General features: G+C 69.8%; 52 protein-coding genes, 3 tRNA genes, 1 other RNA gene and 1 pseudogene (2 of these 57 running past the window's edge). 24 read left to right on the top strand and 33 right to left on the bottom strand.

The genetic code is table 11. The features are described from left to right. Positions 1-371, bottom strand: the beginning of a protein-coding gene (gene moaA / locus ACFVH2_RS04720) for a GTP 3',8-cyclase MoaA (protein ID WP_378422769.1). The gene continues 700 nt to the left of window position 1, outside the view; 371 of the gene's 1,071 nt are visible here — the first part of the coding sequence; the start codon lies at positions 369-371; its stop codon lies beyond the left edge, outside the window. 123 nt (positions 372-494) lie between these two features. On the opposite strand from moaA, the gene glp reads away from it, so the two are divergent. From glp to ACFVH2_RS04700, 4 genes are all read left to right on the top strand, one after another. Beyond that, the gene (glp, locus tag ACFVH2_RS04715) at positions 495-1,679 is read left to right on the top strand and encodes a gephyrin-like molybdotransferase Glp (protein ID WP_378422767.1); all 1,185 of its coding nucleotides are present in this window, start codon (positions 495-497) and stop codon (positions 1,677-1,679) included. After that, entirely contained in the window at positions 1,676-2,710 is a 1,035-nt protein-coding gene (gene moaCB / locus ACFVH2_RS04710; protein WP_378422765.1) for a bifunctional molybdenum cofactor biosynthesis protein MoaC/MoaB, read from the top strand. The genes glp and moaCB overlap by 4 nt, the downstream gene beginning before the upstream one ends. Next, complete coding sequence (locus ACFVH2_RS04705) at positions 2,703-3,116, top strand: molybdenum cofactor biosynthesis protein MoaE (protein ID WP_378422763.1); 414 nt, start codon at positions 2,703-2,705, stop codon at positions 3,114-3,116. The genes moaCB and ACFVH2_RS04705 overlap by 8 nt, the downstream gene beginning before the upstream one ends. Positions 3,117-3,413: 297 nt before the next feature. Next, the gene (locus ACFVH2_RS04700) at positions 3,414-4,922 is read left to right on the top strand and encodes a DEAD/DEAH box helicase (protein WP_378422761.1); all 1,509 of its coding nucleotides are present in this window, start codon (positions 3,414-3,416) and stop codon (positions 4,920-4,922) included. A gap of 167 nt (positions 4,923-5,089) precedes the next feature. On the opposite strand, the gene ACFVH2_RS04695 is transcribed toward ACFVH2_RS04700, so the two are convergent. From ACFVH2_RS04695 to ACFVH2_RS04670, 6 genes are all read right to left on the bottom strand, one after another. Beyond that, entirely contained in the window at positions 5,090-6,127 is a 1,038-nt protein-coding gene (locus ACFVH2_RS04695) for a CobW family GTP-binding protein (protein ID WP_378422759.1), read from the bottom strand. Between the two features lie 100 nt (positions 6,128-6,227). Next, on the bottom strand, positions 6,228-7,382 hold the full coding sequence (locus ACFVH2_RS04690) for an N-acetylmuramoyl-L-alanine amidase (RefSeq protein ID WP_378422757.1): 1,155 nt from the start codon (positions 7,380-7,382) through the stop codon (positions 6,228-6,230). A 279-nt stretch (positions 7,383-7,661) separates the two neighbouring features. After that, complete coding sequence (locus ACFVH2_RS04685; RefSeq protein ID WP_378422755.1) at positions 7,662-9,557, bottom strand: alkyl/aryl-sulfatase; 1,896 nt, start codon at positions 9,555-9,557, stop codon at positions 7,662-7,664. 157 nt (positions 9,558-9,714) lie between these two features. Next, positions 9,715-9,787, bottom strand: a tRNA-Ala gene (locus tag ACFVH2_RS04680). 189 nt (positions 9,788-9,976) lie between these two features. Then, positions 9,977-10,720, bottom strand: a complete 744-nt coding sequence (locus ACFVH2_RS04675; protein WP_378422753.1) for a DsbA family protein — start codon at positions 10,718-10,720, stop codon at positions 9,977-9,979. 49 nt (positions 10,721-10,769) lie between these two features. Next, a complete protein-coding gene (locus tag ACFVH2_RS04670) occupies positions 10,770-11,261 on the bottom strand; it encodes a MauE/DoxX family redox-associated membrane protein (protein ID WP_378422751.1) in 492 nt (163 codons plus the stop codon). 39 nt (positions 11,262-11,300) lie between these two features. Here ACFVH2_RS04670 and ACFVH2_RS04665 point away from each other — a divergent pair, with 39 nt between their 5' ends. Further along, entirely contained in the window at positions 11,301-12,020 is a 720-nt protein-coding gene (locus ACFVH2_RS04665; protein ID WP_378422749.1) for a VIT1/CCC1 transporter family protein, read from the top strand. On the opposite strand, the pseudogene ACFVH2_RS04660 reads toward ACFVH2_RS04665, so the two are convergent. The 6 genes and pseudogenes from ACFVH2_RS04660 to ACFVH2_RS04635 all read right to left on the bottom strand — a co-directional run. Continuing rightward, positions 12,003-13,202, bottom strand: a pseudogene (locus ACFVH2_RS04660) (MFS transporter); the annotation flags it as partial. The gene ACFVH2_RS04665 and the pseudogene ACFVH2_RS04660 sit on opposite strands and share 18 nt — an antisense overlap. A 32-nt stretch (positions 13,203-13,234) precedes the next feature. Further along, positions 13,235-14,869, bottom strand: a complete 1,635-nt coding sequence (gene pgm / locus ACFVH2_RS04655) for a phosphoglucomutase (alpha-D-glucose-1,6-bisphosphate-dependent) (protein WP_378422747.1) — start codon at positions 14,867-14,869, stop codon at positions 13,235-13,237. A gap of 12 nt (positions 14,870-14,881) precedes the next feature. After that, positions 14,882-15,250 carry a fluoride efflux transporter CrcB gene (gene crcB, locus ACFVH2_RS04650; RefSeq protein WP_378422745.1) on the bottom strand — a complete coding sequence of 123 codons (369 nt, stop codon included), beginning with the start codon at positions 15,248-15,250 and terminating at the stop codon, positions 14,882-14,884. After that, positions 15,247-15,624 (bottom strand): DUF190 domain-containing protein, encoded by a 378-nt coding sequence (locus ACFVH2_RS04645; protein WP_378422743.1) that lies wholly within the window; start codon positions 15,622-15,624, stop codon positions 15,247-15,249. The genes crcB (ACFVH2_RS04650) and ACFVH2_RS04645 overlap by 4 nt, the downstream gene beginning before the upstream one ends. 2 nt (positions 15,625-15,626) lie before the next feature. Further along, a complete protein-coding gene (crcB, locus tag ACFVH2_RS04640; protein WP_378422741.1) occupies positions 15,627-16,037 on the bottom strand; it encodes a fluoride efflux transporter CrcB in 411 nt (136 codons plus the stop codon). A 9-nt stretch (positions 16,038-16,046) separates the two neighbouring features. Further along, entirely contained in the window at positions 16,047-16,679 is a 633-nt protein-coding gene (locus tag ACFVH2_RS04635) for an LON peptidase substrate-binding domain-containing protein (protein ID WP_378422739.1), read from the bottom strand. Between the two features lie 84 nt (positions 16,680-16,763). On the opposite strand from ACFVH2_RS04635, the gene ACFVH2_RS04630 reads away from it, so the two are divergent. Further along, on the top strand, positions 16,764-17,951 hold the full coding sequence (locus ACFVH2_RS04630; protein WP_378422737.1) for a lipase family protein: 1,188 nt from the start codon (positions 16,764-16,766) through the stop codon (positions 17,949-17,951). Between the two features lies 1 nt (position 17,952). Here the strand turns inward: ACFVH2_RS04630 and ACFVH2_RS04625 are convergent, their stop codons facing one another. Further along, positions 17,953-18,285 carry a hypothetical protein gene (locus tag ACFVH2_RS04625; RefSeq protein ID WP_378422735.1) on the bottom strand — a complete coding sequence of 111 codons (333 nt, stop codon included), beginning with the start codon at positions 18,283-18,285 and terminating at the stop codon, positions 17,953-17,955. A gap of 293 nt (positions 18,286-18,578) precedes the next feature. Here ACFVH2_RS04625 and ACFVH2_RS04620 point away from each other — a divergent pair, with 293 nt between their 5' ends. Further along, positions 18,579-18,719, top strand: a complete 141-nt coding sequence (locus tag ACFVH2_RS04620) for a hypothetical protein (protein WP_378422733.1) — start codon at positions 18,579-18,581, stop codon at positions 18,717-18,719. 185 nt (positions 18,720-18,904) lie between these two features. Here the strand turns inward: ACFVH2_RS04620 and ssrA are convergent. Next, positions 18,905-19,275, bottom strand: a transfer-messenger RNA (tmRNA) gene (gene ssrA / locus ACFVH2_RS04615). 160 nt (positions 19,276-19,435) lie between these two features. On the opposite strand from ssrA, the gene ACFVH2_RS04610 reads away from it, so the two are divergent. After that, positions 19,436-21,553 (top strand): membrane dipeptidase, encoded by a 2,118-nt coding sequence (locus ACFVH2_RS04610; RefSeq protein ID WP_378422731.1) that lies wholly within the window; start codon positions 19,436-19,438, stop codon positions 21,551-21,553. 104 nt (positions 21,554-21,657) lie between these two features. Beyond that, positions 21,658-23,697, top strand: coding sequence for an elongation factor G-like protein EF-G2 (locus ACFVH2_RS04605; RefSeq protein ID WP_378422729.1), 2,040 nt, complete (start codon positions 21,658-21,660; stop codon positions 23,695-23,697). A 13-nt stretch (positions 23,698-23,710) separates the two neighbouring features. Here the strand turns inward: ACFVH2_RS04605 and ACFVH2_RS04600 are convergent, their stop codons facing one another. Beyond that, positions 23,711-24,649 carry a LysR family transcriptional regulator gene (locus ACFVH2_RS04600; protein ID WP_378422727.1) on the bottom strand — a complete coding sequence of 313 codons (939 nt, stop codon included), beginning with the start codon at positions 24,647-24,649 and terminating at the stop codon, positions 23,711-23,713. A gap of 123 nt (positions 24,650-24,772) precedes the next feature. Here ACFVH2_RS04600 and ACFVH2_RS04595 point away from each other — a divergent pair, with 123 nt between their 5' ends. Further along, complete coding sequence (locus tag ACFVH2_RS04595) at positions 24,773-26,014, top strand: MFS transporter (protein WP_378422724.1); 1,242 nt, start codon at positions 24,773-24,775, stop codon at positions 26,012-26,014. 3 nt (positions 26,015-26,017) lie between these two features. Here the strand turns inward: ACFVH2_RS04595 and ACFVH2_RS04590 are convergent, their stop codons facing one another. The 7 genes from ACFVH2_RS04590 to prfB form a co-directional block, all read right to left on the bottom strand. Continuing rightward, complete coding sequence (locus tag ACFVH2_RS04590; protein ID WP_378423172.1) at positions 26,018-26,878, bottom strand: EamA family transporter; 861 nt, start codon at positions 26,876-26,878, stop codon at positions 26,018-26,020. After that, a complete protein-coding gene (gene smpB, locus ACFVH2_RS04585; protein WP_378422722.1) occupies positions 26,875-27,351 on the bottom strand; it encodes an SsrA-binding protein SmpB in 477 nt (158 codons plus the stop codon). The genes ACFVH2_RS04590 and smpB overlap by 4 nt, the downstream gene beginning before the upstream one ends. A 72-nt stretch (positions 27,352-27,423) precedes the next feature. Beyond that, positions 27,424-28,329, bottom strand: coding sequence for a permease-like cell division protein FtsX (ftsX, locus tag ACFVH2_RS04580; RefSeq protein ID WP_378422720.1), 906 nt, complete (start codon positions 28,327-28,329; stop codon positions 27,424-27,426). Positions 28,330-28,380: 51 nt separating this feature from the next. Further along, positions 28,381-29,070: a cell division ATP-binding protein FtsE gene (gene ftsE, locus ACFVH2_RS04575; RefSeq protein WP_378422717.1), complete on the bottom strand. Its 690-nt coding sequence runs from the start codon at positions 29,068-29,070 to the stop codon at positions 28,381-28,383. 66 nt (positions 29,071-29,136) lie between these two features. Then, positions 29,137-29,553, bottom strand: a complete 417-nt coding sequence (locus tag ACFVH2_RS04570; protein ID WP_378422715.1) for a hypothetical protein — start codon at positions 29,551-29,553, stop codon at positions 29,137-29,139. Further along, entirely contained in the window at positions 29,553-30,446 is an 894-nt protein-coding gene (locus ACFVH2_RS04565; RefSeq protein ID WP_378422713.1) for a mechanosensitive ion channel family protein, read from the bottom strand. The genes ACFVH2_RS04570 and ACFVH2_RS04565 overlap by 1 nt, the downstream gene beginning before the upstream one ends. Further along, a complete protein-coding gene (prfB, locus tag ACFVH2_RS04560) occupies positions 30,447-31,550 on the bottom strand; it encodes a peptide chain release factor 2 (protein WP_378422711.1) in 1,104 nt (367 codons plus the stop codon). Positions 31,551-31,693: 143 nt separating this feature from the next. Here prfB and ACFVH2_RS04555 point away from each other — a divergent pair, with 143 nt between their 5' ends. Continuing rightward, positions 31,694-32,188 (top strand): beta-class carbonic anhydrase, encoded by a 495-nt coding sequence (locus ACFVH2_RS04555; RefSeq protein ID WP_378422709.1) that lies wholly within the window; start codon positions 31,694-31,696, stop codon positions 32,186-32,188. 11 nt (positions 32,189-32,199) lie between these two features. Beyond that, positions 32,200-32,994: a histidinol-phosphatase gene (gene hisN, locus ACFVH2_RS04550; RefSeq protein WP_378422707.1), complete on the top strand. Its 795-nt coding sequence runs from the start codon at positions 32,200-32,202 to the stop codon at positions 32,992-32,994. Here hisN and ACFVH2_RS04545 read toward each other — a convergent pair. Beyond that, positions 32,991-33,359, bottom strand: coding sequence for a DUF1304 domain-containing protein (locus ACFVH2_RS04545; RefSeq protein WP_378422705.1), 369 nt, complete (start codon positions 33,357-33,359; stop codon positions 32,991-32,993). The genes hisN and ACFVH2_RS04545 overlap by 4 nt on opposite strands. Before the next feature lie 163 nt (positions 33,360-33,522). Here ACFVH2_RS04545 and ACFVH2_RS04540 point away from each other — a divergent pair, with 163 nt between their 5' ends. After that, a complete protein-coding gene (locus ACFVH2_RS04540; RefSeq protein WP_378422703.1) occupies positions 33,523-35,037 on the top strand; it encodes a multicopper oxidase family protein in 1,515 nt (504 codons plus the stop codon). Here ACFVH2_RS04540 and ACFVH2_RS04535 read toward each other — a convergent pair. The 4 genes from ACFVH2_RS04535 to ACFVH2_RS04520 are packed head-to-tail and all read right to left on the bottom strand — an operon-like array spanning position 35,025 to position 38,667. After that, on the bottom strand, positions 35,025-35,675 hold the full coding sequence (locus ACFVH2_RS04535; RefSeq protein ID WP_378422701.1) for a response regulator: 651 nt from the start codon (positions 35,673-35,675) through the stop codon (positions 35,025-35,027). The genes ACFVH2_RS04540 and ACFVH2_RS04535 overlap by 13 nt on opposite strands. Continuing rightward, positions 35,672-36,871 (bottom strand): sensor histidine kinase, encoded by a 1,200-nt coding sequence (locus ACFVH2_RS04530; RefSeq protein WP_378422699.1) that lies wholly within the window; start codon positions 36,869-36,871, stop codon positions 35,672-35,674. Before ACFVH2_RS04530 ends, ACFVH2_RS04535 begins: the two co-directional genes overlap by 4 nt. A 31-nt stretch (positions 36,872-36,902) precedes the next feature. Then, on the bottom strand, positions 36,903-37,730 hold the full coding sequence (locus ACFVH2_RS04525) for a mycofactocin-coupled SDR family oxidoreductase (protein WP_378422697.1): 828 nt from the start codon (positions 37,728-37,730) through the stop codon (positions 36,903-36,905). Position 37,731: 1 nt separating this feature from the next. Further along, entirely contained in the window at positions 37,732-38,667 is a 936-nt protein-coding gene (locus ACFVH2_RS04520; protein WP_378422696.1) for an amidohydrolase family protein, read from the bottom strand. 112 nt (positions 38,668-38,779) lie between these two features. Between ACFVH2_RS04520 and ACFVH2_RS04515 the strand changes: the two genes are divergently transcribed. The 4 genes from ACFVH2_RS04515 to ACFVH2_RS04500 all read left to right on the top strand — a co-directional run bounded on the left by ACFVH2_RS04515 (position 38,780) and on the right by ACFVH2_RS04500 (position 44,158). Continuing rightward, positions 38,780-40,189, top strand: coding sequence for an acyl-CoA dehydrogenase family protein (locus ACFVH2_RS04515; protein ID WP_378422694.1), 1,410 nt, complete (start codon positions 38,780-38,782; stop codon positions 40,187-40,189). A 29-nt stretch (positions 40,190-40,218) separates the two neighbouring features. Beyond that, positions 40,219-41,424, top strand: a complete 1,206-nt coding sequence (locus tag ACFVH2_RS04510) for an acyl-CoA dehydrogenase family protein (RefSeq protein WP_378422692.1) — start codon at positions 40,219-40,221, stop codon at positions 41,422-41,424. Positions 41,425-41,594: 170 nt separating this feature from the next. Then, entirely contained in the window at positions 41,595-42,452 is an 858-nt protein-coding gene (locus tag ACFVH2_RS04505; RefSeq protein WP_378422689.1) for a tyrosine-protein phosphatase, read from the top strand. Between the two features lie 92 nt (positions 42,453-42,544). Then, positions 42,545-44,158, top strand: coding sequence for an acyl-CoA synthetase (locus ACFVH2_RS04500; RefSeq protein ID WP_378422687.1), 1,614 nt, complete (start codon positions 42,545-42,547; stop codon positions 44,156-44,158). Here ACFVH2_RS04500 and ACFVH2_RS04495 read toward each other — a convergent pair. Next, complete coding sequence (locus tag ACFVH2_RS04495; RefSeq protein ID WP_378422685.1) at positions 44,155-45,108, bottom strand: NAD(P)/FAD-dependent oxidoreductase; 954 nt, start codon at positions 45,106-45,108, stop codon at positions 44,155-44,157. The two genes, ACFVH2_RS04500 and ACFVH2_RS04495, sit on opposite strands and share 4 nt — an antisense overlap. A 93-nt stretch (positions 45,109-45,201) precedes the next feature. Between ACFVH2_RS04495 and ACFVH2_RS04490 the strand changes: the two genes are divergently transcribed. Then, on the top strand, positions 45,202-45,801 hold the full coding sequence (locus tag ACFVH2_RS04490; RefSeq protein ID WP_378422683.1) for a helix-turn-helix domain-containing protein: 600 nt from the start codon (positions 45,202-45,204) through the stop codon (positions 45,799-45,801). 145 nt (positions 45,802-45,946) lie between these two features. On the opposite strand, the gene ACFVH2_RS04485 is transcribed toward ACFVH2_RS04490, so the two are convergent. Both ACFVH2_RS04485 and ACFVH2_RS04480 read right to left on the bottom strand, forming a co-directional pair. After that, positions 45,947-46,023: transfer RNA gene (locus ACFVH2_RS04485), tRNA-Met, on the bottom strand. 132 nt (positions 46,024-46,155) lie between these two features. Continuing rightward, positions 46,156-46,232, bottom strand: a tRNA-Met gene (locus tag ACFVH2_RS04480). A gap of 452 nt (positions 46,233-46,684) precedes the next feature. Here ACFVH2_RS04480 and ACFVH2_RS04475 point away from each other — a divergent pair. Beyond that, a complete protein-coding gene (locus ACFVH2_RS04475; protein ID WP_378422639.1) occupies positions 46,685-47,251 on the top strand; it encodes a transglycosylase family protein in 567 nt (188 codons plus the stop codon). Between the two features lie 73 nt (positions 47,252-47,324). Here ACFVH2_RS04475 and ACFVH2_RS04470 read toward each other — a convergent pair whose 3' ends face one another. Next, the gene (locus ACFVH2_RS04470) at positions 47,325-50,264 is read right to left on the bottom strand and encodes a UPF0182 family protein (protein ID WP_378422637.1); all 2,940 of its coding nucleotides are present in this window, start codon (positions 50,262-50,264) and stop codon (positions 47,325-47,327) included. Positions 50,265-50,386: 122 nt separating this feature from the next. On the opposite strand from ACFVH2_RS04470, the gene ACFVH2_RS04465 reads away from it, so the two are divergent. Then, entirely contained in the window at positions 50,387-51,004 is a 618-nt protein-coding gene (locus ACFVH2_RS04465) for a PPA1309 family protein (RefSeq protein ID WP_378422635.1), read from the top strand. Positions 51,005-51,010: 6 nt separating this feature from the next. On the opposite strand, the gene ACFVH2_RS04460 is transcribed toward ACFVH2_RS04465, so the two are convergent. Beyond that, on the bottom strand, positions 51,011-52,033 hold the full coding sequence (locus ACFVH2_RS04460) for a PDZ domain-containing protein (RefSeq protein WP_378422633.1): 1,023 nt from the start codon (positions 52,031-52,033) through the stop codon (positions 51,011-51,013). Between the two features lie 96 nt (positions 52,034-52,129). Between ACFVH2_RS04460 and ACFVH2_RS04455 the strand changes: the two genes are divergently transcribed. From ACFVH2_RS04455 to ACFVH2_RS04440, 4 genes are all read left to right on the top strand, one after another. Next, a complete protein-coding gene (locus ACFVH2_RS04455) occupies positions 52,130-53,515 on the top strand; it encodes a zinc-dependent metalloprotease (protein ID WP_378422631.1) in 1,386 nt (461 codons plus the stop codon). Positions 53,516-53,613: 98 nt separating this feature from the next. After that, a complete protein-coding gene (locus ACFVH2_RS04450) occupies positions 53,614-54,501 on the top strand; it encodes a hypothetical protein (protein WP_378422629.1) in 888 nt (295 codons plus the stop codon). Then, positions 54,498-55,838 carry an ABC1 kinase family protein gene (locus ACFVH2_RS04445; protein WP_378422627.1) on the top strand — a complete coding sequence of 447 codons (1,341 nt, stop codon included), beginning with the start codon at positions 54,498-54,500 and terminating at the stop codon, positions 55,836-55,838. The genes ACFVH2_RS04450 and ACFVH2_RS04445 overlap by 4 nt, the downstream gene beginning before the upstream one ends. A gap of 43 nt (positions 55,839-55,881) precedes the next feature. Next, positions 55,882-56,461, top strand: partial view of an exodeoxyribonuclease III gene (locus tag ACFVH2_RS04440; RefSeq protein ID WP_378422625.1) — the 5' portion only. It continues 335 nt past the right edge of the window; the window shows 580 of its 915 coding nt (coding positions 1-580); it begins with the start codon at positions 55,882-55,884; the stop codon falls past the right edge of the window.

Here is a 56,461-nt window from a genome sequence, read left to right as displayed (position 1 = left end):
ATCGACAGCGGGGTGCCCGGAACCGCGCGGGCGCAGCCGTGCACGATGTCCTCGAGGTCGCGGCGCATCAGCGGTTCGCCGCCGGTGAACCGAATCTGGTCCACCCCCAGGTCCTCGACCGCGATCCGCACGAGTCGCACGATCTCGTCGGGAGTCAGGAGTCGGTTCTGCGGAATCGCCGGCAAGCCTTCCGCGGGCATGCAGTACGTGCAGCGCAGCGAGCACTTCTCGGTGATCGACACCCGCAGGTCCTTCGCGACCCGGCCGAATCGGTCGATCAGACCGGGCACCTCGGGCCGGTCGGAAATGGATGAAACAGACGAACGGACGCGCGGCAAGCCCATCTGCACCGGACGAACGGTTGCAGTCATCGGCTCACCTGCACTGTCACCTCACCAGTATGCCGTCCGGACGCTCCACCGCGCGCTTCGAGACCCACCGCCGCAGCCGCCCGAAATCTGCCTAGGATATGAACCCATGCCGCAGAGGACGCGATGACCAGCAGATCTGTCGACGAGCACGCGAGCCGCGTACGCGCCCTGCTCGCCCCGGCCCTCGCGCACCGCACCGAGCTCGTCGCGGTCACCGCCGCGCTGGGCCGTGTCCTCGCGGCAGACGTGCACTCCCCGCTCGACCTACCGCCGTTCCGAAACTCGCAGATGGACGGGTTCGCGGTCGCGGCGGCGTCGGTGCGCAGCGCACCCGTCACGATGCCCGTGGCCGAGACGGTCGCGGCCGGGGACGCCGGTCCCGCCCACCTGCCGCCGGGCACCGCGGTCCGGATCATGACGGGCGCGCCGGTTCCGGAGGGGGCCGACGCGGTGGTGCCGGTCGAGGACACCGAGTCCACCACCGACGAGGTCACCGTGCGGGTCGCCCGGGACGTGGGCGAGTACGTGCGCGAGCGCGGCAGCGACGTCCGTGCCGGCGACCTGCTGCTGGCGGGCGGAGCCCTGCTCACCGCGCGCCACCTGTCGATGTTCGCGGCCGTCGGCCTGGTGGAGGTGCCGGTACTGCGTCGACCGCGGGTCGCGGTGATCACCACCGGGGCCGAGCTGGTCGAGGTCGGCCTGCCGCTCGAGCCGGGGCAGATCTACGACTCCAACGGCATCGCGCTCTCGGCGAGCCTCGAGGCCAACGGTGCCGAGGTGGTCTCCGTCGACCGCAGCACCGACGACCCAGACCTGTTCCGCGAAATCCTGCGCCGCGCAACCGCATCCGCCGACCTCGTGGTCACCTCGGGCGGGGTGTCGATGGGCGAGTTCGAGGTCGTGCGGGAGGTGCTCACGCCGCTCGGCGGCTGGTTCGGGCACGTGGCGATGCAGCCCGGCGGACCCCAGGGACTGGCCGAGATCGACGGCGTTCCGGTGCTCAACTTCCCCGGCAATCCGGTCAGCACGCTGGTCTCGTTCGAGGTGTTCGCCCGACCGGAACTTCGCCGCGCGGCCGGACTCGCGCCGAACGCCGTGGAGCGGCTGCCACTCGAGGTCCCACTGACGTCGGTGCCCGGCAAACGGCAGTTCCTGCGCGGGCGACGCGTCGCCGGAGGTGTGACACTGGAATCGGGACCGGGATCGCACCTGGTCGCGGCGCTGGCCCGGGCGGACGTGCTGATCGACGTCCCGGAGGGCGTGACGACGATGGAACTGGGAGACGACGTGCGGGTGTGGCCCCTGTGAACGACCGAAGTGCAGAACCCCTCGGGGACGCCGCGAACGCGAACCTGACCCACCTGGACGGCGAGGGCCGGGCCCGGATGGTCGACGTGGGCGCCAAGGCCAGCACGGCCCGGATCGCGGTCGCGGCGGGCGAGTTGCAGACCACCGCCGAGGTGATCGCGCTGGTGCGCGCCGACGACATGCCCAAGGCCGATGTGCTCGCGACCGCCCGGATCGCCGGCATCGCCGGCGCGAAACGGACCTCGGAACTGATCCCGCTGTGCCACCAGCTGGCACTGACGTCGGTGAAGGTCGAGTTCGGCTTCACCGACACCACCATCACCATCGAGGCGACCGCCAAGACCACCGGGCAGACCGGGGTGGAGATGGAGGCACTGACCGCCGTCGCGGTGGCGGGGCTGACGCTGCACGACATGGTCAAGGCGGTCGACCCCGCGGCGAGCCTCAACGCGGTGCGGCTGCTCACCAAGGACGGCGGCAAGCGCGGGCACTGGGTGCGCGGCCAAGCCGGCGCCGAGCGACCCGCCCCCGAGACGCAGGCACCCGCCGCGGGCGATCGCAGCGCCGTGGTGCTGGTCGCCTCGACCGGCGGCGCCGCCGGCACCCGGGAGGACACCACGGGCCCGATGCTCGCGGACTGGCTCACGGCACAGGGCTTCTCGGTGCGGGGCCCCCTGGTGTACGCGGACGCCGAGATCGCCGCCGGCCTCGCGGACGCCCTCGCCGGCGCGCCGTCCCTCGTGGTGAGCACCGGCGGCACCGGCGCCTCGCCCACCGACCAGACCCCCGAGGCCACCCGGGCGGTCCTGGACCGGGAACTCCCCGGTATCGCAGAGGCCATGCGCCGCAAGGGAACCGAGAAGACGGTGCACGCCTCCCTCAGCCGCGGACTCGCCGGCCTCGCCGGACGGACCGTGGTGGTGAACCTGCCGGGCTCCCCCGGCGGTGTGCGCGACGGCATGTCGGTACTCGAACCGATCCTCGACCACCTGCTGGCGCAGGTCTCGGGCGGAGGGATGCACGATGCGTGAACTGCTGGCCCGCATCTCGTCCGAACCCCTCGACCCGGCCGCGGTCGACGCCGCGGTCGCAGGCCCCGAGCACGGCGCCGTCGTCCTGTTCAGCGGCGTCGTCCGCAACCACGATGGCGGGCAACCCGTTTCGGCGCTCGAGTACCAGGCACACCCGGACGCGGAGCGTTTCCTGCGGCGCTGCTGCGAGGAGGTGTCCGCGCAGTCGGGCCTTCCGGTGGCCGCGGTGCACCGCGTGGGCGCGCTCGTGGTCGGCGATCTCGCGCTCGTCGCGGCCGTCGCCTCGCCGCACCGCGCGGAGGCCTTCGCCGCGTGCGCCCTTCTGGTGGAACGGATCAAGGCCGAGGTGCCGATCTGGAAGCGTCAGCGCTTCGCGGACGGCGTCACGGAGTGGGTGGGACTCTAGGACAGGTGTGACGCAGGCGACGCCGGAGCAGTTCCCAACTTCGGCTATGCTGGAAGTCACTTGGCGCGGACAGTTTGCGCGCCAAACGTCGTGGAACGCTTCCTCGGCGCGCAGGTCACGGCATCGAATGCCGCTTCCCACGCGCCGACCGGTGCACCCCAGCACGAGCTCTTCTTGCGGCGATCGATTTTGCCCACCGGCAATCTCGCCACTTTTGTGCTGACTTTCACGTGCGGACCCCGAGTCCGACCGTGCGGTGCCCAGCGCAACCCGATGCCCGAAAGGCACTCCACCACAATGACGCAGTCCTTCGCCGACCTCGGCGTGCGCGATCCCCTCGTCAAGGCCCTGGCCTCCAACGGGATCACCTCTCCGTTCCCCATTCAGGTCGACACCCTGCCCGACACCCTCGCCGGCCGCGACGTGCTCGGCCGAGGCAAGACCGGCAGCGGCAAGACCCTGGCCTTCTCCATCCCGATGGTCGCCCGCCTGGCCGGCGACCTCGCGGGCGGCAACCGTCGCCCCGGCCGCCCGGTCGGCCTGATCCTCGCGCCGACCCGCGAACTGGCCACCCAGATCTCCGCGACGCTCGAGCCCCTCGCGGCCGCCTACGACCTGCGGGTGACCACCATCTTCGGCGGCGTCTCCCAGCATCGTCAGGTGCAGGCCCTCAAGGCCGGCGTCGACATCGTCGTAGCCTGCCCCGGTCGCCTCGAGGACCTGATGAAGCAGAAGTTCGTCTCCCTCGACGCCGTGGAGATCACCGTCCTCGACGAGGCCGACCACATGGCCGACCTCGGCTTCCTGCCGGTGGTGACGCGGATCCTGTCCGCCACCCCGGAGAACGGCCAGCGACTGCTGTTCTCGGCCACCCTGGACAACGGGGTGGACAAGCTGGTCAAGAAGTTCCTGCACAACGAGGTGCTGCACTCGGTCGACGAGGCCAACTCCCCCGTCGCCGCGATGACCCACCACGTGTTCGACGTCTCCGGCGTCGAGGCGAAGAAGGCCCTCGTGCACAAGCTCGCGTCCGGCACCGGTCGTCGAATCCTGTTCATGCGCACCAAGCATCAGGCACGCAAGCTCGCTCGTCAGCTCACCGAGGCGGGCATCCCGTCGGTGGATCTGCACGGCAACCTCTCCCAGGCCGCGCGCGACCGCAACCTGGCCGCGTTCTCCGCGGGCGAGGCACGCGTGCTGGTCGCGACCGACGTCGCCGCCCGCGGCGTGCACGTCGACGAGGTGGAGCTGGTCGTGCACGTGGACCCACCCGCCGAACACAAGGCCTACCTACATCGTTCGGGCCGGACGGCGCGCGCGGGCAGTGCCGGCGACGTGGTGACGGTGGTGCTGCCCGAGCAGCGCAAGGATCTGGCGATCCTGATGCGCAAGGCCGCCATCAAGGTGACGCCGCAGCAGGTGACCGCCGACTCCGATCCGGTCACCGCGCTCGTCGGCGAGATCGCACCGCACGTGGTTCCCGTCCCCAAGCCCGCCACCCAGCCGCAGGGCCAGGGCGGCGGCCGCCGTGGCGGCGCAGGCGGTGGCGGTCCGCGTCGCGGCGGGCAGGGCGGTGCCCGCAGCGGCGGCGGCCAGGGCGGCGGCCGCGGGCGCGGGCAGTCCGGTTCCGGAGCGGGACGAGGCGGCGACGGTGCCGCGACCGGCGGCGGTCGGAGCTCGGGCGGCCGCGGACGCGGACAGGGATCGGGGCAGCCGAAGGTGATGTACAGCAGCGAGACCCCCGGGTCGGGCGGCTCCCAGGGCGGCGGCAGCAACCAGCGCCGTCGGCGCGCCACGCGGCCCTAGTGCCTCGTGCTCGAAGTCCATTGATGGTTGCCGGGGATCCACGTGGATGCATCGGAAGGCGGAGGAGCCCCAGGTAGCGGTGTTCTACCTGGGGCTCCGACAACGCAGCGAGGCGCCGCGTGGGCCCCGGCAACCGCGAGAAGACTTCGGGCGCGGGGCACTAAGGTCTAGTTCTCCACCACGTAGCGGTGCACGCCGGTCATGGCCTCTGCACCGCTTTCGTGTACCCGGACGCAGTCGTCGAGACGACGGAGCACGTCGTCGGTGTCGAGACCGGATCCGATGAGGACCAACTCGGTCGCCCGGGCCTGCCCGCGGCCCCAGGCGGCCGTATCGAAGCGGATGTGCCGGCCGACGGTCTGCAGGGTGTACCGCTGCGCATGGCCCGGAATGCCGAAGTACACATAGCCTTTGACGCGATACAGGCCCGGGGGCGGATCCTCGAGGAGTCGCACCAACGCCCGTGGATCCAGCGGCCGCGCGCTCGTGAACGTCACCGACTCGTAGTGGTCGTGCAGGTGCTCGTGGCCGGCGCAGTCGTGGTCGTGCTCGTCCGGCTCCGCCAGCAGCTCGTCGAGGCTCAGCTGTCGCGGACCGTCGTCGAACCGGGTCACCTCGTCGAACAGCAACCGGGGATCGACCCTGCCGTGCACCGTCGGCAGCACCGGCGACCGATCGTTCAGTCCCCCGATGCGGGAGAGGGTGGCGTCCAGTTCCGGCTCCGAGATCCGGTCGGTCTTGTTGAGCACCACCAGGTCCGCCATCCGCACGTGCAGGTCGAGGTCCGGGTGGCGCGCCCGGGTGTCCTCGAACTCGGCGGCGTCGACGAGCACGACCAGTCCGCCGTATCCGATGCGGGGGTTCTCACTGCCGAGGATCAGTCGCACCATGTTGCGGGGTTCGGCGAGGCCGCTCGCCTCGACGACGATGACGTCGATGTCCGAGCGCGGATGTGCGAGCCGGTCGAGCATCCCGTCCATCTCGCTCACGTCGACCGCGCAGCAGAGGCAGCCGTTGCTGAGCGAGACCATCGAGTCGACCTGGCCGGCGACCATCATCGCGTCGATGTTGACCGAGCCGAAGTCGTTGACGATGACGCCGATCCGCACCCCGTGCCTGCCCCGGAGCAGGTGGTTGAGCAGGGTGGTCTTGCCCGAGCCGAGGAATCCGGCCACCAGGATCACCGGTATCCGCCGCTTGGCCACTGTCGCACCCTCCTCGAATCGACCACCCATCGTAGGCGGACGGGGTGAGGGTGATGCGTTCGGCGCCGGACACCTGGGATGTCCGGCCTTCGGTCTGCTGTCAGCCCTTCGGGACGCCGATCACGGCGAGCAGCTTGCCGATCAGCTCGGAGAACAGGCCGAGGTTCTCCGCGGTCGCGAAGTCCTTGAGCCCGTCGAGGCCGAACGTCTGCAGCAGGGTCTGCACGGTCGCCAGGCCCTGCGTGATGATGGATGCCTGCGCCGTGTCCGGCGTTGCCTTCGGGGTCGTCGTCGTGGTGGTCGTGGGTGCGGTGGTGCCCGGCGTCGTCTCGCCTGCCGCGGCGGGCGCCGCGTTCGGGGTGGTCGTGGCCGGGGCGGTCGTGGTGGCCGGCGTCGTGGTGGCCGGCGTCGTGGTGGCCGGGCTGCCGGCCGCCGGGGTGCTGGTGACGCCCATCAGGTAGTTCACCGCGCCGGTGACGATGGCGATCGCGTGCTTGAGCTGGCCCTGCTGGCTGTCGAGCACGGCCGCGTCGTCGGGATTGGAACCGTTGCCCATCTCCACGAAGACCAGGGGCACGGTGGTGAGCGCGGGCCCGGCGATGTCCTCGCGGCTCTGGATGCCGTCGACGACGCCCGCGTAGTTGGCCTGGGTGAAGCCGTTCTTGACGTACGCGTCGCGCATCAGCTTGGACGCCTCGAGGCCCGTCGTGGACTGCACGGCCTGGACCTTGGCGTCGGGCACCGGCAGCGTCGGCACGATCAGGTGGAACCCGTGGTCCTTGTCGTCGGCGCCCGTGGTCGTCGAGTCCGCGTGGATGCTCATCGCGAGGTCTGCACCGGACTTGTTGGCGGCCTGGGCGCGCTCGTCGACGCAGCCGCCCCATCCCGAGTCGTCGGCGCGGCTGAGCACGACCTTGGCGCCGAGCGTCTCGAGGCTGGTCTTGACCAGTTGCGAGACGTTCCAGTTGATCGTGTGCTCGGGCACGCCGCCGAGGCTGGTCATGCCGGTGGTCTGGCAGTCCTTCTTGCCGCCGCGGCCGTCGTCGACCTGCCGGGAGAGGTTCTCGCTGTGGTTGGTGCCCTGGTGCCCGGGATCGAGGAAGACAGTCTTGCCGGTCAGCGGTGTCGGGTTGGCCGCGCCTTCGGCAGCGGGGGTCGCGGGGGCCGCGGTGGGATCGGCGGCGGCCACGGCGGGCAGCAGCATGGCGGTCAGCGAAGCGGCGACGAGGCCGGCGGTCACGATGGTCTTCTTCATCCCGGATGGGCGCACACGGACGGAGCCGCCGCACCACTCTCCTTTCACTGCGCACTACACGAGTCACACCGGTCACAAGCGCACCAAGTGAAACAGAGGCAGGCACCGCGGTGCCATGGTTCACCGCGGTTCTCAGCGAACCGTTGACGTTCTGTGACCCGCGGACCCGCCCGAACCCCGAGACCACAAGAAGCCACTCACCTGTTGGCGAGTGGCTTCTTGTCGGTGGAGCCAGGGGGAAAATGTGGTGCGAGCGCGGTCAAGCGGCTGCAGGTGTGCTCAGTCGGCGGTGACGATCGCGAAGTCCGGGTCGCCCGGATCCAGGACGGCAGCAAGTCGCGTCAGAACCGATGAGTCGCCGCTCAATTCGATTCCGGCATCGGCCAGTCCCTCGGGAGACAGCCCGCCCAGCGCAAGGGCCGGCAAGGTCCGTCGGGTCGCGGTCACGGTCGCGTCCGCCGTGCCCTTCTGCGGCCGGCCGCTGTAGGTGAGCACACCGTTCGCGAGCCGCAGACGGTACCGCTCGTCGTCGTCGGTGAGGACCACGTCGAGGGTGAGGTTCTCGTCCCACGCCTTCGGCCCGTTGACCTGGATCGCGATGGCGTCGAACAGCATGTCCGGTGTGAGCGCGGAGATGACGTCGGGCGAGGCCGACACTGTGGGGGTGCCGAATCGGCCTTCGCGGAGCTCGGTGGTCCCGGAGAGGAAGATGTTGCGCCAGACACCGTTCTCCGCACCGTATCCGAGCTGTTCGAAGGTGTCGGCGAGCAGGGTGCGGGCGGCCGCGTGGTCGGGCTCGGCGAACACGACGTGGCTGAGGATCTCCGCGGCCCAGCGGAAGTCGCCCTTCTCGTACGATTCGCGAGCCTTGGCCACCACAGCGTCCGCACCGCCGCCGAGCTCGACGTACCGCTTGCCCTGCTCCTTCGGCGGGTGCTGCCACAGGTGAGCGGGGTTGCCGTCGTACCAGCCCATGTAGCGCTGGTAGATCGCCTTGATGTTGTGGCTCGCCGACCCGTAGTACCCGCGTGCGTGCCAGGCGTTCTCGAGGATCGGCGGGAGCTGGAGTTCCTCCGCGATCTCGATTCCGGTCCAGCCCTTGTTGATCAGCCGCAGCGTCTGGTCGTGCAGGTAGGCGTACAGGTCACGCTGCGCGGAGAGGAACTCCACCACCCGCTCGTTGCCCCACGTCGGCCAGTGGTGCGACGCGAACACGGCCTCGGTCTCGTCCCCGAAAAGGTCGATCGTCTCGGTGAGGTAGTTCGACCAGGCGTGCGGGTCGCGCACGAGGGCGCCTCGCAGCGTGAGCAGATTGTGCATCGTGTGGGTGGCATCTTCCGCGGCGCACAACGTCTTGTGCTGCGGGAAGTACACCAGGAACTCGGCCGGCGCCTCGGTGTCGGGCGCCATCTGGAAGATCATCCGGACGCCGTCGACCGTCTCCTCCTGACCCGTTTCGGTGATGTCCAGGGTCGGTGGGATCAGCGTGATGTTGCCGGTCGCCACGGTCTGCGCCAGGCCGGTCCCCAGCGCGCCCTGCGGGCCACGGGCGAGCGCGGCACCGAACATGTACGCCGACCGCCGTGCCATCGCGGTGCCCGCGTAGACGTTCTCCGAGGCGGCGTGCTCGGCGAACCCTGCGGGGGCGATGATCGGAACTCGACCGGAGTCGACATCCTCCTGCGTGGTGACCCCGCGGACGCCGCCGAAGTGGTCGACGTGCGGGTGGGTGTAGAGGACACCGGTGACCGGACGGTCGCCACGGTGCTCGCGGTACAGCGCGAGGGCAGCGGCCGCGGTCTCTTCCGTGACGAGCGGGTCCAGGACCAGCACACCCGTATCGCCCTCGATGAACGACACGTTCGACAGGTCGAAACCGCGCACCTGGTAGATGCCGGGCACCACCTCGAACAGACCCTGGATCGCATTGAGCTTCGACTGCCGCCACAGGCTCGGGTTGGCGGTGTCGGGGGCGTCACCCTCGATGAACGCGTAGGTGTCGTTGTCCCAGACGACCGCACCGTCCGCGGCGTGGATCGCGTTCGGCACGCGACGACCCACGAGACCGCGGGTGGCGTCGTCGAAGTCCCGGGTGTCAGAGAACGGCAGGCTCTCGAGGAGCGCCTTCTGCTGGCGGATGACGGTATCGGATGCCGACTTCGATGTGGAGGTCATGGCGACAGCATGAAACGTCGTGATGGCGAAGACCTCATCCGGACGGGGTGAACCTGCCGAGATGCTCCCGGCTCGATCACCGCCGCTTGGCACACCGACCACCCAGCACACAAGGAACCCCAGGTCAGAATACTATTCTGACCTGGGGTTCCGTCTGTGGAGCTAAGGGGACTCGAACCCCTGACCCCCACACTGCCAGTGTGGTGCGCTACCAGCTGCGCCATAGCCCCGTGTTCTGTTGTCGCACTCGGAAACCGTGTCCCGCTTGCCTGGAAAAAGTTACACCATCGCGAGCGTGGCCAACAAATCGGCTGGTCACAGCCCGATTACCTGGGTAAAAGGGAACGGGTACCGGGATCCGCCATACCCCTCGGAGATGGCCTACCCGGTACCCGTTCGTCTGTCCCCCGTCCGCAGGGTCAGTTGAGCTTCGTCACCCAGTTCACGTCGCCGAGGGCGTCGATGATGGTGCCGTCCTTGATCACCGTCGGCGTGCCCCGCGCACCGCTCGCCGCGAGGGCCGCACTGCCCTTCTCCGCGGCCGCGGTGGCGTCGGCCACCTTCGCGCCGGTCGCGATGCACTGCGCCGTCGCATCATCGGCCCCCGAGTCCTTGGCGAGCTGCGCGAGATCGTCGTTGCTGTGGTCGGACTTGCCGTTCTCCTTCGGCTGGTTCGCCGGCGCGAAGATCGCCCCGTGGAAGCTGGAGTAGGCGATGGCGTTGCCGCTGTCGGCGACGCAGAGCAGCGCCCCGGCCGCGCGACTGGAGTAGTCGCCGCTTGCGGAGAGCCGGTTCAGGAAGTCGAGGGTGTGGTAGCGCACGGCGAGGGTGCCCTCGTCGACCTTCTGCGCGACCTCCTGGCCGTTGGTGTTCTCCAACTGGGCGCAGTACGGGCACATGGGGTCCTCGAACACGTCGATGGTGGTCGTCGCGCCGGGAGTCCCGAGCCGGACCACCCCGTCCTCCTGGACCGCGACCTGGACCGCCGAGTTCGACACCCCGCCGTAGCCCTCGTTGCGCGGCTTGCTGCGGTTGCTGCTCCACAACACGCCGCCGATGACGACCGCGGCGATCACCACGATCGCCAGTCCGCCGAGCAGGTACGTCGAGCGACTCGACGTCGGCTGGGGTGAGTACTTGACGGGCTTGACCTTCTTGCTCACTGATGAAGTCCTTCGGGTCCGATTCCGGGTACGGCTTTACGGTGCCGACTCACGACTCTGCCACCTCAGGCTGAGGAGGCAATGAGAGGAGCGGCCGCGATCGTGGGCCGAGTGCGAACGGGCTGCGGGGAAACACGATCAGCCACACCGCCATGGCCATGAATCCGACGTCCCGGGCGACCTCGCGCGCGTAGTCCCACCCGTCCACCTCCGCCGCACCGCCGCCGCCGAAACAGCCGCAGTCGATCGACAGGCCGCGCGCCCACGCCGACACGACCGCGGTGATCAGACCGGCCAGAACCAGCACCGACACGACCGCGGTGAGCCGAACACCGAGCCCGATGAGCAGCAGCAGGCCGAGCGCGATCTCGAACATCGGCAGCGCCGACGCCACCGGGCGCACCAAGTCCTCCGGCAGCAACTGGTAGGCGCGCACCGCGACCACCGTCTGCGTCGGATCGGCGAACTTGATTCCGCCCGAGATCAGCCAGACCGCGGCGAGGCCGAGGCGGGCAAGGAAGCTGACGACACGAATCCACACGCCGCCCACGGTACCGAGGCCCCGCGTAGATTCGCGGTCATGGACCCGAACGGTGGTGCGCTGCCGCACGAGTTCGACCACACGCACGCGAACGTGTCCGGCGGCTGGCTCCGGGCCGCGACGTTCGGCGCCATGGACGGGCTCGTCACCAACACGTCATTGCTCGCGGGCGTCGGCGGCGGCGGACTGGACGCGCACGCCATCGTTCTCAGCGGCATCGCCGGATTGGCGGCGGGCGCCTTCTCGATGGCCCTCGGGGAGTACGCGTCGGTGTCGACGGCGAACGAACAGATCGACGCCGAGGTGCGCGTGGAAACCCGCGCCCAGGCCAAGCATCCGCAGGCCGAGCAGGCCGAACTGGTCGGCATGTTCGTCGACATGGGGATGAGCGAGACCACCGCCCGCGCCGCGGCAACCGAGGTGCACGGCGACTCCCAGCGAGCGGTGACCATCCACCTCACCCACGAGCTCGGTGTCGACCCGACCGAGAAGCCGTCCCCGTTGGTGGCAGGCGGCTCGTCGTTCGTGATGTTCGCGATCGGCGCGATCATCCCGCTGCTTCCGTACCTACTCGGATTCGACTCGCTCCCGGCCGGACTCGCAGTCGGCGGGCTCGGGCTACTCGTCGCGGGCGCGGTCGCGGCCGGGCTGACCTCGCAGTCCAAGATTCGCGGAGCCCTGCGACAGCTGCTCTTCGGCGCTGTCGCGGTCGGCGCCACCTACCTGGTCGGCGTGCTCATCGGCGGCGTCCCCGGTTGACGCCTGCGGGATCGTGCGCGGCGCGAGCACCCAGAACCCGATCGGGAGCAGCATGAGCGCGCCCGTGACCGCGAAGGCGACCCCGTAGGACAGGTACTGGGCCAGCACCCCGGCGACCAGCGGACCGGCCACCACGCCGACATCCGAGGACATCTGGAAGGTGGCGAGCACCGGGCCGCCCCTGACCTTGGAGCCGATCACGTCGGCGACCGCGGCCTGCTGGGCCGGATTCATCAGCCCGGACCCCATGCCCGCCACCAGGGACAGCGCGAGGAACACCAGCAGGTTGTCGCTGAACCCGAGCACGGCGGTCGCGGTCCCGCTGACCACCAGCCCGGCCAGCACGAAGGGCCGCCTGCCGCGCAGGTCCGACAGACGCCCGGCCGGGATCTGCACCAGCGCGTTGCCGACGGCGTACACGGTGAGCGCGACACCCGCCAACGCGGTGCCCGCGTCCAGCGCCTCGACCACGAACAGCGGCACCATCGCCACCCGGACGCCGAAGGACACCCAGCCGTTGGCGAAGTTCGACACCAACGCCGCCCGGTATGTCGCCGAGGCCAGCGCCTCACGCAGCGTCATCGTGAGGACGGGACCGCCCGGATCCGGCGCGGCCAGCTCGGACTGCCGCAGACTGAGGTACACCACCGCCGCCGCGATGAGCAGGGCCACCGCGTAGATCAGGAACGGAGCGCGCAGCCCCAGGCCCGCGAGCGCGCCGCCGACCAGCGGGCCGCCGATGGTGCCGAACAGGAAGGACGTCGCGTACAGGCCGGACACCCGGCCGCGGATGCCCGGCGGGGTGATCCGGATCAGCAAACCGAGCGCGGACACGGTGAACATGGTCGAACCGACACCGCCGAGCGCCCGGAACAGCAGCAGCTGCCAGTAGTCGCCGGCGAACGCGACCGCACCGGACGACGCGGCCACGATCAGCAGGCCGGTGAGATATGTGGGCCGCTCCCCCAGCCGCTGCACCAAGGCGCCGCTCAGCGGCGCGAACAGCAACCGCATCAGGGCGAACACGCTGATGACCGAGAACGTGGCGATGTACCCGACGTCGAAGCTGCGGGCGAACTGGGGCAGGGCGGGAGCGACGATGCCGAAGCCGAGGGCGATGACGAAGCTGGCCGAGACCAGCACCCAGATCTCGCGCGGCAGCTTGGTTTCGGAGGTGTTCATGTACCGCCGATGCTAGTGCGCGGCCCGACTCGTCAGTCGACCGCTCCCAGGGCTCGCGCGACGACCTCGCGGGCCTCGTCCTGCACCTGGGCGAGATGCTCTGGGCCGCGGAACGATTCGGCGTAGATCTTGTACTTGTCCTCGGTGCCGGACGGTCGTGCCGCGAACCACGCGTTCTCGGTGCACACCTTGAGACCGCCGATCCGCGCCCCGTTGCCCGGCGCGGCGGTCAGCGCCGCGATGATGGGTTCGCCCGCCAGTTCCGTCGCGCTGACCTGCTCCGGCGACAGCGCGGACAGCGCCGCCTTCTGCGCCCGGTCGGCCGGCGCGTCCACCCGCGCGTAGGCGGGGTCGCCGTAGCGGGCGGTCAGAGCGCGGTATCGCTGCGACGGCGATTCGCCCGTGACGGCGAGGATCTCCGAGGCGAGCAGCGCCAGCGCGAGACCGTCCTTGTCGGTGGTCCAGACCGAGCCGTCGGTGCGCAGCAGGCTCGCTCCCGCGCTCTCCTCCCCGCCGAACCCGAGCTCGCCGGACAGCAGACCGGGCACGAACCACTTGAACCCGACCGGCACCTCCACCAGCTCCCGGCCGAGCCCGGCGACGACCCGGTCGATCATCGACGAACTGACCACCGTCTTGCCGACCTTCGTGCCCGACGCCCAGTCCGGCCGGTGCGTGTACAGGTACTCGATCGCCACGGCCAGGTAGTGGTTGGGGTTCAGCAGGCCTTCGTCCGGGGTGACGATGCCGTGCCGGTCGGCGTCGGCGTCGTTGCCGGTTGCGATGTCGTAGCTCTCGCGCGCACCGATCAGGGAGGCCATCGCGGCCGGGGAGGAACAGTCCATCCGGATCTTGCCGTCGGTGTCGAGGGTCATGAACCGCCACGTCGCGTCGACCAGCGGGTTGACCACCGTCAGGTCGAGACCGTGCCGCTCGGCGATCGCGCCCCAGTAGTCGACGCTCGCCCCGCCCATCGGGTCGGCCCCGATCCGGACTCCGGCACTTCGGATCGCGTCGAGGTCCACCACACTCGGCAGGTCGTCGACGTAGCTGCCGAGGTAGTCGTAGGGCCTGGCTCCCGCCCGAGCCGGCGACACCCGGCGCACACCGGACAGGGCCTCGACGAGCAGTTCGTTGGCGCGGCGCTCGATCGCGGAGGTCGCGTCGGAATCGGCCGGTCCGCCGTGCGGCGGGTTGTACTTGAAGCCGCCGTCACGCGGCGGGTTGTGCGACGGCGTGACCACGATGCCGTCGGCGCGGGCGGACGACGCGGATGCGTTGTGCCGCAGGATCGCATGGCTGACCGCGGGGGTGGGGGTGTACCGGCCGGCGGCGTCGACGAGCACGTCGACCCCGTTCGCGGCGAGCACCTCGAGCGCGGAGGTCCAGGCGGGTTCGGACAACGCGTGGGTGTCCCGGCCGAGGAACAACGGTCCGGTGATGCCCTGGGCCGCGCGGTATTCCACGATCGCCTGGGTGGTGGCGAGGATGTGTGCCTCGTTGAAGGCGCCGTCGAGGCTCGACCCGCGGTGCCCCGAGGTCCCGAATGCCACCCGCTGGCCGGGGTCCTCGGGGTCCGGGGTTCGGGTGTAGTAGGCCGTCACCAGGTGCGGGAGGTCCTCGAGGTCTTCGGGTTCCGCGGGTCGGCCTGCTCGATCGTTCACCATTGCCTCATTCGATCACGCGACGACGGCGTGTGCCGCCGCGAATCCGAGGAATGCGGCCCCGATCCCGGCCACGAGGGTGACCGCGACGTTGGCGACGGCGTACAACCGTGCCCGGTCCTGCAGTAGGCGCAGCGTCTCGTAGCTGAAGGTACTGAAGGTGGTCAGCGCCCCGCAGAAGCCGGTGCCGATCAGCGTCATCAGCGCGCCGCCGTGCGCGGTCGCGGCACCGACGAGCCCGCCGAGGATCAGCGATCCGATCACGTTGACCGCGAGCGTGCCCCACGGGAACTCGCTGTCGTGGCGTGACTGCACGGTGCGGTCCAGCAGGAACCGTGCGGGCGCGCCGACGGCGCCGCCGACCAACACCAGCAGCACGCTCACGCGGGACCCTCCGCCACGTGCACCCGCTCGACGTCCTCGAGGGTGACGGTGGCCTGGGTGAGCAACTCGGCGATCGCCTGGACGAACGAACGAACACGCGGTGGGTCGTCCAGGATGACGACGAGCACCGGCAGGCCGTCGGCGAGGTCGAGCAGCCGGGTGGTGTGGATGTGCGAGGACGCGCCGTATCCCTCGACTCCCCGCCACACGCTGGCTCCGCTGAGCCCGGCGTCGCGGGCCCGCCGCACGATCTCCTGGTACGTGGGCTTGTGGTGCCACAGGTCGTCCTGGCCGACGATGATCGACAGGCGCAGTTCAGTGCGCGAGGTGCACGTGTACGAGGTGTTCGGCGACGGGGTGTTGGAGGACGACATCGTCAGATTCCTTTCCCGATCCGGGCGCCCGCGGCCACCCGGGTGAGCGAGACCCCCGCCAGGGCGGCGGTGAGCGCGGCGATCACGCTGCCGGCGAGGTAGCCGAACGCGAGCGGGTAGTGGCCGTCGGCGAGGAGCCCGCGAACCTCGACCGCGTAGGTGGAGAAGGTGGTGAAACCACCGAGAATGCCGACCCCGAGGAAGGGCCGCAGCAACCGGTGCGCGGTCCAGACCTCGGTGATGACCACCATCAGCACACCGATGAGGAAGCAGCCGACCACGTTGGTGATCAACGTCGCCCAGGGGAGTTGACCGGCCTGCACTGGAATTACTTGCGCAACACCGTATCTCGCCAGCGAACCGAGCGCACCGCCAGCCGCGACGACCGCGAGCAACGACCAGTCACCGCGCATCCACATCTCCTAGTCCGACAACCGGAACCGCGCCGCGGCGATGACGTCGGCGAGCGCGTCGGCGAGAACCACCAGTCGCTCACCGGGACCCGGTGCGGCCAGCACTCGAAGTCTATCCGCGGCACCGAGCGGCAGCCGCGCCGCGAGCGCCAACGCCTGCTCGCCCGGACCCCCGGGAAGCGACCCCAGCGGCGGAAAGTCCGGTGCCCGCCCGCCCCCGACCCTGGCCAGCTCGGCGACCACCTCGCGCAACTCGACGACGCGGGCGTCGACCTCCTCGACGGCGCTCGCTCCGATCACCGATCCCTCGTCGGGCCACTCCTGCACCTCGGCCTGCGGATACGGATCGTCGGGAAGCCAGCGCCGCACCCGGATCCGGCGCTCGCCGACACAGCCGAGCAGCATCCGTCCGCCCGCGCCCGGTCGGCAGTCGACGATCCTCGCCGACGTCCCCACATCGGTCCGCTCGTCGCCGCCGCCGACCTCGTGCCCGCGCGAGATGAGCACCACCCCGAACCGCATTCGGTCGGGCGATGACGTGCAGTACTCGACCATCTCGCGGTATCGCGGTTCGAAGACCTGAAGCGGGAGCTCCTCGCCTGGGAGCAGCACCGCGCCGAGCGGGAACATCGGGAGATGCATGGGCCCAGGCTAACAATCGGGCCCCGCCGGAACCGGGACGCGTCGCGGCGACCGCGCTAGGGTGTGATCTGGAAAGGGACGTCCATGGACACCTGGCTCAGGCGGTCCGCAGCCGCTGCGTTCGCTATCCTCGCCGGCCTCGCGCTGGCCACACCGACTGCCTCGGCCCAGCCGGCCGCGCCCGTCGCCGATCCCGACCCCTTCTACTGGTCGCCACCCGACCTGGCCCCGCGCGCGAACGGCGACGTGCTGCGCGCACGCCCGGTCGACGTGTCGAGGTACGGCAACGCCGACGGCTGGCAGATCCTGTTCCGCTCCACCAATTCCGCCGGTGCGCCGATCGCGGCGACGACGACGGTGCTCGTGCCGCGCGGCGGTGTGGACCGTCCGCTGCTGTCGTTCCAGGCGATCATCAACGCCCTGGGCACCCAATGCGGGCCCTCACACACGCTGTTCGACGGGCAGCTGACGGAGGCGCCGGCGATACCGGTGCTGCTGGCCCGGGGGTGGGCGGTCGCGCTGCCCGACCATCTCGGCCCGACCAGCGCCTACGGCGCGGCGCGGCTCGGCGGTCAGATCGTGCTCGACGGGATCCGCGCGGTCCAGCGCCTGCCGCAGGCGCGTCTCGGGCACAGCCCGGTCGGGCTGACGGGATACTCGGGCGGCGGCATGGCCACCGGCTGGGCGGGCGCACTGGCGCCCACCTACGCGCCGGAGCTCAACATCGTCGGGATCGCGCAGGGCGGCGTCCCCACCAACCTCAACGAGCTCGCCAACGGCCTGGGCTCCGCACCACACCCGCTCTTCGGACTCGCCTTCGCCGCCACGCTGGGACTCGAGCGGGAATACCCCTCGCGAGTGGCGGTCGACAACTACCTCACCCCCGCGGGACTCCGGTTGCGGGATCAGATCGCGAACGCATGCACCCAGCAGATCATCGACGACGGTGCCGGGCACAGCACCGCGGAGGTGACGAAGGACCCGTCCGAGGTCAATGCCCCGAGCCTGCGCTCGGTGTTCGACGAGAACAGCCTGCAGCTCTACCCGGGCGTCCCGCGCGCTCCGGTGTTCGCGTGGCACGGCACCGGCGACCAGTTGGCGCCGCTCGACTCCGCGGCCGCGACGGTCCGGAGATGGTGTGGCGCAGGCGTGCCCGTCCAGTTCGACGTGCTGCCCGGCGACCACGGACCCGCCTCGGTTGAGGGCGTGCCCGGGGCGTTCGCCTGGTTGGACGGCAGGTTCGCCGGGGTGCCGGCACCCAGCAACTGCTGACTCAGCTCTTCGGCCAGGGCGGCAGCGGCGGCTTCACCCACATGATCTTCTCGTCGGCGTGCGCGGGCACCGCCCGCGGGTCGTCGGGATGTTCCGCCGCCCACCGCGACTTCTCGCCCAGCAGTTCCGCGACTACCGACCAGGTCTCGCGGGTGCTCGGCGGGTTCGCTCCCGCGGCCCGGGCGAGCTTGCGCAACCGATCGTCGGGCAGGGCGAGCAGTTCGGCGCCGCCGATCCCCCGGTCCCAGATGTACCGGGCGAGTCCGACCGCCTTGTCGCGTCGCTTGCGCGATGCCTCGTCGGTGTGCGCAAAGTCGACGTCGCCGGAATCCACGTACCCGAGCCTATCGGCGCCTGCCCGGATCCGAATACCGGCAGGTCGAGCGCGTCCCGTGTGGTTGGATTCGGCAATGTTGCACAGCCTCACCACTGCGCTCGCCCGCCTCGTCACCGAGGTGAGGACTCGCATCCGGATGGCGGCGCGGGTGGACGACCTTCCACCCGGCGACGGCCCAGCCTGGCGCGAATAGGTCGTCACACACGAAAAAGCCCCCCATCGACGTGCTGCCGGGAATCGAACCCGTTACCAGCTCCTTAGTTAGACAAAGAACAGGTAACCTCTCCGTCATGAGTTGGGGAGTTGTTGCGGCGGTGCGCAACGTCATCGGTGAGATGGTCGCCCGCGTGAAACTCGCGGCACAGATTGACGACCTGCCTCCGGGTGACGGCACCGCGCCATGGCCGGCAGGCCGTGACGGCGACACCTGAACCCGCAGGCGTCGATGACCCAGGAGGTCTACATGGGGCGCAGCAGAACGCACTCGGCGGTCGCCGATGCGCTGGATTCGGCGGTAGCGAGGCGCGACCAAAGCGGTTGGTAAACGGTCAGTGAGCCATAGCGTCGACGCACACGAAAAAGCCCCCCATCGGCATCTCTGCTGATGGGGGGCTTTCGGTGGAGCTGCCGGGAATTGAACCCGGGTCCTTCGCCGGATCGCCAGGGCTTCTCCGTGTGCAGTTCGCTATGCCTCTACTTGGATCTCCCGGTCTCGCGAACAAGCCGTGATGACGATCCCAGTCACTGTTTGATGTCCCATCCGACTCCGCGACCGAGCCGGTAGGTAAAGCCCTCTAGCTGATGCCAGTACCCGACCCGAGGGCGAGATCGGACTGACAGACACGCTTCGCTACTTAGGCAGCGAGAGCGTAGTCGCGCTGATTGGAATCGGCGCTTATATGTTTGCAGCGACGCTTACGGTGGTCTCTTGCCTGCACCGACACGCTTCCCCTGACTCAACGTACAAAGTCGAAACCGTTCAGCCCCGTACGTTCCCAGCAACCTGCTGGGACCACACACTGTAACGCCCCGGCGCCGGAAAATCATCCCGGTTTCCGAGCGCCGCAAATCCTGGACATTTGTCCAGAATGATCTACGCTTCCGATCACAATCAGACAGTTGTTTCGACGGGGGACCACGGACGCACATGACTCTTCTCGCCCGGCGCACCCGCCGCCGTCTCGTTCACGCGTTGTCCCTCTCGCTGGCGCTCGCCGTCGCGACGGCCGGGATCGCGGCCTCCGCACCCTCGCCCGCCCCCGTCGGCCCCGGCGACGACCCGGTCTACGGCCTCGCGAACGGCTGCTACGCACTGAAGTCCGAGCCCACCGGACAGTTCGTCCGCCGCGCCGACGCCGGCTATCGCGCCGACGCACCCGCGGTCGGCGACGCCGAACCGCTGCGCATGCACGCATCCCAGCTGGGCCGGTTCATGTTCTACGGCCGCGGCGGCGACATGATCGCCGGCGAGGGCACCCAGAAGGTGGTCTCCACGCGCGCCGCCACCCCCGCGACGGACTGGACCCTCACCCACACCGACGGCACCTACGCCATCACCTCGACCGCCAACGGCAACCAGCTCACCGCCGGCCCGAACGGACTGGCACTGAGCAACCCGGGCGTCGACCCGACCGGCGGACGGTTCACCCTCGTCGCGACCTCGGGCTGCGCCGACTTCCCCGACTCCGAGGTGAACGCCACCGGCACGCCGCTGTCCGGGACCGGGCCGAACGGCGAGGTGCGCGGCTTCATCGACGCGCACGTCCACCTGGACGCCAACCTCTTCATCGGCGGACAGGTGCACTGCGGCAAGCCCTTCGACCCGCAGGGCATCACCGTCGCACTGCAGGACTGCCCCGACCACGGCAGCAACGGGCTGCCCGCCCTGCTCGAGAACGTCATCTCGCACGGCAGCCCGTTCGAGGAACACGACACCACCGGCTGGCCCACCTTCGCGGACTGGCCCGCCCACGACTCGCTGACCCACGAGCAGACCTACTACAAGTGGGTCGAGCGCGCGTGGCGCGGCGGACTGCGCATCTTCACCAACCTGCTGGTCAACAACCGGGTGCTGTGCGACCTCTACCCGATCAAGAACCGGTCCTGCGACGACATGGACACCATCCGGGCCGAGGCCGCCCAGGTCCACGAGATGCAGGACTACATCGACGCCCAGTACGGCGGTCCGGGCCGCGGATGGTTCCGCATCGTGTCCTCACCCGAACAGGTCCGCAAGGTCGCCGCGGAGGGCAAGCTCGCCGTCACCATCGGCATCGAGACGTCGGAACCGTTCGGCTGCAAGGTGGTCGGTGACGTCCCGCAGTGCACCGAGGCCGACGTCGACCGCGGCCTGGACGAGGTGTACGCGATGGGCGTGCGGCAGATGATCGTCACGCACAAGTTCGACAACGCCTTCGGCGGCGTCCGGTTCGACCCGGCCGTGCAGGGCGTCGCGGTCAACGTCGGCAACTTCCTCAGTACCGGCAGGTTCTGGCAGGCCGAGCCGTGCACCGGCGCGGCTCACGACAACCCGCTGCTCAGCGTCGGCGACGGTCCCGCCGAGGCGCTGTCCGCCCTGCCGCCCGGCGTCACCACCCCGGTGTACCCGGAGGGCCCGCTGTGCAACACCCGCGGCCTGACCACCCTCGGCGAACACATGATTCGCGGGATGATGGACCGCGGCATGATCGTGGACATCGACCACATGAGCGTCAGGACCGCCGAGGACACCCTGAAGATCCTCGAGGACGCGAAGTACTCGGGCGTGGTGTCCAGCCACAGCTGGTCGGACCCCCTCCTCTACAAGCGGATCTACGCGCTCGGCGGGTTCGTCGCGCTGTACGCCAGCCAGCTCGAGCCGCAGAAGGCCGAGCCCGGTCAGGACCCGAAGGCCGATCGCGAACCCGGTTTCGTCGAGGCCTGGCGCAAGGCCCGCAAGGCGCGCAGCGACAAGTACTACTTCGGCTTCGGCTACGGCGCGGACACCAACGGCTTCGGCCCTCAGGCCGCCCCGCGCGACAGCGCCGAGACCGAGCCGCTGCAGTACCCGTACAGGACGTTCGACGGCGGCACCGTGATGGACCGGCAACGGACCGGGCAGCGCGTGTTCGACCTCAACAAGGACGGCGTGGCGCAGTACGGCATGATCCCGGACTGGATCGCGGACATGAAGATCGCGGCGGGCGCCGACGGTGACCAGATCATCGAGGACATGAGCCGTGGGGCCGAGGCGTACCTGCAGATGTGGGAGCGCGTCGCCAAGTAGTCCGATGCAGTCTCGATAGGTCATTCCTCCCGATGCGACCGCCGGACCCGCCTAGACTCGATGTTCGACAGGCGGGCAGCGAAGTCGCATCGGGAGGAGATCCCATGGCCGACCGCACCTCGGCCCGAGTCGGGCAGTTGATGCCCGTCTCGAGTCCGCAGCAGTTGCGCAACGTCGTGCTGATCGGGTGCAGCGGCGCGGGCAAGACCACCCTCGCCGAGTCCCTCGCCCTGGCCGCGGGGGCGATCGGCAAGGCGGGCCGGATCCCGGACGGCAACACGGTCTCCGACTACGAGGACATCGAGCACCAGCAGCAGCGGTCAGTGCAGTTGGCGGTGCTGCCACTGGACTGGAACGACGTCCGGATCAACCTGCTCGATCCGCCCGGCCACCCCGACTTCGCCGCGGAGCTGCGCGCCGGACTGCACGCCGCCGACGCCGCCGTGTTCGTCGTCTCCGCGACCGACCCGGTCACCGCGCCGACCCGCGCGCTGTGGCGCGAGTGCGCGGCGGTGGGGATCCCCCGGGCCATCGCGGTCGCCAAGTTGGACGTCGCCCGCAGCAGCTTCGACGAGATCCTCACGTCCTGCCACGACGCCTTCGGCCTCGGCACCGACACTCTGCGACCGGTCTTCGTGCCGGTCCACGCCGACGGAAAGCCGTGCGGTTCGGTCGATCTGCTGACCGGCCGACGCTACGGCGAACCGGGCGACGAACCGGAGGTCGGGGCTGCACGCGAGAGCCTGGTCGAGGCCATCTCCGGCCTGGACGACACCCTGATGGAGCGCTTCCTCGCGGGCGAGACACTGGACGAGGAAGCGCTGGCCGAGGGCCTACGGCACGAGATCGTGGACTGCACACTGCATCCCGCGCTGGCTGTGACCGACTACGGCGTCGGCTCGGCCGAACTGCTCGACCTGATCGCGGGCTCGTTCCCCGACCCCACCCATCGCGTCGGTGACCAGCCGGCCGCGGACCCGGACGCTCCCCTGGCGGCGCAGGTCGTCCGCGTCACCGGCGACCCCTACGTCGGCCGGATCAGCCTGATCCGGGTCTTCGCGGGCACCCTGCGACCCGACACCCACGTCCACGTGATCGGGCCGGACCGCACCGACCCCACCGAGGAGCGCATCACGACGCTGACCGGGCCATTCGGCAAACAGCAGCATCCCGTGCCGGAGGCGGTCGCCGGCGACCTGGTGTGCGTGGCGAAGGTCGCCAGCGCGCACATCGGGGACACCCTCGCCGACGACGGCTCGGCCACCGCGCTCGCGACCTGGCCGAAGCCGGCCGCGCTGCTCCCGATCGCGGTCGAGGCGCACAGCAAGACGGACGACGACAAGCTGTCCCAGTCCCTGACCCGGCTCCTCGCGGAGGATCCGGCGCTGCGGCTGGAGCAGAACCCGCAGACCCATCAGATCGTGTTGTGGTGCACCGGCGAGGCGCACGCCGAGGTGACCCTGGACCGGCTCCGCAACCGGCACGGCGTGCACGTCGACACCGCCGACTACCGGGTGGCGCTGCAGGAGACGTTCGGTGCCAGCGCATCCGGCCACGGCAGACTGGTCAAGCAGTCCGGCGGCCACGGCCAGTACGCCATCTGCGATCTCGAGGTGGAACCGCTGCCGACCGGCGAGGGCTTCGAGTTCGTGGTCCGGGTCGTCGGCGGATCGGTGCCCAAGCACTTCATCCCGTCGGTGGAGAAGGGGGTGCGGACCCAACTGCTCGCGGGCGTCGCGACCGGCCACCCGCTCGTCGACGTGCGCGTGACCCTCGTCGACGGCAAGGCGCACTCGGTGGACTCCTCGGACTCGGCGTTCCAGACCGCGGCGGCGCTGGCCCTGCGGGACGCCGCCTCGCACACCGACATCCGGCTGCTCGAACCGGTGTCCGCGGTGCGGGTGATCCTGCCCGACGACTATCTCGGCGCGGTGCTGAGCGACCTGTCGGCGCGGCGCGGCCACGTGCTCGGGACCGAGACCACCGAGCCGGGACTGGCGCTGCTGCGCGCCGAGGTCCCCGAGATCGAACTGTCCCGCTATCCGGTGGATCTGCGCTCGCTCACCCACGGCACCGCCGAGTTCGCGCGAGCCCACCTGCGGTACGAGCTGATGCCGACGTCCGTGGCGGCGCAGTACACCTGAGCGCACGCGAGCGTCAGCGGCGGGGCGTCCTTGCCCAGGACGGGCGCCAGGTCGTCTCCGGAAGCGGTGTGAGGCTTCCGAAGTGGTCGACGATCGGCCGAAGCCCGGGGTGCGGATTCGCCCGGGGGAGGATGAGCGAGATCGGGTACGCGAGCGTCGGATTCACGATCGGGATGCGACGTAGGTCGTAGTTCGTCGGCCAGATGTACCGGTCACGCGCCCCGACGAGGGTGGCCACGTCCGCAGAGTCCGCGAGGGTGTCCAGGAGCACCTCGTCACCGAAGTGCGGGCCTGCGGCGTCGATGCGGAGATCGAATTCGGTGGCGAGCTGATCGTAGAACTCCCCCCATTCGCTGCCGGGCGCGATGCCCGGCACCCAGATCCGGTGCCGGCGCAGCTGCGGCGGCGTCAGCGTCCGGGCGGAGGCGAGGGGATGTCTCGGGCCCACGAGGAGCTCCAGCGGTGAGTCGAACGCGTGGATCATGCGCACGTCGCGCGGGAGGGTGGCCGGATCGGTGACCGTGCGGAACGAGGCGTCGATATCGCCCGCTTCGACGGCGGCGACCGCCACGCGTGGGTCGTTGACCTTGAGGGTCACCACGTCGAGGGCGGTTTCGGGATGCGACCGCCAATAGTCGTGCAGCACAACCGCCTGCGCGGATCGCAGGCCGAGGACGTCGATCCGCAGGGCCCGCGAACCCGGTCTGATCGCGGTGACGGCACGATCGACACCCGTGACGATGCCGCGCGCATGGGGAAGGAACGCCTGACCGTCGAGGGTCAGCTCGACCCCGCGGGCGGTACGGGTGAACAACCGGACCTCGAGCTCGCGCTCGAGGGTCGCGATCCGTTTCGAGACGGCCTGTTGCGTCACGCCCAACTCGTTGGCCGCCAGTTGCAGCTGCCCGAGCTCGGCGGCCCGGACGAACGATCGCACTGCCTCGGTGTCCACGGCCACAGCCTATGCGTGCCCAACCAATCGTTGTGGCTCGCGGGAAGGCTGGTTGTTTGATCCATGCTCGGTGCTGCTGATGTGATCCACGGACCCGAACATGAGTTGTCACGAGGGAGTCGCGTGCGAGTGCAGTTGGGACCCGGCTTCGACCGGCTGTGGTCGGCCTACGCCGTCAGCACGTACGGCACGTGGATCGCCTTCGGAGCATTCCCGCTCATCGCCGTGCACGTGCTGCACGCGTCGGCCGTCGCCGTCTCACTGCTGGAGGCGGTCGGGCTCACCGTCGCGGCGATCGCGGCGGTCCCACTCGGGCCGTGGGTCGAGCGCCACCCCAAACGGCCGGCGATGATCGCGGCGGACCTGGCCCGGTTCCTGGCGATGGCGAGCGTGCCGATCGCGTACCTCCTCGGCATCCTGACCTACGGCCAACTGCTGGTCGTCTCCGTCGTCTCCGGCACCGCGGGCATCGTCTTCACCGCTGCCTCCGGCGCCTACCTGAAACACCTCGTCCGCGGCGATCACCTCCTCGTCGCGAACGGACGATTCGAGGGCACGAGCTGGGTGGCGACCGCGGCAGGACCGCCCCTCGGCGGCGCGCTCGTCGGGGTGCTCGGCCCGGTCGTCACCGTCGCCGCCGACGCGCTCAGCTTTCTGCTGTCCGCGCTCGCGATCCTCCGCATCCGGGGAGACGATGTCGCCGCGTCCCGCGACGCGTCCACCCGGTTGCGCACCACCGACCTACTGAGCGGCTGGCGTTTCATCCTGCGCGACCGGGTCCTGCGGCGGCTGTTCCTCAACTCGGTACTGGTCAGCGCGCTGATCATGGCGACCGTCCCCCTCCTCGCCGTCCTCCTGCTGGGCGAGTACCATTTCCCGGCCTGGCAGTACGGCCTCGCCTTCGGCATCCCGGCGCTCGGCGGCTTCGTGGGTGCCCGCCTGTCCCCTCGCCTCGTCGCCCGCTACGGCCGGCACCGGGTCGTGATCGTCTCCGGCTGGCTGCGCTCGACCTTCCCGCTCGGCCTCGCGTTCATCCGACCCGGCATCCCCGGACTCCTCACGGTGATCGTCGTCGAGGGCCTGCTGATCACCTGCATGGGCATCTTCAACCCCGTCAACGCGACCGAACGCCTGCGGCGCACGCCTGCCGGTCACGCCGCTCGCGTCCTCACCGCATGGAGTGTCAGCAGCAGGCTCCTGCAGGCCGCCCTGGTGGCGGTCTGGGGTGTCCTCGCCACACTCACCAGCCCGCTCGCCGCGATAACCGTCTCCGGCGTTCTGCTGCTCGCCACCCCGCTGTTACTGCCCACCCGGACACACCTGCCCGAACCCGCGGCCGCGGTCAGCGACGTCGTGGCCTCGTAATCCCTAGGCGACCGCGATCATCGCGACCGCGGCGACGGCCAGCACCATGCCGACCCGCTGCAGCCGGCCGACCCGCTCGCCGAGCATCGTCATGGCCAGCAGCACGGTGGCCGCCGGGTACAGCGATCCGATGACGCTGACCAGGGACAGCAGTCCGCCGGAGAACGCGTACATCATCGCGGCGTTCGCGACCACGTCGAGGAACGCGATCAGCAGCGCAAGCCGGATCACCCCGCGCGGCGGCACGACGAACTGTCCGGACGCCAACGCAACCGCCCACACCACCACCGTCGCCGAGGCTCGGGACGCCGCCAGTGGCCACAGCCCGCCGCCGTCCCCGATCTCGTGCAGGCACACGAAGGCCAACGCGAACGCCAACCCGGACCCGACCGTCAGCCAGGCGATCCTCGGGGTGAAGCTCACGCGGTGGCCGTCGACCGCCTCGCCCGCGGTCTCGGCCGTCTCCCGGCTCACCATCACCACCGCGACCAGCGCGAGCACCACGCCGGCCAGGGCCAGCGCCCCGGGCCGCTCCCCCAGCACGAACCCGACCGCGACCGGAACGCCCGCCACCAGGACCGCGGTCAGCGGCGACACCACCGACATCGGGCCGTCGGCGAGCGCCAGGTAGAACCACCACACCGCGAGTCCGCCGGCGACGCCCGAGGCCGCGCCCCACAGGAGCGCGGCGGTCGTGAGTTCGCCGCCCACCAGCGGCGCGACGAGGAGCACCATGAGCAGCGAGATCGGATAGGAGACGATCACCACCCGCAGGGCAGCCACCCGCCGGGAGGCGAGACCGCCGACGAAGTCGCTCACCCCGTAGCCGACGGCGGCGAGCAGTGCGAGCAGGACCGCGGTCAGCGGCTCATGCCCTTGACCCGCCTACCCAGTTCGCGGGTGACCTCGCGCTCGGCGGTCCGCCGGGCCAGGTCCTGACGCTTGTCGTAGTCCTGCTTGCCCTTGGCCAGAGCCAGTTCCACCTTGACCTTGCCGTCCGAGAAGTACATCGACAGCGGCACCAGGGTCTGGTTGCCCTCCCGGGTCTTGCCGACGAGATGCTCGATCTCGCGCTTGTGCAGCAACAGCTTCCGGGTGCGGCGCGGCGAGTGGTTGGTCCAGCTGCCCTGCGTGTACTCGGGGATGTGCAGTCCGCGCAGCCACACCTCGCCGTCGTCGACGGTGGCGAACGCGTCGACCAGCGACGCCTTGCCCTCGCGCAGGCTCTTCACCTCGGTGCCGACCAGTGCGATGCCCGCCTCGTAGGTGTCGATGATGGTGTAGTTGTGCCGCGCCTTGCGGTTGGTTGCGATGACCTTGCGGCCCTTTTCCTTCACGTCCGGGCCCTTCAGTCCGCTGCGGTGTACGAGAAATGTCCAGTACTCAAGGATAGTTCGCCCGGCAACTCGTTATTCCCGCACATACAGACGCAGCGTCACGTACGCGGTCACCGCGGCCATTCCGACACCGACGAGCGCCAGGAACGGCGAGACCAGCAGCACGTCACTGTTCGAGATCCGGGCGACGATGTTGGCGTCGTAGACGTCGCTGAGCATGTCGTCGATGAAGAGGGTCTTCGCGGTGAACAGTCCGGCGACGGCGAGCGCGGCGCCGACCAGCGCGGCCACGACGGCCTCGAGCAGGAACGGCAGCTGGGTGTACCACCGGGTCGCACCGACCAGTCGCATGATGCCGACCTCGGTCCGGCGGGTGAACGCGGCGATCTGGACCATGTTCGCGATCAACAGGATCGACGCGATCGCCTGCACGATCGCGATGGCGAATGCGGCGTTGCGGATACCGTTGAGCACGCTGAACAGCCGCTCCACCAGGTCCCGCTGGTTGAGCACGCTCTGCACGCCGGGCCGGGTCGCGAAGGCGTCGTTGACGACACCGAACCGCTCCGCATCCGACAGCTTGACCTTGAACGAGGCGGGCAGCGCATTGGGGCTGACCATCGACGCGAGCTCGGGCTGGTCCTTGAACACCCGCTCCTTGGCGTCGGCGACCGCGTCGTCACGGTTGAGGTACTGGACCGACACCACCGAGGGCGTGTCCTCCAGGTCCTTGCGCAGGCCCTTGCAGATGTCCTGGGTGCAGCCGGGGTCGCTGACCGAGACGTCGTCGGTGAGGAAGATCTGCACCTCCACCCGGTCGAGGAAGATCTGCTGCGTCTTGCCCGCCATCTGGACGACCAGCAGGCCGCCGCCGAAGAGGCCGAGCGAGATCGCAGTCGTCAGGATCATCGCGATCGTCATGGTGATGTTGCGGCGCAGGCCGGTGAAAACCTCGCCGAAGATGAAGCTGGCGCGCATCGGAAGTCGTTGTCCTTCGTGTGTCGGGGCGGGACGGCGGGCGGGTCGCGGCTAGCGCCCCACGCCGTACACGCCGCGGGCCTCGTCGCGCACCACGCGTCCGAGGTCGAGTTCGACCACCCTCCGCCGCATCGAGTCGACGATGTGGTTGTCGTGGGTGGCCATCAAGACGGTGGTTCCGGTTCGGTTGATCCGCTCGAGCAGCAGCATGATGTCGCCGCTGGTGTCCGGGTCCAGGTTTCCGGTCGGCTCGTCGGCGAGCAGGACCAGCGGCCGGTTCACGAATGCCCGCGCGATGGCGACGCGCTGCTGCTCGCCGCCGGACAGCTCGCTGGGCAGCCGGTCCGCCTTGCCGGACAGGCCGACGAGGTCGAGCACCTCGGGCACCGTGCGGTCGATCATGTTGCGCGGTTTGCCGATCACCTCGAGGGCGAAGGCGACGTTCTCCGAGACCGTCTTCTGCTGGAGCAGGCGGAAGTCCTGGAACACGCAGCCGACCGTCTGCCGCAGCTTCGGCACCCGCCGGCCGGAGAGCCGATTCACGTGGAAGTCGGCCACGTGCACCTCACCCGAGGTCGGGGTCTCCTCCTTGAGGAGCAGGCGCATGAAAGTGGACTTCCCGGACCCGGACGGACCGATGAGAAAGACGAACTCGCCCTTGTCGACAGAGACGCTCACCTTGTCCAGTGCGGGCCGAGACGACGCCTTGTACGACTTCGACACATTCTCCACGCTGATCACGAGGCGCCAGTCTAGCCGTGATCCGACCGTGCCCAGTCTGTAACCGTGGGGCCGCAGGTCGGAAGGTCAGGGCGTACTCGGCGGGGGCTCGGACGTGGTCACCGCGCCGGACTCGGACGGCGCCTCCACCACCCCCGGCGGCAGCTGGATCCCGGGCGGAACGTGCAGCCCCGGGGGCAGCACGATCAGCGGCGGCATCGTCGAGGTCGTCGAGGTCGACGTCCCACTCGTTGCCGTGGCGGTGGTCGTCGCGGGCGTGGTGGTCGGGTGGACGGTGGTGGTGGGCCGACTCGCCGGCGCACTGCTCGGCGCCGGGGCCTGCTCGCTCGGCGCGGGCCCGCCCGTACCGGTCGGCGTTTCGTCCTGGTTGGCGTAGGTGTAGATCAGGGCGGTGGCCAGGAAGGCGAGGACCAGGAACACCGTCGACGTGCGGATCCGACCGCCGAACAGCTTCGTCGGCATCCGCCAGCGCTGATCGGCCATCAGGACTCCTCCACGTCCGTGTCGACGGCGAGATCGGGTCCGACGAAGATGCCCTCCCGACGCAGGGCCGCCGCCACCCGCACCCGCAGCGCGCGCCCCACCTGGAACTGCTTGCCCGGGAGCGTCCGCGCGACCATTCTGATGTTCACGGTGTCCACCTCGAGGGACTCGACGCCCATCACCGACGGCTCGTCGAGCAGCAGCGGCTCGAGATCGAGGTCGGCGAACGCGTCCCGGCCGACCTCCCGGAGCACGTCGTTGACGTGGTTGATGTCGACGGTCGCCGGGACGGGCACGTCGACGACCGCGCGGGCCCAGTCCTTCGACAGGTTGACCGCCTTGACGATCTGCCCGTTCGGGACGGTGATCACCTCGCCGTCGGACGAGCGCAGCCGCGTCACCCGCAGCGTGACGTCCTCGACGGTGCCGTACGCGTCGTCGCCGGAGCCGGTGATCGCGATCCGCACGACGTCACCGAAGCCGTACTGCTTCTCGGCGATGATGAAGAAGCCGGCCAGGATGTCCTGGACGACGCGCTGCGCGCCGAAACCGAGCGCGGCACCGAGCACTGTCGCGGGCGCCACCAGGCTTCCGATGGCGAAGCCGAGCCGCTGTAGCACCTCGATCGTCACCAGGGTGTAGACGATGGTGATGAGCACCCAGGTGATGACCTGCGCCAGGGCGTGCCGGTGCTTGGTCGTCTCCGACCGGACCAGCGCGTCGCCCTCCTTGTAGTTCAGGTCGATCCGCTCGGTGACCGTGTTGCCGATCCAGCTCAGGAACCGGCCGGCGAGCAACCCGCCGAGCACGTACAAGACGATCTCGAGGCCGTCGGTGCGCAGCCACGTAGTGAACGTGGTCCCGGGGGCCCAGCCGAGGGCGACGACGGACAACTAGTCCTGCTCCCCGCGCATCCGCCAGCGGATGCCGGACTCGATGAACCCGTCCAGATCGCCGTCGAGCACCGCGGACGGGTTGTTCACCTCGTACTCGGTCCGCAGGTCCTTGACCATCTGGTACGGGTGCAGCACGTAGGAGCGCATCTGGTTGCCCCAGGAGCTGCCGCCGTCGCCCTTGAGCGCGTCCATCTCGGCCCGCTCCTCCTGGCGCTTGCGCTCGAGCAGCTTGGCCTGCAGCACCCGCATCGCGGACACCTTGTTCTGCAGCTGCGACTTCTCGTTCTGACAGGTCACCACGATGCCGGTCGGCACGTGCGTCAGCCGCACCGCGGAGTCGGTGGTGTTGACGGACTGACCGCCGGGTCCGGACGAGCGGTACACGTCGACCCGGACGTCGTTCTCGTCGATGTCGATGTGGTCGGTCGTCTCGACCACGGGCAGCACCTCGACCTCCGCGAAGGAGGTCTGGCGGCGGCCCTGGTTGTCGAACGGGCTGATCCGCACGAGCCGGTGGGTGCCCATCTCGATCGAGAGGGTGCCGTAGGCGTAGGGCGCCTTGACCGCGAAGGTCGCCGACTTGATGCCGGCCTCCTCGGCGTAGGAGGTGTCGTAGACCTCGACGCCGTAGCCGTGCTTCTCGGCCCAGCGGATGTACATCCGCATCAGCATCTCGGCCCAGTCGGCCGCGTCCACGCCGCCCGCACCCGACCGGATGTTGACCAGCGCGTCACGCGGGTCGTACTCCCCCGACAGCATGGTCTTGACTTCCATCGCCTCGATGTCGGTGCGCAGGCTGGTCCGCTCGGCGTCGGCGTCGGCCACCGCCTCGGCGCCCTCCTCCTCGGCGAGCTCGTAGAGCACCGACATGTCCTCGAGGCGCGAGCGCAGGTCCACGACGCGCCGCAGTTCGGCCTGCGCGTGCGAGAGCGCGCTGGTGACCTGCTGGGCGTGGTCCTGGTTGTTCCACAGGTCCGGATCCGCCGCCTGATGCTCGAGCTCGTCGATGCGGCGGCGCAGCTCCTCGACGTCCAACACCGCCTCGACGGTGGTCAGAGTGGTGTCGAGCTCGGCGAGGTCAGCGGAAACGTCGGGATGCACAAGAGTCAAGGTTACCGGGTCCGCCGCCCACCCCAGGCTGCGCCCGCGCGCATCCGATCATTGCGATCGTCCGGAGCCGAAACCTTGCCCGACCCGGTGTCCCCGCGTTGCATGGGAGTGACACCGACCGGACGGGAGCCATCATGACCGTGACCGACGAATACCTGCGAAACAACGCCGAGTACGCCAAGACCTTCCGCGGGCCCCTGCCGCTGCCGCCGAGTCGGCACGTCGCGGTGCTCGCGTGCATGGACGCGCGACTGGACGTGTACCGGATTCTCGGACTCCGCGACGGCGAGGCACACGTGATCCGCAACGCCGGGGGCGTCGTCACCGACGACGAGATCCGGTCGCTGGCGATCAGTCAGCGACTGCTCGGCACCACCGAGATCATCCTGATCCATCACACCGACTGCGGCATGCTCACCTTCACCGACGACGACTTCAAGAAGTCGATCCAGGACGAGACCGGCATCAAGCCGTCGTGGTCCGCGGAGTCGTTCGGCGACCTCGAGGAGGACGTGCGCCAGTCGCTGCGACGGATCGAGACGAGCCCCTTCGTCACCGCGACGACCTCGCTGCGCGGGTTCGTGTTCGACGTCGCGACCGGGGCGCTCACCGAGGTGACGCGCCGGTAGTCTCTTTGTCCGTGACCGACCGCGCAGCCGACCTCGCCCTCGCCCTCCGAATCGCCGACGAAGCCGACGCGATCACCAGGGCACGATTCGGTGCGCTCGACCTGGTGGTCGACGACAAGCCCGACCTCACCCCGGTCTCGGACGCGGACCTCGCGGTGGAACGCGCGGCCCGCGCGGTGCTGACCGCCGACCGACCCGACGACGCGGTGCTCGGCGAGGAGTTCGGCGGCGACGCGTCGTTCCAGGGTCGGCAGTGGGTAATCGACCCGATCGACGGCACCAAGAACTTCGTGCGCGGGGTGCCGGTCTGGGCGACGCTGATCGCGTTGCTCGAGGACGGCGTGCCGGTGGTCGGCGTGGTCAGCGCGCCTGCGCTGTCCCGGCGTTGGTGGGCGTCCGCCGGCGCGGGCGCCTTCACGTCGTTCGACGGCGGCGCCCCGAGGCGGATCTCGGTGTCCGCCGTCGACCGCCTCGAATCGGCGAGCCTGAGCTTCGCGAGCCTGAGCGGGTGGCGCGACCTCGGCATCCGGGACCAGTTCCTGGACCTCACGGACGCAGTGTGGCGGGTGCGCGGCTACGGCGACTTCTTCTCCTACTGCCTGCTGGCGGAGGGCACCCTCGAGATCGCCGCGGAGCCGGAGGTCTCGCTGTGGGACCTGGCACCGCTCGACCTGCTGGTCCGGGAGGCGGGTGGGCGGTTCACCGCGCTGGACGGCAGCTCGGGTCCGCACGGCGGCAGCGCGGTCGCGACCAACGGACTGCTGCACGAGCACGTCCTCGACCTCCTGGGGACCCGCCGAGGCTAGAAGATTGCGGCGGTGATCAGCGCGAGCAGCGGCGTGATGCCCTGCAGCACGGCGGGCCGCAGGTATTTCGACCCGGTCGACGCCAGCACGAGCGCGGCGCCGACGATGCTCACACAGCAGAAGACCACGATCGCGTGGCCGGCGACGCCACCGACCACCAACCCCACCACGATGCCGATCGCCAGGAAGAGGTTGTAGAACCCCTGGTTGAAGGCCAGCGGGCGGGCAACGTCGGCGTCGGCCTGGCTGGTGAGCCCGAAGCGTCTCCACACCTGCGGTCTGCTCCACCACAGGCTCTCCATCCCGAAGATCGCGACGTGCAGCGCCGCGGCGATTCCAGCGAAGACCTGCGCGATGACCGGCATGAGGAAACGATGCCACGCGCGCGGTAGCTAGCACAGCGGAACCGTCACCACAAGGCCCGGACGGCGGACCGGCGCGCCCCGGACTCCGGCCCCGGGACGGACGCGTTCGTCACTCGCCCCACGAAGACTCGGTATCGACAGCGCCGACGTCTCGAGGAGCACCATGCACGACATCTCCCGGCGGTCATTCCTGTTCGGACTGGCCGTCACCCCGATCGCACTGAGCGCCGGATGTGCTCTCGGGCAGTCGAACCCGGCCGGACTCTCGAGCGCCGCCCGGCGGTTGCCCGTCCCGCCGCTCGCCACCTCGACCGTGGACGCGGCGGGCACCCGACACTTCACGCTGCGCGCAGGCGTCGGCACCGCCGAGATCGTGGCCGGGAAGTCAACGCCGACATGGGGATTCAACGGGTCGTTACTGGGGCCGACGATCCGCGCCCGGCGCGGCGAGCCGGTGGCGTTCACCGTCGACAACGCGTTGCCGGAGCCCACCACGGTGCACTGGCACGGAATGCACGTGCCCGCCCGCTTCGACGGCGGACCGCACCAGAGCATCGAGCCCGGCAGCCGGTGGCAGCCGGCGTGGACGGTGAACCAGCCGGGCGCCACGCTCTGGTACCACCCGCATCCGCACGGCAGCACCGAGAAGCACGTCTATCGGGGCCTGGCCGGGCTCTTCATCGTCGACGACGAGGTGACCGACTCCGCGGACCTGCCCAAGACCTACGGCGTGGACGATATTCCGTTGATCATCCAGGACAAGCGGTTCACCGCCGACGGGTCGCTCGACGAGTCCGACTCGACCGACGTCGGCCTGCTCGGGGACACCCTGGTCACCAACGGAATCGCCGGCGCCTACCTACCGGTCACCACGGAACGGGTCCGCCTGCGCATCCTCAACGGCTCGTCCGGGCGAATGTACAACCTGGGCTTCTCCGACGACCGGCAGTTCCACCTGGTGGCGACCGACGGCGGACTGCTCGCGGCGCCGGTGGCGCTCACCCGGATTCGGGTCAGTCCCGGCGAACGGGTGGAGATCGTGGTGGCCGTGGACGCCGGGGCGTCGGCACTGCTGCGGTCCCACCCGTTCGAGGATCGGGCCGGGCTGCCCGCGGGAGACGCCGCCGGCTTCGGTGTCGCGGACAGCTTCGACGTCCTCGAACTGCGACAGGGCCGGAGTCCGGACGCCTCCCCCGCGATTCCCGCGTCGCTCGCCGCCCTCGACCCGGTCGATCCGTCCGGAGCGGCGGCCGAGCGCGACTTCGAACTGCGGTGGTTCATGATCAACAACGTCCGCATGGACATGAACCGCGTCGACTTCTCCGCCACCGTCGACACCACCGAGATCTGGACGGTCCGCAATGTCGACAACTGGCCGCACAACTTCCACGTCCACGACGCGCAGTTCCGGATCGTCGACATCGACGGCGGCCCGCCGCCACCGGAACTGGCCGGCTGGAAGGACACCGTGTACACCCCTCCGGGGCAACGGATCCGGCTGGCGCTGCGCTTCACCGAACACACCGACCCGGCCGTCCCGTACATGTACCACTGCCACCTGTTGATGCACGAGGACCAGGGCATGATGGGGCAGTTCCTCGTTCTCCAACCGGGCCAACGCCCCGCGCCGACAGCAACAGTGCCCACCAGCGGCGGTCACGGCGGTCACTCGGGCTGACGCCCGCCGCGCCGGTGCCAGAACACCGCCAGGCGCACCCGGTTGTCGCACCCCGTCTTGTCCATCAGGTTGGCGACGTGCGTCTTGACCGTGGTGACCCCGAGATGCAGTCGGTCGGCGATCTCCTGGTTGCCGAGCCCGTCCCCGACCAGTGCGAGCACCTCGTTCTCCCGCGCGGTCAGGGCCACCGTCGGAGCGTCGGACTTCGCTGCGGGACCGGTGTCGAGGGCGCGCTCGACCACCCGGCGCAGCACGGCAGGCGAGAACAGCATGTCCCCCTCCACGGTTCGGCGGATCGCGCTCAGCAGGTCGGTGGGGGCGGTGTCCTTGACCAGGAAACCCGCCGCGCCCGCCGCCAGCGCCGGGTAGAGGTGATCGTCGTCGTCGAAGGTGGTCAGCACCAGCACCTTCGTCCCCGATCCGGCCGCCCGGATCTGCCGGGTCGCCTCGATCCCGTCCAGCCCCGGCATCCGCAGGTCCATCAGGACCAGGTCCGGTGACAGCTCGGCGGCGAGCCGGACGGCTTCGGCCCCGTTCGACGCCTCACCGACGACGTCGAGGTCGCCGGTGGACTCGCACAGCATCGCGAGTCCGGCCCGGACGAGACGCTGGTCGTCCGCGATCACGAGGCGGATCATCGGTCGCCGTCCCTGCTCGCGCGCTCGTGGGCCGGCGCGGCCACGCCCGCGGGCAGCCAGGCGTCGACCTCCCACCCGCTGTCGGCGGCCCCCACGTCGAGGGTTCCGCCGACGAGTTCGACCCGTTCGCCCATCCCGAGGATGCCGTGACCGTCCGGGTTCGACGGCCCCTCGCCGCGAACGTTGTTGGTGATCCGCACGGCGATGCCGGCGCTGCGTCGCTGCACGGCGAGGTGCACCTCGCCGGTCGGGTCCGCGTGCTTCATCACATTGGTCAGCGACTCCTGCACGACCCGCAACAGGGTCAGGCGCCCGATCGCGTCCAGGCCACCGAGTTCGGGATCCACCTCCGTGGTGACGACGAAACCCGCCGCGCGGGTCCGTTCGACGGCGGCGTCGATCTCGGTCCGCACAGCGTCGGATTCGACGAGCGCGACCTCGCCGAGCGCCGGATCGCGCAGCGCGACGAGCAGTCGGCGGATGTCTCCCAGCGCGTCGGACGCGGTGGCGTGCACGTCGTCGAGCACGTCTTGCACGCGCGGGTCGGCATCCGCGAGCACGTGCCTCGCCACCCCGATTCGCAGCACGATCGAGGCCATGTGGTGCGCGACCAGGTCGTGCAGTTCCCGGGCCACCGCACTGCGTTCGACGACCCGCGCGTGCACCGCCGCCTCGGCGCGGCGCGATTCGGCCGCGGCGGCCTGCGCACGGAAGGTGGTCGCGAGGTCTCGCTGCGCGCGCAGGTACAGCCCCAGCAGGAGTGGCAACCCGACGTACGCCACCGTCTCGACGGCGGTGGCGGCCCGCCAGAAGCCCGAGTAGTTGTCGAACCAGATTCCGGCGACCACCGCGAGCGTCCAGCACCCCGCGGCGGCGACCACGGCCCCGGTCCGTCGATCCCGCATCGTGAGCTCTGCCATCGCGACCGCGCCGAGGTACGGGACGAGGCCGGACAACCCCCAGGCGTGCGCCGCGAACATCGGTACCGCCAGCGCCGACTCGGCGATCGACACCGCCAACGGCCACCGGTCGCCTACCAGGAACACGGCCGCGGCCGTCATCGCGAGCAACCAATAGCTCGCAGGCACCCGGTACTCGCCCGGATACGTGCTCGCCAGCAGGAGAATCGGGACCAGGACGAGCGGCGCGCACCGCACCAGCAGTCGTGCGTTGCGGGCCGTGCGGATCCTGGTCACCACCCAACGGTAGGTGAATCGCGGACCGGGTTCAGGTCCGATTCGCGCTGCTGCCCAGATCGACCTCGAGGACGGCACCGCTGGTGTGTGCCGCGCCGACGAAGTACATCACCGCGCGCGTGACCTCCTCCGGCTCGACCCACGGAACCCGCATCGGTGACAGTCCGGCGAACCGGGGCCGGGCGTCCTCGAGCGTCGGATGCTCGAGCTCGGGGCAGAAGACTCGAAATGTGCTCTCGTTCAGCACCATCGGCGTCGCGACCGTGGTGGGGCACACCACGTTCGCGGTGATGCCGGCCGTCGCCACCTCGAGGGCGACCGTCTTGACCAGTCCGATCAGCCCCCACTTCGACGCGCTGTAGTGGCCGAGATTGCGCATGCCGCCGCGACCCGCACCCGAGGAGATCGCGACGATCCGCCCGAACCCACCGCGCTTCATCAGCGGCACGGCGGCCCGAATGCAGCGGAAGCCGCCCGCGAGGTTGGTCTCGATCATGTCCGACCACATCTCGTCCGAAATCGCGTCGACCTCGGAGAACGCGCAGATGCCCGCGTTCGCGACCAGCACGTCGAGGCGACCGAAACGTGCGTCCACCTGCTCGAACAGGTCGCGGACGGACTCCGAACTCCGGACGTCGGTTTCGACGGCGATCGCGGAACCACCGGCGTCGCGAATCTCGGCAACGGCCTCGTCGAGATCCGCACGGGTGCTCATCGGGTACGCCACGGTGGCGATCTGGTCCACGATGTCGGCCAACACCACCGTGGCGCCCTCCGCGGCCAGTGCGACGGCGTGCGCCCGCCCCTGCCCACGCGCGGCACCCGTGACCACCGCGACCCGTCCGTCCAGCATGCCCATGTCAGCTCTCCTCCTCGATCAGTCCGTAGATCCTGCGCGCGGTGGTCGCGAACAGCGCCGATCGCTCGTCGGCCGCGAACTGGTCTGCCGCTGCGAAGTATCCGTCGTAGAGCCGGTCGAACTCGCCGTACATGCGGTCTACCGGGAAATTGCTCGCGAACATGGCGCGCTGCGTGCCGAACACCTCCAGGCACCGCTGCACCCACGGCCGCTGCACCGCGGCGTCGAGGGTGTGCAGGGTCATGCCCAGTCCGGAGATCTTGCAGTGCACGTTCGGTCGCCGCCCCAGCACACCCAGTGCCGCGGACCACTCGTCGAAATCGGTTGCCACGACAGGCCATCCGGCGTGCTCGAGCACCACCGTGAGGTCCTCGTAGCCGTGCAGCGCAGCCGACCAGCCGGGCATCGAGTGCGGGTGCGCGACGAGGTCGAAGACCAGCGCGTGCCGCCTCAGGTAGTCGAGCAGCGGGGTGACCGACTCATCGTCCGGACCCAGCCCGCGCAGCACCCGGATACCGCGGAAGAGCGGGCTGCGGCGCTGTGTGTCGAGGTCGGCCTCGATGCTCGGCCAGTCGCGGCCGGGGTCGACGGTGCCGATCGCCGCGGCCGGCCAGCCGCCCGTCGCGGCGAGCTCGTCGAGCCACGCCAGTTCGTCGAGGTGCGCACCGGGCCTGCTGGTCGCGGAGACGTGCACCATCGCCCGGATGTCGTAGCCGGCGGTGTCGGCGCGGTAGTCGTCCTCGGTGTAGTCGTGCGCCATCCGCCGCAGGTCGCCCAGGGTCGAGGGGTTGGTCTCGTCCGGCTTTTGCATCAGCGGGTACCACCGCCGCTCGGACGGAAGCCAGTGATGTACGTGCGGGTCGACGATCGTGGTTCCCGGTGTGTCCGCCATCCTGCCGAGGATGCCGTGCCCGTCGCCGAGGACCAAGATCATCATCCGCTGACCGGAAATTCGGGGGTGACCCTCGTCACGTGTCGGGAACGCTCGACTTCACTTCTTACTCCGGAGTAAGATAACGATCGTCCACCGACCGAACACCGAGAAACTGGTGATCATGAGCAAGCAAGACGTTGTGAAATCGAACGGCGCCGCGCGCGAGCCCCGCGACACGTCCGCGGTCGGCCTCAACCCGATCAAGCGGGACGCGATGGGGGCCGCCATGCGCGTGCTGACCAGGATCACGGGGTCGGACCTGGCCGAGAAGTACAACCTGCGCGAGCCCATCAATCGCGTCACCTACGAGGGTACGAAGACCGGGTTCAAGACCCTCGGCGCGGCCACCCGCACCTTCGCCAAGGTCTCCGGCGGCGGACAGCCGAAGCGACTGCCGGACGCGGCCGCGAAGAACGCCGACTACTTCGACCTGACCCCCACCGACGAGCAGCAGATGATCGTCGAGACCGTCCGCGAGTTCGCCGCCGAGATCCTCCGCCCGGCCGCCTACGACGCCGACGCGGCCACCGCGGCGCCCGCTGACCTCACCAAGCGCGCCGGCGAACTCGGCATCACCCTGATCAACGTCCCCGAGGAACTCGACGGGGCCGCCTCCGAGCGCGGCGCGGTGACCAACTCCCTGGTCGCCGAGGCCCTCGCGCACGGCGACATGGGCCTGGCCCTGCCGATCCTGGCGCCGAGCGGTGTCGCGGTCGCGCTGACCCAGTGGGGCACCGACGCTCAGCAGAAGACCTACCTGCCCGCCTTCACCGGCGAGCAGGTCCCCGGCGCCGCGGTGGTGGTCAACGAGCCGCGTGCGCTCTTCGATCCGTTCGCCCTGCAGACCAAGGCCGTTCGCTCCCCCAGCGGATACAAGCTCAACGGCGTCAAGTCCCTGGTGCCCGCCGCGGCGAGCTCCGAACTGTTCCTCGTCGCCGCCGAGCTGGACGGCAGGCCGGCCTTCTTCATCGTCGAGTCCGACGCGAAGGGCCTTGTCGTGGAGGCGGACCCGAGCATGGGTCTGCGCGCCGCCGGTCTGGGTCGACTGGTCCTGACCGACGTCGCGGTCCCGGAGTCGGCCATCCTCGGCGACGGCGACGCCGACCAGCGCGCCGCCGACTACGCCAACGCCGTCCGCCTCGCCCGCCTCGGCTGGGCCTCGCTGGCCGTCGGCACCGGCCAGGCCGTGCTGGACTACGTGATCCCCTACGTCAACGAGCGTGAGGCGTTCGGCGAACCGATCAGCCACCGGCAGGCGGTGGCCTTCATGGTCGCCAACATCGCGATCGAGCTCGACGGGCTGCGCCTGGTGACCCTGCGCGGCGCGTCCCGCGCGGAGCAGGGCCTGTCCTTCGCCCGCGAGTCCGCTCTGGCCCGAAAGCTGGCCTCCGAGAAGGGCATGCAGATCGGCCTCGACGGCGTCCAGTTGCTCGGCGGGCACGGCTTCACCAAGGAGCACCCGGTCGAGCGGTGGTACCGCGACCTTCGCGCCATCGGCGTTGCCGAGGGCATCGTCCTCATCTGACGCCGCTGCTGCCCCACTAGGAGACTTTCATGATCAATCTCGAACTTCCCAAGAAGCTCAAGGCCTCGGCCAACCAGGCGCACCAGGTCGCAGCGCAGATCCTGCGGCCGGTCTCGCGCAAGTACGACCTCGCCGAGCACGAGTACCCGGTCGAGCTCGACACCATGGCCGCCATGGTCGAGGGCCTCAACGACTCCGGCACCGGAGCCTCCGGCGCCGCCCTCGGTCGCGGCGACGCACCCAGCGTCATCGGCAACGCCAACGGCGGCAACATGGCCTCGCTGATGAACGTCATCGAAACCTGCTGGGGCGACGTGGGCCTGACCCTGTCGATCCCCTACCAGGGCCTGGGCAACTCGGCGATCGCCGCGGTCGCCACCGACGAGCAGCTCGAGCGCTTCGGCAAGGTGTGGGCGTCGATGGCCATCACCGAGCCGAGCTTCGGCTCCGACTCGGCCGCGGTCACCACCACGGCGGTGCTCGACGGCGACGAGTACGTGCTCAACGGCGAGAAGATCTTCGTCACCGCAGGCGAGCGCTCCACCCACGTCGTCGTGTGGGCGACCGTGGACAAGTCGAAGGGCCGCGCCGCGATCAAGTCCTTCGTCGTGCCCCGGGACGCACCGGGCCTGTCCGTGGCGCGGCTCGAGCACAAGCTCGGCATCAAGGCGTCCGACACCGCGGTACTGCTGCTGCAGGACTGCCGGATCCCCAAGGACAACATCCTCGGCGACCCGGAGGTCAACGTCGAGAAGGGTTTCGGCGGGGTCATGCAGACCTTCGACAACACCCGTCCGATCGTCGCGGGCATGGCGGTCGGCCTGGGCCGCGCCGCGCTCGAGGAGCTGCGCGAGGTCCTGACCGAGGCCGGTGTCGAGATCTCGTACGACACCCCGGCCTACAACCAGCACGCCGCGGCCGCCGAGTTCCTGCAGCTCGAGGCCGACTGGGAGGCCGCGTACCTGCTCGCCCTCCGCGCCACCTGGATGGCGGACAACAAGCAGCCGAACTCGCTCGAGGCGTCGATGTCCAAGGCGAAGGCCGGCCGCACCGGCACCGCCGTCTCGCTCAAGGCCGTCGAGCTGGCCGGCAGCTACGGCTACTCGCAGCGACCGCTGCTCGAGAAGTGGGCCCGCGACTCGAAGATCCTCGACATCTTCGAGGGCACCCAGCAGATCCAGCAGCTGATCATCGCGCGCCGCCTGCTCGGAAAGTCGTCCGCAGAGCTCAAATAGACTGCACTGGAACGAATTCCACGTTCGAGTCCGCCCCCGCCGCCACACGCGCCGCGGGGGCGGACTCGCTTGGATTTCCGGTTTCACCCGTGCTGCACTCCTGCCCCGTACGATTTGCATCGTTGTCGGCTCATCCAGGTTCACTTGACGTCGAGTGGGGAGTATTTCGGATGGATCTGTCCACGATGCTCGAGGTAACGCATAACGCCCGCGGTCTTGCGGGGCTACCACTCGTGGGTGGCGGTGCGGTCCGTGCGGGGGTGCTGTATCGCTCCGACGCGCTGAGTTCGCTCACCCCGATGGGAGTCGAGCAGTTGGTGTCGTTGGGGATCGGGACGGTCGTGGATCTGCGGACCGAGGGCGAGCGGCATCGGGCACCGGATGTGCTTCCTACGGATGGTTCCGTCCGGTTCATCTCGCTGCCCGTTCAGGGTGGGGCCATGGACGAGCTCGTGCAGCAACTGCTTCCCTCCGATGGCCGCAGTGGATCACTGACGCACGATCAGATCCAGAACATCGTCGACCAGGTTCCGCTGTTGAGTGATCTCTACGTGACGATTCTCGAGAACAGTGCTGCCGCGTTCGCGACTGCAGCGAGGAGCATCGTCACTCCTGCGGACGGGTCTCGTCCCGGCGTGCTCTTCCACTGCACTGCCGGAAAGGACCGAACCGGGTTGGTATCGGCGATGCTGCTGATGCTCGCCGATGTCGAGCGGCGGGCGATCGTCGAGGACTACACGTGCACGGGAGAGAACCTGGCGGGCCCGTTCGCCGAGCAGTTACTCGGCCTCATCACGTCCCTGGGCATTCCTGCTGTGCCGAGACTTCGCGCCCTGGCAACGGAGTCGCCGGCCGATGCGATCGAGACAGCTATGGACTGGCTTGATCGGGTGCACGGCGGCGCAGCTGGATACCTGCGTGCAGGTGGGTTGTCCGACGCCGAAATCGAGAGCGTGCGAACACAGCTACGCGACACAGTCGACCCGGTCACGATCAAGCCCGATGAACTGATCCCGGCAGGCGGGTAGCGGCTACCCCCACTCGGCCAAAGCGCGGCGGTGGCGGGCCGTCCACCACTAGGCTCGAGGGCGTACCGGATCCGTTTCCCAGGGGGACAGCGATGCCAGGTGTAGTGACCAAGCTGATCGACACACTCGGTGCCGCCCGGGTGATGGTCCGGTCGGGGCTGGTGCCCTTCCCCCGCCTCGATCGCGGCATCGTCTCGATCCTCGCGGTCGGCAAGTTCGGCCCCTTCGCGGGACCGATCCACGCCCACGCCGTGCACGGACTGGATGCGGTCGCCGTGATCGACGAGCGCGGCCAGCTCACCTACGTCGACCTCGAGCAGCAGTCCAACGCCCTGGTACGGGCATGGACGGCCGAGGGCATCACACCGGGCTCGGTCATGGGCGCGATGTGCCGCAACCACCGTGGCCTGGTGCTCACCATGCTCGCCGCGGCGAAACTCGGCGCCAAGCTGGTGCTGATGAACACCGGCTTCGCGGCCCCGCAACTAGTGGATGTCGCTGCGCGTGAACAGGTTCGAGCGTTCGTCTACGACGAGGAGTTCGAGTCCGTTGCCGCGGCACTGCCGTCCGACGTGCGACTGTTCCTGTCCTGGGGCGAGGACACCACGGGCCGCGCGACCGCCGTCGACGACCTCGTCACGGGCCGAAGCACGGACACCCTCGCACCCCCACCGGTGCACGGCAGCTTCGTGCTGCTGACCAGCGGCACCACCGGCACCCCGAAAGGCGCTCCGCGCGAACACACGTCACCGCTCGCCTCCGCCCAGTTCCTCGATCGGGTCCCGCTGCGGCCTGGACAGACGATGGTGATGTCCGCGCCCGCGTTCCACGGCACCGGGTTGTCGCAGTTCGCCCTCGCCCTCGCGCTCGGCCAGACCGTCGTCATGCAACGCAGGTTCGACCCCGAACGGGCGGTCGCACTGGTCGCCGAGAACCGGGCCGACGTGCTCGTCGTCGTGCCCACCATGCTGCAACGCATCGTCGATCTCGGCCCGCAGACCCTGACCCGCTACGACACCACCAATCTCAAGGTGATCTTCGCGGCCGGGTCGGCCATCTCGCCGGACCTGTGCAAGCGCACCACCGAGTCCTTCGGGCCCGTACTGCACAATCTGTACGGCTCCACCGAGGTCGCCGTCGCGACCGTCGCGACCCCGGCGGACCTCGCCCTGGCACCCGGCACCGCCGGCCGCGCGCCGGTCACCTGCCACGTCGAACTCTTCGACGATGCGGGCACCCGGATCACCGAGCCCGAGGTCGTCGGCCGCATCTTCGTCTCCAGCGGGCTGAGCTTCAACGGATACACCGACGGTCGCGACAAGGAGAGAATCGACGGACTGCTCTCGACCGGCGACATCGGGCACTTCGACCGCAACGGCCTGCTGTTCGTCGACGGCCGCGACGACGACATGATCGTCTCCGGCGACGAGAACGTCTATCCGCTGGAGGTGGAGAACCTGCTCGTCGACCGGCCGGATGTGTTGGAGGCAGCCGTGATCGGGGTCGAGGACGCCGACTTCGGTCACCGACTCAAGGCGTTCGTCGTCCCCTCCCCCGAATCCGCCCGGGACGTGCAGGCGCTCAAGTCGCACGTCAAGGAGCACCTCGCCCGCTACAAGGTGCCTCGCGAGATCGTCTTCCTCGACGAGCTTCCCCGCAATGCGACCGGAAAACTGTTGCGCCGCAACCTGTACGAGATGGGCTAGCGCACCGCGACCTTCGTTGCCGACTCGATGTCCTCCTCGATCAGGCTCGCGTTGATCGCCGCCGCCGCGTTCAGGCCGGCCGCGGCCGCGACGATCACCTGGGCTCGCGGGTCGGCGACGTTTCCGGCCACCCAGACACCGGGAACCGTCGTGGCGCCGGTCGGGTCGGCGGCGACGAAGCTGCCGATCACGTGCCCGCCCATCTCCTGCTCGACGGGTTCGATGCCCAGGCTCGCCAGCACGTCGGCGCGGGCGGTGAACCGGGGTGGGACCACCACCGCCGCGCGCGAGACGATCTCCCCGGACGTCATCCGCACGCCGATCAGCCGATCCCCGCGAACCTCGAGCCCGGCGACCTCCCCGTCCACCACGGCGATGCCGCGGGCCGTCAGCTGCTCGAGTTCCAGCGCCGTCGGCGCGGGCGCGGTGTGCAGGAACAGGGTCACGTCCGCGCTCCACTGCCGCCACATCTGGGCCTGGTGGACCGCCAACGGGCCGGTGGCCAGGATCCCGATCGCCTGATCGCGCGCCTCCCAGCCGTGGCAGTACGGGCAGTGCAGCACGTCCTTCCCCCACCGCTGCGCCACCCCGGGGATCGCGGGCAGCTCGTCCACCAGGCCGGTGGTGACCAGCAGCCGGCGCGCGAGCACCGACCGGCCGTCGTCGAGCAGCACGCGAAACCCGTCCGCGCCGGCACGGTGGGCCGAGGCGACCCGACCGGACTCGATCTCGCCGCCGTAGCCGGTCACCTCGGCCCGACCTGCGGCCAGCAGGTCACCCGGCGGCGTGCCCTCCCGCGCCAGGTAGTTGTGCACGCGCCCGGCCGGGGCGTTCCGCGGGTCGCCCGCGTCGACCACCAGCACCGACCGCCGCGCCCTCGCCAACGTCAGGGCCCCGCCGAGCCCGGCCGCACCCCCACCGACCACCACCACGTCGTACTTCTCGTTCACCGGTTCTCCTCTCGCTCGTGTCGTCTCGCCCCCGACTGTCCCGGTTCGTCACCGCTCTTGACAAGAACCGTTGCGGAAACGGCAAACTGTGGCATGACCCACGACCAGTCCGGCCTCGACGAGGTGCTCGACGCCGTCGGCCCCCGACTGCGCGAGGTCCGCCGACAACGCGGCGCGACACTGGCCCAGCTGTCCGAGTCGACCGGCATCTCGGTGAGTACCCTCTCGCGGCTCGAGTCCGGCAGGCGCCGACCCACCCTCGAACTCCTGCTGCTGCTCGCCCGCGCCCACCAGTTGCCTCTGGACGAACTGGTCGGCGCACCCGAGACGGGCGACCCACGCATCCACCAACGCCCCGTCACCCGCCACGGGGTGACGATCATCCCCCTGACCCGACGCCCCGGCGGCCTCCAGGCCTACAAACAGGTCTATCCCCCGCACTGGCCGCGCGGCGAACCGCGGCGGCAGGTACACGACGGGTACGAGTGGCTCTACGTGCTGTCCGGCCGACTCCGGCTGCTGCTCGGTGAGCACGACGTCGTCCTCACCCCCGGGGAGGTCGCGGAGTTCGACACCCACGTCCCGCACTGGTTCGGCAATCCGTCCGACGAACCGACCGAGATCGTCAGCCTCTTCGGTCCGCAGGGCGAGCGAGCGCACGTGCGGACGAGTGCCCGAGGAAGACACCGATGACCATGCGGGACCATCGAATACGCAGAGCTCGTGCCGAATTCCCTTGGCGTCCAACATGGTCCCGATCGGTTCGGCCCGTGCCGCCGTCCTGACACTCCGGAAACGACGAAGGACCCGGTACCTGGGTACCGGGTCCTTCGTTCATTGGTAGCGGGGACAGGATTTGAACCTGCGACCTCTGGGTTATGAGCCCAGCGAGCTACCGAGCTGCTCCACCCCGCGCTGCAAGAACCACTCTACACGAACTTTCGGGCACCTCCGACCACCCTCGGAGTGGGCTGCGCCACTCGCCGCCGGCGCCCGCGCACCCCCGAAACGACGAAAGCCCGGTCCGAAGACCGGGCTTTCGTTCTTTGGTAGCGGGGACAGGATTTGAACCTGCGACCTCTGGGTTATGAGCCCAGCGAGCTACCGAGCTGCTCCACCCCGCGATGCATGAACGAAGTTACACGAGCGGTCGAACGAAACACAAATCGCGGGTGCCGACCCGTTCGCGGCGACTCGTGCGGCCCTCCCGAGTGTGACCGGGCGCACAGAATGTCGGTGATACACCGCACAATAACGGACCGGTAACGACCCCGTGGACAACCTCCAGCAATCCCGACTGACCTGGCTGAACGTCGAGTTTCGAGGGACGCGGCGGACCGCCCGGTCTGCCGATCTTCGATGTGACCGCCCGAAAGTTGTTGCGTACGGTCGCAAACGGCCCGAAACGACCGGGCCGAGCCGACCCGCCGCTGCACGACTCTGCCCCGCGGGATGGGCAACCCCGAAACCTTCGAGGGGCAGGGACGGTAGCGCCGAATTCGCACGCCGGGCGATGGAGAGATGTTCGACCCGCCCAGGCCGGCCCCGTCAGCAAGCGCGGAGAGGATTCACCCGCATGACCACTCGCAAGACGACCACGCGTGCGCTCGGTTGGGCCGCCGTCACCGGCGCCCTCGTCGCAGTCCCCTTCGGCCTCGCTTCCGGAACCGCCTCCGCCGCCACCCACAACTGGGACGGCGTCGCACAGTGCGAGAGCGGCGGCAACTGGTCGACCAACACCGGCAACGGCTACTACGGCGGCCTCCAGTTCTCCCAGAGCACCTGGACCGCGAACGGCGGCAGCGGTTCGCCGCACGGCGCGTCCAAGGCCGAGCAGATCCGCGTCGCCGAGAACACCCTCGCGAGCCAGGGCGCCGGCGCCTGGCCCGTCTGCGGCCAGTACCTGTCCGCGGGCGCCTCCGAGGAGACCGCACCCGAGCCGACCCCGGCTCCGGCGCCCGCGCCCGCCCCGGCCGTGCCGACCACACCGGCCCTGCCCGCCAACGTCCCGGCACCGTCGACCGACCAGGTCAAGCAGGTCACCGATGCGGCCGTCGCGACCGCCAGGCAGTACGGCTACGGCGACCAGGTGCAGCACCTGATCGACAACAACGGCGCCTTCCTGGCCGGCATCGCCCGCTGACCCGGACCCGACGACAGAGGGGCCCTGCCATCCGAATCCTCGGACGGCAGGGCCCCTCTGATTGGTGGAGCCGCTACTTCGGCAGAGCCTGGTAGGCAGACACCGCCTTCTGCAGGCGATCGAGAGCCGCGCCGTACGCATTGAAATCGCCGCTCTGCTGCGCCACCTTCAGCGCGGCCATCGAGGCGTCCACCTCCGCCAGCGCCTTGTCCACGGCGGCCGACGGGGCGGGCGCAGGCACCGGCGTGAGCGGTGCCGTGGCGCCCGGCGGCGTCACCTGACCCTGCTCGGGCTGGGCCGGCGGCGTCGCCACCGCACTCGGCGCGGTGGCAAGCGCTCCGACGGCCGGGCTGAACACCTGGCTCAGGGCCTCCGCGAGTGTCGGTGCGTAGCCCACCCGGATGCCCTTGGTGTCGCTGTAGCTGAGCAGCACACTGGTCAGCTGAGGGAATGCGTTCGTCGAATTCCGTTGCGTGTACAGCGGTTCGACGTACAGGATCCCGCCGTTCGCGATCGGCAACGTGAGCAGGTTGCCGTACTGCACCTTGTTGGACTGCTTGAGCAGCGACAGCGCACTCGCCACCCGAGAGTTCGACGTCATCGACGACTGCGCCTGCTGCGGACCCTGGGTCTGGGTGTCCGTCGGCAACTGCAGCACCGTGAACTTGCCGTAGTTCACCGGATCGGCGGCCACCGAGATGTATGCCGAGAGCAGTTCACGGTTGTAGCCGACCATCGGGCTCGTCAGCCGGAACTCCGGCTTCGCCGTCTCCTGGTTGCCCAGCAACACGTAGTACGGCGGCTGGTTCTTGTCCGTCTCGATCGTCGGATCGCTCGGCACCGACCAGAAGGCGTTGTTGGTGAAGAACTCGTTGGGATCGTCCACGTGGTACTTCGCCAGCATCTCGCGCTGCACCTTGAACAGGTCCTCCGGGTACCGGAAGTGGGCACGCAGGTCGTCCGTGACCGCGCTCTTCGGCTGGACCGTGCCGGGGAAGACGCCCATCCAGGCCTTGAGGACCGGGTCCGTGTCGTCCACCTGATACAGCGTCACCGTGCCGTCGTAGGCGTCGACCGTCGCCTTGACCGAGTTCCGGATGTACGAGACCTCCTTCTTCGGCAGCAGCCGGCCCGTGTTCGCGTCGACGCTGTCGGTGACCAGACCCTCCAGCGAGCTGCGCTGCGCGTAGGGGTAGGTGTCGAGCGTGGTGTACGCGTCCACGATCCACTGCATCCGCCCGTCGACGACCGCGGGGTACACGGTGCCGTCGGTGGTCAGCCACGGCGCGACCTTGCTCACCCGGTCCCGGGGATCCCGGTTGTAGATGATCTTCGAGTCGGACCCGATCGCGCCGGAGAACAGTATGTTGCGCTCGGTGTACTTGGCCGCGAAGGCGAGGCGGTTGAACCAGTTTCCGATCGGCACGCCACCGGAACCGGTGTAGGTGTACTTCGAGTCGTCCGTGTCGTACTCGCGCGGGGCGCTGCCGTTCGCGCCGACGATCGCGTAGTCCGCATCCGACTTGGCGATCACCTCTCCGAAGTAGATCCGCGGATTGTCCACGTGCAGTACCGGATCCGAAGGCTGCGTCTTGAGGTCACTGACGCTGTAGATCGGGTAGCCGCCGGTGGCGTTCTGACTCTCGCCCTCCACCGCGGTGACCTGGTTTGCCGGCGCCGCGACGAAGCCGTTGCCGTGCGTGTACACGGTGTGCCGGTTGATCCAGTCGGTCTGGTTGCCACTGAGATTCGACGGCGACAGCTCACGGGCGGCCACCACGAAGTCGCGCAACTGCCCGTTCATGTTGTACCGGTCGACGTTGAGGTTCGGCGGGAAGGCGTAGAAGTTCTTCAGCTGCTGCTGCGCGGTGAACGTGGGCGAGAGGATGTTCGGGTCGAGCAGTCGTGCGTTCGCGATCGTGGTCACGTCCGCCGGCAGGTCCTGCGGTTGAACCTTCGCGTCACCGCTGTAGTTCACGTACTGCACCTGATCGTCGGTGATCCCGTATGCCTGCCGCGTCGCCTGAATGTTGCGCTCGATGTACGGCGCCTCCTTCTGCGCGGCGTTCGGCTTGACCGAGAACTGCTCGACCACCAGCGGGTACACCGCACCGACGAGGACCGAGGACAACACCAGCAGCGCCGTCGCCATCGCCGGGATCCGCATGTCCCGCAGGAAGATCGCCGCGAAGAACGCGAGCGCGCAGATCACCGCGATCGCGAGCAGGATCAGCTTGGCGGGCAGCACCGCGTTGATGTCGGTGAAGCCCGCGCCGGTGAACGTGGGTTCCTTACGGCTGCTCGACAACAACGAGTACCGGTCCAGCCAGTAGGCCACCGCCTTCAACAGCACGAACGTGCCGGCCAGGGCCGCCAGCTGGACACGCGCCGCCCGGGTCAACGCGCCGTCGCGGCCACTCAGCCGCAGCCCGCCAAAGACGTAGTGCGTTACCAGGTTCGCCAGAAAGGCGATGACCACCGCGACGAACATCCAGTTCAGCACCAGACGGTAGAACGGCAGGTCGAACGTGTAGAAGCCGACGTCGAGGCCGAACTGTGGATCCTTGATGCCGAACGAACCACCGTGCAGGAACAACTGCACCGCAACCCAGTTCGACTGCGCGACCAGTCCGGCGAGCACGCCGATCACCGCGGGCACCACGACGCCGAACAGCCGCAGCCGGCCCATCACCGTGGTGCGGTAGCGCGCGATCGGATCGTTCGGCCCCGCCACCGGGACGAACACCGGCCGGGATCGGTACGCGAGGAACAGGGAGAGGAACACCGCGCCGCCGACGAGCAGCCCGACCACCAGGAACAGCAGCAGTCGCGTCACGAGCACGGTCGTGAAGACGTTACGGAACTTGACCTCGCCGAACCACAACCAGCTCGTGTATGCGTCGATCAGGCGGGGTCCGATCAGCAGCAGTGCCGCCGCTACGAGCGCGAGTACCAACAACACTCGGCTCCGTTTGGACAACGACGGTAGACCGGTGGGGGGCCGCATGCCCACGTGCCACACTCCCGTGATTCGGGCGGCGCGCCGGGCGACCGCGTGGTGTTTTGTCCCACTCTACGTCGCTCCGGCGCCGGGCAGCGGCCTCGTCCGAGATGCCCGAGTGGGAGGATGGACCGGTGAGTGATTTCGATGGCGAGTACCACAGCCCGGCCGATCTGTCCCCCGACGCACTGCCCCGCTGCGTGCGGGAGGTGGCCGACTACGCCGACGCCGGTGGCTGGGGGCACCCCCCGCAGATGTTCGCCCTCGTGCCCACCGCGGTCCTGGCGGCCGCCGAACCCGACCTGCTCGACCAGCTCGAGGACGGCGCCGAACTGACCCCGCTCGAGCAGGAACCGTTCCCCGAGGACATCGGCGGGGGTTCCCCCGCCCTCGACGAGTTCCTCTCGACCACCAGCTGGCCGTCCGAGGTGGCCGGATGCGTACTTGTCCAGGAGATCGTGGTGCTGCCGCCGACCGCCGAGTCGGACCTCGACAGCGCGGTCGCGCCGGTGGTCACCGACCAGCACGCGGCCGACGAGATCGCCCGGGCCACCGCGCAGGCGCACCCCGAGAGGCGCGACGCCCGGCTGATCGCCGCGGTCCTGCGCGACGGACCGTCCGTCTGCGTCCTGCAGCTCAAGCCGACCGACGACGACCCGGACGCCGAGCCGGAGCTGCTCACCTACGAGGACCTCGCCCCGAACCTGATCAACGCGCTGTACGCGACCTTCGACGCGCCCGACGAATACTGACCGCCGTCAGCAGGCGGGCGCGTCCCCGCCGGCGTTCAGCGACTCGAGCGCGTGCACGGCGCCGTCGAGGTTCTCGACCTTGACCAGTCGCAGTCCGTCCGGCGTCCGCTGCTTGGCCTCGTCGCAGTTGCGCGCCGGCACCAGGAAGGTGGTCGCGCCCGCGTCGCGGGCCGCGATGAGCTTGTAGGGAATGCCGCCGATCGGGCCGACGTCGCCGTCGGAGTCGATGGTGCCGGTGCCCGCGACGAACTTCCCGCCGTTGAGCTCGCCCGGCGAGAGCTTGTCGATCACCGCGAGCGTGAACATCAGCCCCGCAGACGGTCCGCCGACCTCCGCGAGGTTGAAGTCCACCGTGAAGGGCACCTCGGGTCGTTCGGTCGGGGTGATGCCCAGGTAACCCTTGGCCGGGGCGCCGGGGCGCGCGCCGAGCGTGACCGGCACCGTGACGTCCTGGCCGTCGCGCTTGACGACGACGCTCACCACCGCGCCGGGAGCGAGATCGGCGACCGCGCGCTGCACCTCGCCGACGGTCGCCACGGGCTTCCCGTCGATGCTGACCAGCTGGTCGCCCACGCGCAGGGCGTCCTTGGACGGTCCGTCCGGGCTCACCTCGGACACCTCGAGCGCGACCGGCTTGTTCAGATAGTGCAGGGCGGCGAGCTCGGCGGACTGCTCGGACTGCTGGAAGTCGGCCTGGTTCTCCTGCTTCACCTCGTCCCGGCTCTTGTCCGCCGGGTAGACCTCCTCGCGCGGCACCAGTCCGTGGTCGCCGCTGAGCCAGAACCCGAATGCCTCGAAGATGTTCAGTCCGTCGCGAACCGACACGGTGGTCATGTTGAGGTTGCCCGACGTCGGGTCGAGTTCGGTGCCCTCGATGTCCACCACGGGCTTGCCGTCCACGTCACCGAGGGTGTTGAACGTCGGGCCCGGCCCCAGCGCCACGAACGGCACCGTGACCCACGTCCCGACCAGTAGCAGCGCCACCACCGGCACCAGCGCCGCGAACAGGGTCACCCTCCGTCGATTCACCCGGTCCAGGGTAGAGGTCGGCCCACGTCGGCCGTGTTCGCCCTCGGCGTGATTTCCGCCGGCCCTCCGGAGCGCTGCGCCTTGTACCGTTGAGACATGAGCAATCTGCCGTTTGGTTTCTCGAACTCCGACGACGACCAGGACCCCGACAAGAACCGGTCCGGCGGCGACCCGACCGGCCCCGGCGGTATCCCGTTCGGCTTCAACCCCGAGGGTTTCGACCCGGCGCAGCTCGGGCAGATGCTCACCCAGTTCGGACAGATGCTCAGTGGCATGGGCAGCGCGATGGGCACCGGAGGCTCGTCCGGGCCGGTGAACTACGACCTCGCCAAGAAGCTCGCCCTGCAGCAGCTGGGCACGGTCGCGCCCGTCTCCAGCGGCACCTCGGCCGCGGTCGCGGACGCCGCGCACCTCGCCGAGCTGTGGCTGGACGGGTCGACGACGCTGCCCGCCGGCGCCACCCGCACGGTGGCGTGGACCGCAGCCGAATGGCTCGACAACACCCTCGACACCTGGAAGCGGCTGTGCGATCCGGTCGCCGAGCAGGTGTCCGGGATGTGGGTCTCCGGCCTGCCCGAGGAGGCCCGCCAGATGGCCGGCCCCATGCTCGGCATGCTCGGTCAGATGGGCGGGCTGGCATTCGGCTCGCAGCTCGGCCAGGCGCTCGGCCAGCTCTCCTCCGAGGTGCTGACCTCCACCGACATCGGACTGCCGCTCGGGCCGAACGGGGTCGCTGCGCTGCTCCCGGCCGCGATCGAGAAGTTCAGCGAGGGCCTCGAACAGCCCGACCGCGAGATCCTCGTCTTCCTGGCCGCGCGTGAGGCCGCCCACCAGCGACTGTTCGTGCACGTGCCGTGGCTGCGGCAGCGGCTGCTCGCCACCGTCGAGGACTACGCCCGCGGCATCAAGATGGACTTCTCCGCGATCGAGGAGGCCGCGCGGGGCATCGACCCCAGCGCGCTCACCGACCCGTCGAAGCTCGAGGAACTGCTGCAGCAGGGCACGTTCGAGCCGCAGACCACCCCCGAGCAGAAGCAGGCCCTCGAACGTCTCGAGACGCTGCTCGCGCTGATCGAGGGCTGGGTCGAGACGGTGGTCGCGGCCGCGCTCGGCGAACGGTTGCCGGGGGTGGCCGCCCTCAGCGAGACCCTCCGCCGCCGCCGCGCCACCGGCGGTCCCGCCGAGCAGACCTTCGCCACCCTCGTCGGGCTCGAACTTCGGCCCCGCAAGGTCCGCGAGGCCTCCCAGCTGTGGCGCCAGCTCACCGAGGCGGCCGGGATGGACGGCCGTGACGGTGTCTGGGCGCATCCCGACCTGCTGCCCGACTCGACCGACCTGGACGACCCCGCCGCCTTCGTCGACCGGGTCGTCGGTGGTGGTTCGAGCACGTTCGACGACCCGATCGCGCAGCTCGAGGCCACCGAGGCACGAGAGCGGGAGGAGCGCGAGGGTCCCAGCGGCGCCGGTTCGCCGGAGAAGTAGTCCGCCGACCCGAACGCCGCAGGCCACAGCGCTGTGGCCCTGTGGACAACCCGGCCCGAACCCGCAACCCGTGGGTGCGGTCGTGGCACTGTCGGACCATGACACCGGTCGCCGCACTCACCGCCGGGCCACGGCTCGACCCCCGGATTCCGGTACTGGTCCGGCCCAGCGGGACACTGCAACTGGGCTGGGACCCCGAACGCGCACTGCTGCTGCGTCCGCCGCACGGGGTGACCGCGTCCGCGCTGGCCACGCTGCTGCGCCGGCTCGACGGCCGGCACGACCGCGCGGACGTCGTCTGGCAGGCCACCGTGCTCGGTATCGACACCGCCGACATCGCACAGATCCTCGCCGAACTCGACGAGGCCGCGATCCTGATATCCGGCGTGCGCGCGGCCGCGGTGCGGTCGGTGCACCTGCACGGCCGCGGACCGCTCTCGGACGGAATCGCCGACGCGCTCGCCGACGGCCGAATCCGGTTGTCCCGCAGCGTGCCCGGTGGCGTCGGCGACCGGCCGCGGCTGCCGGCCGCCGACTGCGTGGTGCTCGCCGACGATCTCGTACCCGACCCGCGGATGGTGGCCGACCTGGTCGCCGAGGGGACCGCGCACCTTCAGGTCCGGTTGCGCGACGGCCGCGGCGTGGTCGGCCCGCTGGTCCTCCCGGGACGCACCAGTTGCCTGCGCTGTGCCGACCTCACCCGGACCGACCTCGACGGCGAATGGCCGCACCTGGCCGCCCAACTGCTCGGCGCGGTCGGGCACGCGGGCCCGGAGACCGTCCTCGCGACCACCGGTCTGGTGCTGGCCGAACTGGACGCGCTCGTGCGCGGCGACCCCTCGCGCGCCCCCGCGACCCTGGACACCACCCTCGAACTCGATCTCGGCTCGCCACGACTGCTGCGGCGGAGATGGCGGCCGCACCCGCGTTGCGGCTGCGGCGGGCACAGCGCGGGTATAGGCGAATCTCAGGATCGTCAGCAATGATGGGGGTCGTGCCTGACATCCCTCGCCGTAGCTCCGCCCGCACCGCCAAGCTCGCGAGCATTCCGCTGGGGATTGCCGGGCGGGCGGCCGTCGGATTCGGCCGCAAGCTCGCGGGCGGCGACCGCGACGAGATCGACGCGAGACTGACCCAGCAGGCCGCCGAGCAGCTGTTCACCGTGCTCGGCGAGCTCAAGGGCGGCGCGATGAAGCTCGGGCAGGCGCTGAGCGTGATGGAGGCCGCGGTCCCGGAGGAGTTCGCCGAGCCCTACCGGAACGCGTTGACGAAACTGCAGGCGGAGGCCCCGCCGCTGCCTGCCCGGAAGGTGCATCGCGTCCTCGACGAGCAACTCGGGACGCGGTGGCGGGAACGTTTCAGCAGCTTCGACGACGCGCCGACTGCTTCCGCGAGCATCGGTCAGGTGCACCGGGCGGTGTGGTCGGACGGCCGCGACGTCGCGGTGAAGGTGCAGTACCCCGGGGCGGACGAGGCGCTGCGCGCGGACCTCAAGACACTCTCGCGGCTCGCCGGACTCTTCAACTCGGTGATGCCGGGCGCGGATGTCAAGCCCGTCCTCGACGAACTGAGCGCACGCACCGAGGACGAGTTGGACTACCGCATCGAGGCGAACAACCAGCGGGCCTTCGCCGCCGCCTTCGACGGCGACCCGAAGTTCGCCATCCCGCACGTGATCGCGAGTGCCCCGAAGGTGGTGATCACCGAGTGGATGTCCGCGACCCCGCTGTCGTCGATCATCGTCGACGGCATCGTGGACCAGCGCAACAACGCCGGCGCGCTGCTCGCCGAGTTCCACTTCGCCTCCCCCGCGCGAGTCGGCCTGCTGCACAGCGACCCACACCCCGGAAACTTCATGATGCTCGCCGACGGCAGGCTCGGGGTGCTCGACTACGGCGCCTGCGCACCGATGCCCGGCGGGCTGCCTCCGGTGCTCGGCCGAATGGTCCGGCTCGCGCTCGAGGAACGCTTCGAGGAACTGACGGAGCTGTTGCGCGCCAACGGTTTCGTGCTGCCGGGCAGAAAGGTGACCGATGACGAGATCGCGAACTATCTGCGCCCGTTCACCGATCCCATCCACACCGAGTCGTTCCACTTCACGCGGACGTGGCTGCAGCGCGCGGCGGGCACGGCCACGGACTTCTCGTCGGCCCACTTCCGCACCGCCCGCGCGCTGAACCTGCCCGCCGAGTACGTGATGATCTTCCGGGTGCTGCTCGGCTCGGTGGGCATCTGCGCGCAGCTGGACGCCGAGGCCCCCTACATGGGGATCCTGACGCAATGGCTGCCCGGTTTCACCGAGGACGTGCGGCGGGCCGAGTAGGGCAGGTCGGCCCGCACCCGAGGACGACCTACACTGGGCGACCGTGCGGATCGCGACCTTCAACGTCAACGGCATTCGAGCGGCGCAGCGACGGGGATTCGAGCAGTGGCTGCGCGAGCGCGATCCGGACGTGGTGGCACTGCAGGAGGTGCGGGCCCGGGCATCCGCCATTCCCCCCGGAGTGTTCGGTCCCCTGCACCTCGCCTACGACGAGGGCGTGCACGCCGGCCGCAACGGCGTCGCAATCCTGACGAGGCACGCTCCCGACGCGGTGCGGACGTGGAGCGGCACCGCGTTGCTGCGGTCCCCCAGCGAAGTGCACACCGCCACAGCCGATCTCGACCCGGTGCCGCTGGCCCGGGGGCTGCGCGAGTTCGCCACCCAGGGCCGGTACGTCGAGGTGGACCTCGCCGACGCACCGATCACCGTCGCGTCGCTGTACCTGCCGAAGGGCGGCCTGCCCGCGCACCTGCAGAAGCCGGGGCGAATGCGGGAGGCACCGGACGGCGGCGCCCGCTACGAGCGCAAGATGCGCTTCCTCGACGCGTTCGCGCGTCAGCTGACGCGCTCACGCCTCGATGCCCGGGCACGCGGCCGGGAGCTGCTGCTCATGGGCGACCTGA

It is taken from the genome of Rhodococcus sp. NPDC127527, assembly GCF_042672245.1.
In the GTDB taxonomy this organism is placed as follows: Bacteria; Actinomycetota; Actinomycetes; order Mycobacteriales; family Mycobacteriaceae; genus Rhodococcus_G.
Note: the sequence above shows the minus strand (reverse complement) of the source record. Positions and strands in the feature narration are given on the sequence as shown.

What these genes read in the sequence shown, in the direction of transcription:
- ACFVH2_RS04445 (WP_378422627.1), top strand. Translation starts at nt 54,498, where the DNA reads ATGATGGGGGTCGTGCCTGACATCCCTCGCCGTAGCTCCGCCCGCACC.
- ACFVH2_RS04620 (WP_378422733.1), top strand. Translation starts at nt 18,579, where the DNA reads ATGAGTTGGGGAGTTGTTGCGGCGGTGCGCAACGTCATCGGTGAGATG.
- ACFVH2_RS04490 (WP_378422683.1), top strand. Translation starts at nt 45,202, where the DNA reads ATGACCCACGACCAGTCCGGCCTCGACGAGGTGCTCGACGCCGTCGGC.
- ACFVH2_RS04540 (WP_378422703.1), top strand. Translation starts at nt 33,523, where the DNA reads ATGCACGACATCTCCCGGCGGTCATTCCTGTTCGGACTGGCCGTCACC.
- ftsX (WP_378422720.1), bottom strand. Translation starts at nt 28,329, where the DNA reads ATGCGCGCCAGCTTCATCTTCGGCGAGGTTTTCACCGGCCTGCGCCGC.
- ACFVH2_RS04645 (WP_378422743.1), bottom strand. Translation starts at nt 15,624, where the DNA reads ATGTCGTCCTCCAACACCCCGTCGCCGAACACCTCGTACACGTGCACC.
- ACFVH2_RS04610 (WP_378422731.1), top strand. Translation starts at nt 19,436, where the DNA reads ATGACTCTTCTCGCCCGGCGCACCCGCCGCCGTCTCGTTCACGCGTTG.
- ACFVH2_RS04635 (WP_378422739.1), bottom strand. Translation starts at nt 16,679, where the DNA reads ATGCATCTCCCGATGTTCCCGCTCGGCGCGGTGCTGCTCCCAGGCGAG.
- ACFVH2_RS04505 (WP_378422689.1), top strand. Translation starts at nt 41,595, where the DNA reads ATGGATCTGTCCACGATGCTCGAGGTAACGCATAACGCCCGCGGTCTT.
- ACFVH2_RS04700 (WP_378422761.1), top strand. Translation starts at nt 3,414, where the DNA reads ATGACGCAGTCCTTCGCCGACCTCGGCGTGCGCGATCCCCTCGTCAAG.
- ACFVH2_RS04570 (WP_378422715.1), bottom strand. Translation starts at nt 29,553, where the DNA reads ATGGCCGATCAGCGCTGGCGGATGCCGACGAAGCTGTTCGGCGGTCGG.
- pgm (WP_378422747.1), bottom strand. Translation starts at nt 14,869, where the DNA reads ATGGTGAACGATCGAGCAGGCCGACCCGCGGAACCCGAAGACCTCGAG.
- ACFVH2_RS04500 (WP_378422687.1), top strand. Translation starts at nt 42,545, where the DNA reads ATGCCAGGTGTAGTGACCAAGCTGATCGACACACTCGGTGCCGCCCGG.
- ACFVH2_RS04685 (WP_378422755.1), bottom strand. Translation starts at nt 9,557, where the DNA reads ATGACCTCCACATCGAAGTCGGCATCCGATACCGTCATCCGCCAGCAG.
- crcB (WP_378422741.1), bottom strand. Translation starts at nt 16,037, where the DNA reads ATGCGCGGTGACTGGTCGTTGCTCGCGGTCGTCGCGGCTGGCGGTGCG.
- ACFVH2_RS04510 (WP_378422692.1), top strand. Translation starts at nt 40,219, where the DNA reads ATGATCAATCTCGAACTTCCCAAGAAGCTCAAGGCCTCGGCCAACCAG.
- ACFVH2_RS04630 (WP_378422737.1), top strand. Translation starts at nt 16,764, where the DNA reads ATGGACACCTGGCTCAGGCGGTCCGCAGCCGCTGCGTTCGCTATCCTC.
- ACFVH2_RS04450 (WP_378422629.1), top strand. Translation starts at nt 53,614, where the DNA reads ATGACACCGGTCGCCGCACTCACCGCCGGGCCACGGCTCGACCCCCGG.
- ACFVH2_RS04555 (WP_378422709.1), top strand. Translation starts at nt 31,694, where the DNA reads ATGACCGTGACCGACGAATACCTGCGAAACAACGCCGAGTACGCCAAG.
- glp (WP_378422767.1), top strand. Translation starts at nt 495, where the DNA reads ATGACCAGCAGATCTGTCGACGAGCACGCGAGCCGCGTACGCGCCCTG.
- ACFVH2_RS04545 (WP_378422705.1), bottom strand. Translation starts at nt 33,359, where the DNA reads ATGCCGGTCATCGCGCAGGTCTTCGCTGGAATCGCCGCGGCGCTGCAC.
- ACFVH2_RS04605 (WP_378422729.1), top strand. Translation starts at nt 21,658, where the DNA reads ATGGCCGACCGCACCTCGGCCCGAGTCGGGCAGTTGATGCCCGTCTCG.
- ACFVH2_RS04455 (WP_378422631.1), top strand. Translation starts at nt 52,130, where the DNA reads ATGAGCAATCTGCCGTTTGGTTTCTCGAACTCCGACGACGACCAGGAC.
- ACFVH2_RS04535 (WP_378422701.1), bottom strand. Translation starts at nt 35,675, where the DNA reads ATGATCCGCCTCGTGATCGCGGACGACCAGCGTCTCGTCCGGGCCGGA.
- ACFVH2_RS04520 (WP_378422696.1), bottom strand. Translation starts at nt 38,667, where the DNA reads ATGATGATCTTGGTCCTCGGCGACGGGCACGGCATCCTCGGCAGGATG.
- ACFVH2_RS04665 (WP_378422749.1), top strand. Translation starts at nt 11,301, where the DNA reads ATGGACCCGAACGGTGGTGCGCTGCCGCACGAGTTCGACCACACGCAC.
- ACFVH2_RS04705 (WP_378422763.1), top strand. Translation starts at nt 2,703, where the DNA reads ATGCGTGAACTGCTGGCCCGCATCTCGTCCGAACCCCTCGACCCGGCC.
- ACFVH2_RS04475 (WP_378422639.1), top strand. Translation starts at nt 46,685, where the DNA reads ATGACCACTCGCAAGACGACCACGCGTGCGCTCGGTTGGGCCGCCGTC.
- ACFVH2_RS04690 (WP_378422757.1), bottom strand. Translation starts at nt 7,382, where the DNA reads ATGAAGAAGACCATCGTGACCGCCGGCCTCGTCGCCGCTTCGCTGACC.
- ACFVH2_RS04525 (WP_378422697.1), bottom strand. Translation starts at nt 37,730, where the DNA reads ATGGGCATGCTGGACGGACGGGTCGCGGTGGTCACGGGTGCCGCGCGT.